Here is a 44,271-nt window from a genome sequence, read left to right as displayed (position 1 = left end):
ATCCTGGTGGAGACCGAGCCCGGATTGTTCGCTCAGCCGCGTCCGTAGCACGACCGCGACGTTCCTGACCAGCGCGCCCCACTCAGTCCAAGCGACGAAAGGGACATCAACTCGCGCAACGCCCTCTGATGAGCTGATCGAACTCCGTGCTTGTGGCGGCAGCCGCCAGCGAACCAGGCAGGCCCACCTCCGCGAGAGCTTCGGTGATAACGGTGGGATCGTTGCGACGCCTTTGGTTGTGGAGCCGGGTGCCGATGGCGGTGTACATCGGTCCGAGGACGCCGCGGCCACCGTGCTCAGCGGCTGCCGCGCAGACCCGCACCAGGTCCCCTGCCTTCGTCATCAGGTCCCGGTAGTCCTCGCTGAGTCCCTTGCCCTCGCGCTGGACGAGGTTTAGGTAGGCCAGCGACATGATCCGCCAATCGGCGCGCACCGGCCGAACCTGCTCGACCTCCAGGAGCCAGCGCGAGGTGATCCACGCCCAGGGGCACAGCGGATCGAACCAGAACGGGACCTCGTCGCAGTCCGAGTGTTCCTTGATCATCAGAAGAGCACCGTCCTCTCTCAGACCGGATTTGTATGTGCCCTCTCCCGCCGGAAGGTTAGGTGTCGAACAATTCTTCTTGGGCGGGCATGTTGCACTTGGCCGTGCGCCCCGCGATCTTCACCAGAGCCGCGAGATCGCTGAGCTGATCGTCCGCAGCGCTGACGAGCCGGACGAACACCTGCGCGGTGACATCGACGTCGGCGTAGGCCCTGTGGCGATCCGCCGGCTGTTTGATGGCGAAATGCGCCAGCAGCGTGTCGAGTTTGTGGTTCGGCAGACCTGGGGCGACGTATTTGGCCAGCGGGATGGTGTCAAGAAGGTCAATGCGGGCCAGCGCCGGGCAGTGCTCGCGCTGGTTGTGGATGATGTTGGCCTCGGTGGCGGCGTGTTGAGCCACCAGCAAGTACTGCTTGTCCGGAGCGAATCGCCGATCCAGTGCGCCCAGCGCTTCGGCCGCGGTCGGGGCCTGCCCGACCTGCTTGGGGGTTAGGCCGGTTTGAGCCGTAACGGCTGGCGTCACCGGAGCAAACGCGGGCGGTCGGATGAGAGATGCGCTTTTGCCGACCTCCGTCCACGTGCCGTCCTCGTAGCGGAGTGCGAGAGCGGCGACCTCGATGGGCTGGGCCGGGTACCCCTTGGGAGTCGTCGCCTCGAAGTCGATGACCACGAACGTCGTGGCCAGGAAGGCGGGGTCTTCCGTCAATCCGCCCATGTATCCACCGCTCTCGCAGGTTCCGTGGCGTTGCCGCCCCACGCCCGCCACATCGAGAAGAGCATGCCCGAGCGCCAGCCGTCCTGTGCCGTCATTGACTGATGAGGCGCGCAACGGCCCGCGTGGCGGCCTTCAGGTCCGGCGCGTTCCAGAGTCGCTCGTCCGTCCAGGTCTCGCTCAGGGACCGGTACAGATCCGACATCACCGGCAGGAACTCGGGCGGGAGTGGTGCCGGCTGCGGCCACCGACCCCTGGGCACGCCCTCGGCGATCAGCCTTCTGACGGGCACCTCGAGCCCGTTGTCCACGTACCAGTTCCGCAGGACCTGCTTGCCGCAGTGCACGCCGTTGAACATCAGGCGGCTCTCGTCAGGTGTACCGGGACTGTCGGCCAGCACGATGCGCGCATCGCTCGACACCAGGAACTCGACCTTGCCGTCGGAGTGGCTCAGCCCGAGCTTGCGGGCGTGCTCGGTCAGCACCTCGTTGACCTTGACGGTGGTGTCGCGCATCGCCTGGAACTGCTCGTCGCTCAGACCGGCGAGGCGCTGAGCCTCGGGCCCGCCCACAATCCGGTTGACGTCTTCCCGCGTCGTCGCGTACTCGATGAACCGATGCCGCAGCGTCTCGCCGACCTCAGGGATGCTGCGAAGCCCAACCTCGGCCAGTGTCAGCGCGCCGGCTGCGAGCCGGCGGTGAACGGAGCTTCCTTGAGGGAGTTCGTTGCGGAAGAGGACCTGCACGGGAATGAGGTAGTTTCCAGCGCCCGGGGTGAGCGGCCCGGCGTCCGGGTCAGGGACACGCGCGAGATCGAACTCGATCCGATTCGGGGCGATGAACCGGCGGAAATGGGTTCGCACGCCCGCCGCCTCCAACATCGTGAAGTTGAAGACGGCCATGCGGCAGATCGCCTCGCCTTTCCCGGGGATCAGGTCCGGCATCCTGCCGTAATGGAACACCGTGTAGTTGTCCGTGTACTCGAAGCGTCCGACACCTTCCCTCGTTGTCGTGGGAGGTTCGATGATCTCCAGGTTCTTGGTCGAGTGAAGGACGGGCATCATGCTCTCCTGGTGCGACGGCCTCACGCCGTCATCTGTCGGAATCTGCTGATCGTGGCGCCGAGGTGTCCGGCGCAGCGTCATGCGGCGCGGCCGCCGTCTCGCGGGCGGAACCTGGCCTGAGCCCGCCACGCCGCAGCGTCCCGCGCGGCATCGGCGCCCCGGCGCCTGAAACGACGCGGCTTGCGGCTCCGTCAGTGCTTTCGTCGGTGGGCGCGAGGTGACCGTCGACCACCTTGAGCACATGCATGCCGGCCGCGCGGGCGGCGGTGACGCCGTCGGGAGCGTCGTCGACGGCGAGGCAGCGGTCCGGCGGGACGTCGAGGCGTCGGGCAGCCTCGAGGTACAGGTCGGGGGCCGGCTTGCCGTGCGTGACGTCTTCTCGCGCGACGACGGCTGCGAACTCCCGCCTCAGGCCCATAGCGTCGATCCCTGGATCGACGAGAAGTCGGCTGGCGCCCGATGCCACGGCGCAGGGCAGTCCATCACGGCGTGCGGCGCGCAGCAGCGAGACGACGCACCCGACGGGGGAGATCCTGTGCAGGGTAGCCAGCAGGTGAGTGCGGCTGTGTCGGATGATCTCGTCGTGGGGCAGCGACCGGCCGCCCGGTAGCGCGGCCAGCAGGTCGTGGATGGACAGGCCGACGTGTCGGCCATACCAGTCGTGGTCCAGGTCGACGCCGTGCGGCTGCAGTGCCACTCGCAGTGCCTGCTCGTGGCTGGACCTCGTGTCGGCGAGGGTTCCGTCGAAGTCGAGGACCAGGGCCCCGATGCCGTCGGGGATCACGGGCGCGCAGCACCTCGCTGAAGCCGGTCCCGGGCAGGCCGAGGGGCGGGCCGCCTCGTTCATGCCTGCGCCGATTCCCCGCGGCGGCCGCAGCACATGCACCGGGCTCCCGGGCCCTGCCACGGCTCGCGCAAGCAGCCCAGGTCGGTCCCGGCACCGTGGATCCATGCCCGGATCAGCTCGGCCGCCTCGTGCTCGCCGACGCTGCGCCGGTCCACGACCCGGTAGCGTGCCGGATCGGTGGCGGCCAGTCGCTCGAAGAGCGCGCATGCCTCACGCATGAACGTGGCCTGCTCGGTCGTGAACACGCACCGGTCACGCCGTTGCGCGCGCACGATGGCCTCGCAGGCGTCGTCGGTGACGAGGATCGTGAGGTCGGGGAGCGGCCGGTAGGAGGACGCGAACTCCAGCAGAGCGGTTGCCGTTTCAAGGGCGGTATCCGGGTCGTCGGGGCGCAGCTGCAGAGCCTGGCACACTGCCGTGGAATCGACGCCGCGGCCCTCGACGACGGCGCGCCCGCTGGACAGCTCGGGAATGACGGTGTCCAAGTCATACCGCTTGATAGCCAGCAGGAAGACAGCCTCGGCTAAGGGATTGCCCGCGCGCAGGAACGGGTCCCCTGCGCTGGCCTCGCGCAGGCAGCGGAGCAGGGCTTCGCCCAGTCCCGGGCGCCCGCTCGCCCGCTGGGAGAACCCGTCGAGCCTCAGCGGCTTGCCGTCGAAGGCTTCTTCGACGGCGCGGTTGGTCAGATACGTCTTGCCGACTCCGGTGATGCCTTCGATGGAGATCAGCGGGCCGCGGGTGCAGTGATGGTGTACCGGTGTGATGGTCATGCGGCAGGATCCGTTCAGGGGCGAGGACAGGGTGCCGCCGGAAGGGTCGTCCCGGTCAGGGGCGTCGGTGTGGAGTTCCGGGTTGCCGGTCGCGTGGCCCATGCGGTGGCCTCTTTGGTGATGACGGCGGCGTAGCGGTCGAGTGTGGTCTCGGTGTCGCGTTCGGTGAGGGTGACAGCGAGCATGTGGTCGAGGATCTGGGCGGCGCCGCGGCACGGCTGGCCGGAGTCGGTGAACATGGGCCGGGTGTCGCAGGGCACGAGCCGGAAGCTGCCGGTGGAGTTTGGCACTCCCTGCTGCGCGAGGTGTTCGGCGAACGCTCGGGGGTTCGGCAGGTCGATGTGAAGGAGCGGGGCGAAGCCGTTCCACTCCTCGCGCACAGCTGGTGCGAGAGCGGTCAGGCCGGGTGCCCGCTCCAGGGCGTGCAGCAGGTGGCGGGTTTGTGTGCGGCGTAGTTCCACCAGGGTTGCGAGGCGGCGGAGGTTGGCCAGGGCGATCGCGGCGAGGGGGGCAGCGAGGCGGGAGTTGGTTGCCAGGCGGCTCAGCGGAGCGTCGCCCGGAGGAGCCGGCTGCCAGTGGCTGCGGAACGCGGTCGCGTGCTCTGCCACGTCGCGGCGGGCGGTGAGCAGGAAGCCGCCCTCGCCGCTCCACAGGATCTTGCCGTCCTTCATGCTGAAGCAGCCGACGGTGCCGACCATGCCGGCCCGCTGCCCGTCGCGGGCGGTGCCGACGGCCTGCGCGGCGTCCTCGACGATGGCGAGCCCGTGCTCGGATGCGAACGCCGCCAGGGCCGCCGGGTCACCCATCCGGCCCCACAGGTGCACTGGGATGATCGCCCGAGTCCGCGAGGTGACCTTGCGGGCCGCGTCGCCGTAGTCCAGGTCCAGGGTGGCCGGGTCGCTATCGACGAACACTGGCGTTGCCCCGAGGGCGCCCAGGGGTGCCACGGTCATAACGACGGTCAGCGCCGGCACGAGGACTTCGTTGCCGGGGCCGATGCCGCAGGCGGACAGCGCGGCGTGTAGGGCCGCGGTGCCGGAGGCGACCGCGACGGCGTGCGGGACGCCGAACGCCTCGGCCAGGTCGCGCTCCAGCTGCCCGGCGGCCGGACCGCCGCTCGGGTCGGGCATCTGCCCGAGCACGACGGCGAGCTGATCTGCGAGCAGCTGTGCGCCGCCGGGGACCGGAGGGAGCGTCATTGGACGGCCTCCGGGTTCAGCAGCCGCGGCATGTCCAGCACGAGCGGCCACATGTTCACGCAGTCTCGGCTGAACAGCGAGCAGTTCGTGCACGCGGGCCTCGTGGCGAACAGTGTGCGCGCGTCGCTGTCTCGGATGGTGCGCCGCCGCTCGGGTGGGGTGGCGGCGATCCGGCGGTCGGACGGGCAGTCCCAGACCGAGCCGTCGGGCTGGATGAAGAACAGGCGGGCGCCGCCGAAGCAGTCGGGCACATGCCCGCTCTCCTGGGTAGAGATCGCGGAGACAAAGCGCCGTGCGTAGGAGGGGTCCGGAAGCGCCAGCCTTCCCGGCTCGTCGTAGAGGCGGCCGAGCTGCTCGGCCACGGCGGGCGCGTCTTCGCGGCGGTGGGTCAGCTCCTCGAAAAGCTTGTGGTCGGGCGCCAGGGAGATCGGCTGGGGGACGTAGTAGTCCACGCCGAGCTCGTCGGCCAGACGGGCCATGTCGGTGATCTCGTGCGGGCGTTCCCGCATCACCACGGTGTAGATCCCGACCCGCGGCGCGTGCCGGTCGCCCCGGGCGTCCAGCAGGGCGCGGATACCGGCCAGAACATCCACGTAGCCGAAGCGGCCCGACCGCGACGGGCGCAGCCGGTCGTTGGTCTGCGCGTCCGCGCTGTCCAGGGAGACCGAAACGCCGTCGACGCAGAGCGCGATCAGCCGTTCGGCCACCGGCGGGCGAGTGAGTGGGATCCCGTTGGTGGCGATCACGACCTGACAGCCGGCCTCCTTGATGAGTTCGATCACCTCCAGCGTGGGGGGCCAGTCCAGCGGTTCGCCGCCGGCGATGACAACCCGCCCGATCGGCGAGCCGGCCAGGGTCCGCGCGAACGCCTTGAGCGCCCGAGGCGGCAGGTCGGTGCGGGACAGATGCGACAGGACACCGACCTCGGTGGGCGGGACCTGTTGGTGCTCCTCGATCGTGCCGAAGTAGCAGTGGGGGCAGGCGAACCCGCAGGGCGAGCGCAGGCCCCAGAGCAGGGTCGCATCACGCAGCACGGTCAGCCTCCCGCTGCTTCACGAGGTCCCGCACGACCGCGCCCACCGCGTCGGCGACCGCCTCAGCGGGCCGCCCGGCGGTGTCGATCACGGTGTATCGGTCGGGCTCAGCGGCGGCCAACCCGGCGTAGAGGGCGTCGGCCTGCTCGATCACGCGCACGTCCCGTAGCGCCAGCGTCCGTCCGATCCGGTCGGCGAAACGGCGCGTGCACACCTCCAGGTCGCCGGTCAGCAGGACGGTGGCGTCAGGCCGGGGCCGCCACCGCGACATCGTCGAGAGCACGTGCCCTGCGACGTACGCAGGATCCGCTTCCGGCACGTGCTCGCAGAGGATCGCGGCCTGATAGACGGCGACGGTGTCGACGCCGCGGTCCTCGATGACCACCTCGGGCACGGTCGAAAGGCTGGCGAGACGCTCGGCCTCGCGGATCTTCAGCGCGAGCAGGGCCAACGTCTCCGCGACCGGATGCCCGGTGCGCAGACACACGTCGTCCTCCGTGGCCAGCGCGGAGATCACGCGTCCGGTCAGAGTGTCGCCAGCCTGGTCGGTGACTTCGTCCAGCAGCAGGCACCGCTCATTGAGACAGGCGGCGACCGCTCGCGCTGCAGTGGTTTTTCCGACGCCGTTGATGCCCTCGATGGTCACCCACAGCGGCCGGGCAGGGGCGGACTCACGGCGCGGCGCGGAGACAGCGGCGGCACTCACGCGGGCCTCCGGCACACGTACAGAAGCTCGGTCGCCGTCTTCGGCACTGACACCGCCGAGACCGTGTCCAGCAACGCCGCAGGGACGCGCGTGGCAAGGTCGTGGTACCAGTCGGCCGCACCCTGCCCGTACCGTTCGGCGAGCTCGCCGGCCACCGCGTCCGGCTCGGGCGGCAGCAGGCCCATGACGTCCTCCACGACTAGGCCCGCCTCGCCGACGACCTGCTCCACCTCCTTCCTCGACCACTCGTAGACGTGGACGCGGTACCGCAGAGGCCTCGGCGGGGGGCCGAACGCCTGCGGCGTGGACAGGAACAGCGCCCCGCCGGGCGCGAGCGCCTGGGCTGTGCTGCGCAGGCTGCGCGCACCGAGTTCGAAGGGCAGATGCTCCAGCGCCGAGGTGTACAGCGCCACGTCGAAGGCGGGCAGCTCCGGCCAGGGCTCGGCCACATCGCACTCGATGAGCTCCACCGGGAAGAGCCCTCCGTACGTCTTGAGCAAGAACGCGATCCGTTCTCGGGCCTCGCTCAGGTTGCCGGGGCTGACGTCCAGCCCGACGTACTGCTCGATGTCCGGCGCGTACCGGTACAGCAGCGGCAGCGCCAGCCCGCGGCCGCAGCACACGTCCAGCACCTTCGCGCCCGGCGCGCACCGCTCGGCGACGATGAGGTGCTGCATCATGTTCATCAGCCCCGATACCTTGGCCTCCCCGCGCTGCAGCGCCGCGTAGAAGTCATCCATCTGGTTGGTGCTGTACGAGCCGATCATGGGGGTCCCGGGCCGGGTGCAGAACTGCTCGGGAAGCTGATTAGTGCTCGTGCTCATCGTTGCCCTCCCAGGGGAAGACCACCCACCCGTGGGTGATCGTGCCGATGTAGGTGACGGCAGCCTCAGCCGGGAGACGGCCCTCCCAGTTGTCCTCGTTCACCACGCACACCGCGGTCCGAACCCGACTGGCTCCTGCGTCGGCGACCAGTCCCCCCGCGGCGGCGAGGGTGTGCCCCATGCCGGCGACGTCATCCACGATCAGGACGTCCCGGCCGGCGAGGTCGCCCAGCGAAGCCGGGTTGACGGCCACTGGCTGCGCGGTCTTCGCGGCGTTGGTGCTGTCGTCCGCAGTGTGGGTTACCTCGACCGCCCGGAGATCCCGCAGCCGGAGTTGGTGGGCGAGCATGACGGCCGGGATGGCACCACCGCGCAGGACTGCTACCAAGGTCTGGGGAGCGCTGTCCGCTCCGACCGCCTCGGCGATCCGGCTGACCAACTCTTCCACTCGATCCCACGTCAGGTGCGTAACCCCTCGCCCGTCGCTGCCAGTCGCCGTCGCCGGCAGGATCGCGTCCGCCCGCGGTTCGGAAGTGGCGGTACGAGGGGGTGATGCGTCCGACATGAATGTCGCCTCGCTTCCTAGAAACCCTCGGGGCGTTTACCTGCGTTGGTCGTCAGCGTCCGCGGGCGCCCGCGAACGTCAGCACGTGCAGGCCCTGGAGGTGCGGGAAGGCCTCGCTGCTGAGGGCTGATCGCCTTCACGCTGTCCCCCGGTGGCCGGCGGTGGTGAGGGTGAGGAACTGCTGGGAGAGCAGCGGATCGGTCTTGAACCGGCCGCCGACCTGCACGGTGGACGTGCGGGCACCCTCCATGCGGACGCCGCGCATGCTCATGCACAGGTGCACGCCGTGCACCCTGACGGCCACGTCCTCGCTTTCGATGGCGGCGGCTACCTCGTCGGCGAGCTGGCGGGTGAAGCGCTCCTGCACCTGGAGGCGCCCAGCGCAGCGCTGCGCGATCCGGCCGAACTTCGACAGCCCGAGGAGGGTGCCATCGGCGAGGTAGCCAACGTGCGCGACCAGCTGCATGGGCAACAGGTGGTGCTCACACACGGACCACACGTTCAACCCTCCGACCACGACCAGCTGGTCACTGGCGTGGGTCTCGGTGAAGCGCGTCGCTATCGCCGAGGGATCCGGCGACAGGAAGTTACGCCAAAAGGCCGCGGCGCGGGCCGGCGTACTGCGCAGGCCCTCGCGGTCCGGGTCTTCTCCGAGAGCGATGAGCAGTTCGCGGAAGAGCTCGGTTACGCGGGGCGTGTCTACCGCCGAGCCCGGTACGTCATCGATCGGCTGTGAAACGGCTCGGCTGGGATGCGCCGTATCAGGGGACCGCACGGCGTTCGTGGTCATGTTCTTCCTCGCTTCCAGGGGCTGGGCCAGGAGACACGGAGCGGTGGCTCGTCAGCGGCCGCAGGGGGCTGCCGGAAGGGCAAAGGTCGCGGGAGCGAGAGCAGGGTGTTTAGCGGCCACGTTCGTCGCCCCACAGCAGGACGTGCAGGCGCAGCGACAGCGACCAGCCACGGGCGATGGCCTCATCGGCGAGCATCCGGGCCCGGCCCAGCACGTGCTCGGTGGTGACACCTTCAGGCATCACCCACACGTGCTTCATCGCGAACCGCTCGGTGAGCTCCGCGATCTCGTCCAAATCGGCCACGTCGCGGGCGACGAACTTGAACACCGCGTGCCCGCTGGCGGACAGCGCTTCCAGGGCATCGGGGATGATGCGCTGATCGGCCGGAAGGTGCGCGTTGCCCAGCTTGGGCGAGACGTTGAAGCGCACCCCGTCCACCAGCAGCGCCGGATCGGGCGTGACGGTGCCGTTGGTCTCGATCTCCAGGCGGCGGCCGGCGTGCAGCAGCGGCTCGGCCAGCGTGGGCAGGTGGCGTTGCTGCAGCAGCGGTTCTCCGCCGCTGATGACGATCAGTGGCGCAGGACGGTCCAGCGTCCACGCCACGAGTTCGGCGATGGGGACGCGCTGGCTGTGTTCCCTCAGGTTGAACCGCGAGGTGTCCCACGTGTACGGCGTGTCGCACCAGCTGCATGACAGGTTGCAGCGTGACAGGCGGATGAACAGCGCGGGCTGTCCGATGCTGGGGCCCTCGCCTTGCAGGGTGGGGCCGAAATGCTCGGCTATCAGGAGCGTGGCGGAGAGGGCCGGGGCGTGCACCGTTGCGGAGATCATCGTGTGTCTCCGATCGTGCAGCGCGCCCAAGTCTTTCGGGTCTCGCTCACAGTGACGGCGACCAGCCGCCCGGCGATGATCGGCTGCACGTTGTCCAGGAACCACCTGGCCAGGTGGAGGGCCAGCAACTCGGAGGTCGGCTCGACGTCAAGAACGTCGTTCAGGTCGCGATGGTCGAAATGCTCATCGAGATACGTGCCGAACGGTGATAGGTCGCCGAAGTCGGTGACAAATCCTGGACCGGTCAACTCGTCGGCGGCGAGCTCCACGGTCACCTGGTAGCTGTGGCCATGTGGGCGGGCGCATTTGTGCCCGTCGGGCAGCCTGTGCAGCCGATGGGACGCCTCGAAGGTGAACTCCTTGCCGATGGTCAGGCGGACGCCGTGGAGGCCCAGGGCCAGATCAGCCGATTGCCCAGCATCGGCCGGGGAGGGTGGCGATGTCATCGTGCTCTCTCCGTTTCTGCTGCGGGCCGTATCACGCCGGATAGGCATGGTGAGGCGGCTCATGCTGCGACGCGGCTTGTGACCGTGTGGTGAGGGTCTGATGAATCCCGCTGCGTTCCTTAACTCTTTGGGCAGTACGTACTACATACTTCATAGAGGACCCGCGAGGGCCGGTCAATGAGTATGTAGTACGTACTGCCGATAAGGTGAGCACATGGTGACGCCCGGGGACCACTACCGCGATGTGGCGAATATGATCCGTCAGGCCATCCACGAAGGCGTCTACCCTCGTGGTTCCCTGCTGCCCACCGAAGACAAGCTCGCCGAAGAGCTCCACGTCAACAGGGCTACGGTGAACAAGGCGCTGGGGGTCTTGAAGCGCGAGGGACTGGTCTACGTGCACATGGGTGTGGGGACCTACGTCCACAAACTGCCGCCCATCCTGCGCGATGCCGCCGTACGGCACAGCCGCGCCCATCGCGAACGCGGAGGCATGCGTGGCTCCCTGGCCAGTGAGCTCGCCCAGCTCGGCTACGAGCTGAGCTCCGCCAACACGGTCGGGCCGGGCCATCCTCCGCTGGACGTGGCTGAGGTTCTCGGCGTCGAGGCCGGCATCGACAGCGTCATCATCCGCGCACGCCGTATGAAAGCCGAAGACATCCCCATCCAGATCGCCACCAGCTACATCCCGCGCTCGATCGCCGAGGGAACTCCCATCGCCGAACTTGACCCGGGAATCGGCGGGATCAGCAGTCGCCTTGCCGAACTCGGCTATGCGCAGGCCGAGCTTGAGGAGAACATCCGCGTTCGTCCGCCCACACCCGACGAACTGCGTTTCCTGCGCATGATTCCAGATCAGTGGGTGTACGAGATCTTCCACATCGGATGGACCGCGGCCGACCAGGCCGTCAAGGTCACCACTTACGTCATGCCCACCTACCAGTGGAATTTGCGCTACCGCTACCCTGCCGACCCCTCCTGACGAGGCAAGGCCGGCGCGGTTGTGGCCGCAATTGCTGGTTGCCATGATCCTCCCTCACATCGCGTGTGCGCGGGGTAGGGGAGTCAGGTGGCTGGCGCGGAAGGGGCGAAGGATCGCCTCCTGACGGCGGAGTTCGTCGGCGAGCGAGAGGTAGTCCGGCTGCTGCAGGACCTCCACAATCCCGGCATCCCTCATGGACGTGGTGATCTCCACGCACAGGCGCGCCTGCCAGCATTCCTGACCGGACTCATCCGTGCCGCGGAGGAACTCCCAGGCCGGGTGGGTTCTGCGGAGAGAGGAAAGCCGCAGGTGGGCGAGTGTTGTCGGGTTCATGGGTGATCACCGGGTTGCGTTGCGGTCGTTGTCTGCCGGTTGGAGAGAAGGCCGTGGGACGGCGAATGGGACGGACGCCGTCCCACGGCCTCTCCGCCCCAGACGGTGCCACCGGGGCGGGGCGGCGCTGCGAGCTCAACGGACTGGGGTGAGGAGCCCGCAGCAGCGGAGGCTTCGTTGACTCTCGTGGCGAAAGCGGAGCGGTTGCGCTCTCGTGCCCGCCTTCCCCACAGTTTTCCGGCCGCCCCAGGCAGGCAGATGAGGGCGGGCGGCTGGGAGATCTGGACGTCGCTGTTCACGGCAGCGTCGTCCTCTGCCGTGAACAGCGCGATCCGGGCAGCGCGGGCATTCCGACCGTGCTCGTTGATCGGTCTGCCCGCGCCGCAGTGCGCGGCCTGGTGGGCAGGAGGTGTGCCCGCCGGCGCGCCAGAACGTGGCGTAACCGTGCGCCCCAGCGGGGTGCCCGCCTGTCTGCCCACATCTGGCTTCATCACCCGGCACCCTCTCGACGGGACGCGGGTGGCCGCGACGCCACGAGCGGAAGAGCGTTGAGTTGCCAGTCGGCTGGCGCGACGTGGTCCATGAGGCTCCACAGCTGGCCGGGGTCGGGCGCTCGAAGGGTAAGCCCGCCTTGCTCGCACTCGCCCAGGTAGTAGGCGATGTACTCCCGCCAGTACGGGGAGTACATGACCACGAACCAGCCGCGGGCACGGCGCTGGAGTTCCTCGGCATGCCGCCGTGCTGCCACCTCAGCGGCTGCGTCAGTCTGGTCGGCCAGCATGATGTCCTCCTCTCGAAGGTGTGAACGGTTGGATGGCGCAGGCCGGGCGGCAGCAGCCGTCCAGGGGTGGGCACGCTCGGTCTGCGCCAGGTGCGGGGCGGCGGGGATGGTTCGACCGGGCCGCCCCTGTGTGACGTGGCGGCGCAACGCGCAAGGCTGCGCTGCGCTGAATCTCCTGCCGCCTCGCCGCGATCATCGGTTCAGGGTCCGCTCAGGTGGGCCGGTCAGGGTCGGGCCAGCCGGTGGGCCAGCCATGCCTGGCCGGCGTCGGCTAGGCGCATGCAGGCGTCGCTGCGCTCCTGAGCGCCGTAGCGGGCCTTGTGCCGGTGATACAGGGTCCATACCGCCGTCAGCCCGGCCACCTGATCCATGGGTGCTTGCCGCCAGGTAGGCACCGTGGACAGCAGAGCATCGGCCTGCTCCGGGGTATGACCGGCCGCGACGAGTTGGGGTGCGAGCAGGGCGGCGTCGATCCATCCCGCTCCAAAGGAGACCCGTGACCAGCCCACCACGTAGACCGTCCCGTCCTTGATGAGTAGATGCCGGGGACTCAGGTCGCCGTGCAGCATCGTGTCGCCACGCAGGTCATCGACGGTGAACTCGTTCAGGGTCGTTAGGTACAGATCACGCTGGTGCAGGTCGCCGGGCGGCTGGTCCAGCATGAGGCGTGCTGTCGCCCACAGACCGTTGACGTGTTCGATGACCGGGCGGGCGCCGCCGGGGCTGGGGGCGAGCATCTGGCCGAGCTCGGCCATCGTGGCCAGCACGGCCGGCAGGTCGGGCGAGCCGGGCCGTAGGTCGGCGCGGCGGGTGTGGTCGTTGATGAGCTCGAAAGCCGACACGTGCCAGCGATCCTTATCGAGGTCCCACAGCAGGCGCGGTGTGCGAGCCGACGGGCGCAGGTGCCGGGCGGCCCAGCGTTCCCGCCGGTGCAGTTCCGCGGACGGGCTGGTTCTCGGGACCGCTTTGAGGAACACGTCGTCGTGGGCTGCATATACGCGCGCGGCGAACCCTGGTCTGGAGCACTCCACTGTCTCGATCTTTTTGACGGAGCCGATCTGCGCCTCGACGGCGTCTTGGATGCTGATCGGAAGGGCTTGCCAGTTCGGGCGGTCGTTCATTGAGGACCTCCGTGAAGGTGAGCGGAATGCTCGTGAGCGGAGTGCGCGGTGTGACAGTCACGGGCGATGAGCAGGGTCTGGCCGCTGGCCAGCGCCATGCTCTTGCAGATGGTGAGTCCGGCCCGCTCGGTCAGCCGGTAGTAGTCGGCGCTGCTGCGCACCTGGCCGCCACCGAACAGCGCCATCATGCGAATGTCGGTGCTGTACCAGCGGCTTGCAGCTCCGGGCACGCTCGGCAGCATGCCTTCGACAATCCACAGCTCGGTGTCCTCGCCAGTGCCTTCCATGGTCTGGCGCACCAGCGTCAGCAGCGTGAGGCAGTCGTCGTCGCTGTAGTTGTGCAGCACCGACAACAGCAGGTAGCGCTGCGCGCTCGCCGGGATGGCGTCGAACAGATCGCCCGGGGCGAGCTTGACCCGGTCGGCCAGGCCCTGCTCAGCCAAGTAGGTCTGGGCGCGGGCGGCGACGTCGGCACGCTCGGCGAGGATGCCCTGCAGGTGCCGGTGGGCACGCAGGATGGCGGCGAGCACCCCGCCCAGGCCGCCGCCGAGGTCGGCGACGGTGCGCACGTGGGCGAAGTCGTCGATGGCGGCGAGGTCGTGGCCGGCGGCGGTGCTGCGGGCGGTCATGAAGTGGTCGAAGTCGGCGCCCAATGCCGGGTTGTGCGTGAGGTGTTCGTACAGGGACAGACCGTCTGATGGGGTCGGGTGCCCACGCCGGACCGTCTCGACCAGGAAACAGCTCGCCTCCCACCAGTACGGTGATCCGGTGACCAGCACGGCATGCCGCTGCGACGGTGCGGCCGCCTTGGTCAGGACATGCCCCAGGTCGGTGAGCCGGTAGCGGTCCCGGCGGGCGGCGACGAACTCGTGGGCGTGCAGCCAGCGCAGCAGCCTCCGCATCGCGCCCGGGTCGGCCCCACAGGCTTGTGCCAGCTCGTCGCTGGTCATCTCCTGGCCGGCGAGGATCTCGAAGACCTCCAGGCGGACCGCGGCGTGCAGGGTGGCGAAATTCGGCACGGCGTCGATCATGAACTGCACCAGCTCGAAGGGCGTGACGTTCAGGTCCGCGGCGGTCCGCGCGAAGTAGGCGCGGGAGCGGTCGCGGTGTGGGAGCGCAGGTGGTACGGGCTCGCCGTCCAGGCCCGGCTGTTCGGGCATGGGATGGGCGGTGCCGCTGACCTGGGTGAAGGTGTTGGCTGGGGGGTGTGCGGTCATGAGGTGGGCACCTGCTCAGTTCCGGTGGCGGACGGCGACGACGGGGAGGCTGGCGTATCGGTTGTCGCCGGGAGCGGCAGCAGGAACCGGCGGACATCGATGTGGCCGCCGATCTCCCCGTACTCCCGCATCAGGTCGGCGACCCGCTGGATCCGGTTGGGATGCAGGTTGGTGGGGAAAATGCCCAGCGTGATGGTGGCGGCGATCTTCGCGTCGATCTTCGTATAGGTCGGCAGGGTGCTTCTGACCAGCTGCTCGTTGTTGGCGACGTCGAGTTGGGCTCGCATCAGGGCGCGTTGGAAGCCGGCGACCTGAGCGGGGTTGCTCTTGGCGTAGTCGGTGGAGGTGGCCCAGCCAGCGATGGGCAGACTCTCGGTCTGGCCCTGCATCACGTCATACAGCGCCCGTCCGCCAGCCTGCAGGCCGTAGAGAGTGATGAAGGGTTCGGTCATCCACGCCACGTCGCGGTGCCCGGTCTCCAGCGCGATGATCATCTCCGGCAGCGGCGTCTCCGAGAACTTGACGTCGCGTTCGGTCAATCCCGCGATCTTCAGGGCGGCCTTCGTGGTGAGGGTGCTGATCGATTTGAAGGTCGCTACCCCGACGTGCTTGCCACGCAGGTCCATCAAGCTCTTGATGGGGCTGTCCTTGGGCACCATGAGCTTGAAGGTGTTGGGGGCGGCCTGGTAGGCGTCGGCCACGATCTCCATCGTGTCGGGCTTGTTGGCCTCGGCCATCACCGCGGCCGGGTAGTTCATGATCGAGAATTGGAGGCTGCCGTTTTCCAGGGCGGGCAGTGCGGTGCCGCCGCCTTGGACGATCACGCGCTCAACCTTGAGCCCTTCGGCCTCGAAATAGCCTCTGGCTTGGGCGAGGAGGATGGTGGCGCAGTCCGGGATGGGCATGATCCCGACCTTGATCGTCGTGAACTGCCGGGCGACGTTCGTGCTCGCGGCAGGGCTGCCACACCCCGCGACTCCGGCGAGGAGTAGCACTGATATCACTATTCGTAGTCGTCTCATGGGATGACTGGTCCTGTGAGGTGAGGGAGGGGGGATAACAACAGAGAGGGTGCGGTGCTAGGCGCTCTCGTGGGGTCGCTCGGCCATCCACATCAGGAAGTGCGGTGCCTCCCTGACAGGTGCGCGGCTGTCCTCCTCGGGCATGAAATCGATGGTTCGCCCGATGCCTGGAGCGCGGATGACGAAGCCATCGGCAAAGGAGGCGATCTCCTCTCGGGTGCGGACATAGATATCCACCCCGTGCCGCTTCTTGTAGGTGGCCTTCCCCGCGGCTACCACTTCGGGCTCTACGCCTTCGCTCGTCACATGGGTAAGGACCACGATGCTGCCGGGTGCCAGGCAGGCCCGCAGACCCGACATCAGCGCCGATGCTTCCTCATCCGTCATGAAGTGCACGACCGCGCCGAGCAGGACCACGATCGGCTTCACCGTGAGGTCGAGATGCATGGCGATCGCGTCGAGAACGGCGTCAACGTTCCTCAAGTCCTTCTGCGCCACGTCGATGCCAGGCAAGCGCAGCAACGCCCGGCAGGCCGTGACGACGAGCTCATCGGAGTCCAGCGCGAGCCACCGGCAGTCGGGCTGGATTCCCTTGGCGAGAATGGCCAGGTCTGGCAGCTTGAGCGCGTCCAGGCCTTGCATCGGCCTGCCGCACCCAAGGTCGGCGTACTGGTCGTGTCCCGCCTTTGCCAGATGGCGGACGGCGCGGACCAAAGCGGCTGCGTTCTCCTGGGCGACCTCGTCAACGCGCTCGATCACTGCGCGCAGTTCCTTGGTGGCTTCGCGGTCGGCCGTGAACGTGTCGTTCGCTCCGCCTCGGAAGTCGGCGTAAGTGCGGGAGATGGTGGCCTGGTTCGGGTTGAAGCTACTGCCAGGTGGCGGTGAGGAAGTGGAGTCAGCTGTCATCGGGAACCTCGGGGATGGGTCAACGGCGGCATTTGAGGCGACGCCGATCCCCCGGGGCGGCGGCTGCCTCTGGTCGAGGAGACCCGCGACGGACGAGAGTTCCGACCGGAGCGGATTTCAGCAGCATGCTCAAGGCACGTGCCGCCCCTTCCGGGTCATTAACCGGATGCCACTTCCAACGTCCCATTGGCGCTGGCCACCGAAACCACTCAGGGCCGCACCAAATACGGGCAAACGCATCAATTGCGAGAATGGAATAGCAACCCGGGATTAGTCGCACATCGTCGTCGCGGGTGACAACACCCTGCTCAGCCAATGCAACGCGTAGGCGATGGACGGCCAGCTCAGGTGTCATGCGTTGACCGTAGGCGATGATCAAGCGGGTAGGGGACACAAACTGTGTCCCCTACTTTTGGTCATGACATCAAGCCAATTTGGTCCGCCAATTGGTGCGCCTGTGCACGCAAGTACGTCGGCCCTGAATCGACCAACTCGAACACCATTCGCCTGGCGAAGCCGTTGTATCGAATGGTCTCTGGTGCGGTCTGCTGGGCTAGCTGGAGCGTCCCGAGGACCGCATCGTGATCGCGTTGCAGGTGGTGGGCGCGGGCAACCTCGATGAGATGGCGACCGCGCCGTGGCCGGGAAGGAATGGGAGCGCTCTCGGCATTGTCCGCTTGCCTCGCTGACTCGCCACCTTGGTGGAGCTCCACGGCGACGGTCACCGCGTGGGCGCGCATGATGACGCGAGAGAATGACGTCCACGGCTGGTAGTAGTCAGCTGGAAGCCGCTCGGCAACCTGCTGCGCCTCGCTCCAGTGCAGCCACGCCTCACCCACATCGCCGAGACGAGCCGCGGTGTAGGCCAGCTCGAAGCTGAGAGCTCCCCACATGGCAAGGAGATCGACGCCGGCCTCGTCCAAGTGCGGTTCGATGGTCGTCATGGCCTGCTCGTTGACATCACGTGCCGCCTCATAGTCGCCGGTGTCACGATGAGCTTGTGCCAGGAACCAAACAGCGCACGCGAGCGCCAAGGGATCTTCGGATTCCTGTGCTGCAAGGAGTGCGCGGTCGGCGACACGCCAGAGTAGATCCTGAGCGGGCTGGTATGCGACGTACATCTGGGTGAGGCCATACGTCTCGGCAAGCAGCGCATTGGCGTGACGCCGATCAGCTCCCTCGTACATGCGGGTCGCGAGCTGAACATCGCGGATGAGATCGGGAAGAATCCGTCCCAAGGCAGTCCGGTGGTCCGGAGAGGTGTGTCTCGTGTGCCACGCCATGTCCAAGCGGGCACGCAGGGTGCCCAATGGCTGGACGGTGCCTTGGGGCAATAGCAGCGGAGTTGCATTGATGGCGGCGCGTACGTTGGACAATGCGGGATGGCCGGGGCCGGCGAACATGCGCACAGGCATGGTCTGCTCGCCGGTCAGTTCTGAAAGATCTCTAACCTGGAGGGCTTCGGCGAGCAGGAGCAGGATCGACAGCCGCGGCTGAGACTGCAAGCGGCCCGACTCAACCTGTTTCAGCCAGGACACAGACTTGCCGACGAGTCCGGCTAAGACTTCCTGGCTCATGCCGCGGCGTATGCGAAACATCTTGATTCGCTGTCCCACGGTTAGTACCGGGGGCGCCGGCTCGTTGGTACCGTTGCTCAAAAGCCCCGCACCTCCTGATGCCTCGACACCATCAGGCTACGGTGTGGGGCTTAACTCTTGCGAGAGGTCTTGCAAATGGAAGGGCGAGCCCTTGGCGATGGAAGAGACCGAGACGCGTGACCACTGGTGGTGGCGGCCAGGCTGGCGACCGGGCCGCTCCTTCTACACCTGGCACATCCTCGTAGACGATCAGCCAGCCATCCACGAGTTTGCGGAGCAGCTCCAGCCCAAGCTCGCGGCCACCGGCGCGCTCGGGCCTATCCCGCTGGAATGGCTCCACATGACCCTGCAAGGGGTCGGCTTCACCGACGAGGTGAGCGACGAAACCATGAGCACCATCGCCGCCGCAGTAAGCGGGCGCGTCGCCGGCCTCGGCCCCGTGCCCGTCACCGTGGGACCTCCCGTCGTTGATCCCGAAGGCGTCAACCTCCCTGTCCGGCCCGCGCCCGCGGTAGAAGTAGTACGTCGTGCCGTGCGCGAAGGTATCGCGGACGTATGGGGTGCCAACCGAGTGCCAGAAGCGGACGACGGCTTCGTCCCGCACGTGAGCCTCGCCTACTCTCACACCAGCGGGGCACCACTGGCGCCGATCCGGGACACGCTCGCCCGACACGCCGCCACAATTCCTGCCGTTCTGACCCGCGTCTCGCTGCTCAACATCAATCGCGACAACGGCATGTATCAATGGCAACTCATTCAGCGGACGTCCCTCGGATCCGCGGCGACGTCGCGCCCCGACGGCTGATCCGGCCAGAAAGGTCGTCGTCGATGCACGCGGTAGGGATCTCTTCCCCGCGGCTGGGCTGCGGGAGTTCACCCCGGACGATATCGATCCGCTCCTGGCCATCTACGGAGACCCGGTTGTCACGGAGTACATGAGCTTCGAGCAGCGAACCCGCGACCGGTCCATAAGACGATCGAGAGCGTGATCGCGGCGGCCCACGCCAGCGAACGGATGCTTGACGCTTCGGCGCATTTGCGAGTTGCCGAATTGTTCTTATGAGGTTCGAGGGGCGCGGGCCCGGCGGACCTGCGGAGGAGAGCCATCCATGGGTCAGAGGACGCCTCGGTTGGGCTGCCGGCTCGGGATCGTGACCAACATCGTCCATCCTCCTACGATGATCGACTCAACCCGGAAGAGACAAGCCCGCTCGGACCGGGCGGGAGACTGGTGGCCACCGACGTTCACCGAGGCGTGCCGCCACTCCCGCGAATTCGGGCCTCTGCCATGGCACCCCAGCCGAACAAGCATGGCGTTCCCACCGTGAAGATCACACCGCAGACGATGAGGAAGACCCCGAGGCCCCTCTGCGACGCGACCGGCTCCGCACTGGACTTGTCCGGGTTAGCCGGATCGTAGAGAACCTTGATACGGGCGCCCACCCGCTCATCGCCCGTATGCCGCACCACATGCCGGGTCCCGTCGAAGGCAACGAAACTGACATCGATCTTCGGGGTCGAACCCATGCCACTGGTGACCCACTCCCTGGAGACCACCACCCCGGTAGTGGAGCGCCCATGCCCGGAAAGATCCGAGGCTTCGTCAAGCATGGACCAGCCCGAGCCAACCGTAACGACGCCCAACAGGACGAAGGGGATTGACGCCAGCACCTTCAGCACCGTCAAGAAGTAAGCGGCCCGAGAATCTCTCGCCTGGCCACCGGAGGGTCGGCCTCTACGCTCGCCTCCTGCAGGTGCCCGCTGTTGCCGACCGAGCACAGGGGTTCCGCCTTTCTCGGTGATGATGACCCTGAAGCCCATTCTCTGCGTCTCGGCGCATCGGTACCAGAAAGAGGTGTACAGGTCGCTGGCGTATCCGGAGACCACCACGGTGCGCGGGAGGCGATCACTCATACTGACTCACCTCCAACGAGAAGGGACAGCGGAGGGGGCTCCCTGATCTTTCGGTGGGATTCCTGGGACGCAGGATTACTCCTGATAACGGCCATTCCCGCAGGCCAGGGTCAGGCGCTAGGGCCCTGGTCAGGCGCGTTTTTGGGGCTAAGGCAGCCTCTAGACGGCCCTCCGCTCCCGAACATGTCCCCAGCCGCCACGTAGCGGAATGAGAGATCACGATTGCGGTTCGTGATCGTTTCGGAGCGGTGAATGTGGCTGGTTGGGTGGGGCTTCTGCTTGATCGTGTTCGTGTCGGAGACGGTCGGTGGAGGGCGGGTTCGGGTGCGTCGGGAGTGGGAGCCGGAAGAGCTGATCGCGGCGTGGACGCTGCTGGACGGCGACTGGGAGCTGGTGGGGAACAAGACGGGGGCGACCCGTCTCGGGTTCGGCCTGATGCTGAAGTTTTTCGAGCAGGAGGGCCGCTTCCCGCGGCACGTGGGTGAGCTGCCCAAGGCCGCGGTGGACTACGTGGCCGGCCAGGTGAAGGCCGAGCCGGCGTTGCTGGCGGAGTACGACTGGTCGGGCCGGTCGATCGAGCGGCACCGGGCCCAGGTGCGGGACGTGCTGGGGTTCCGGGAGTCGACCCGAGCGGATGAGGACGTGCTGGCCGAGTGGCTGGCCGACAAGATCTGCCCGATGGTGTTCACGGACGAGGGGCTGCGTGCGGCGCTGCTGGCCCGCTGCCGGACGTTGAAGATCGAGCCGCCGGGCCGGGTGGAGCGGATCGTGGGCGCGGGCAGGGCGCGGTTCGAGCGGGAGTTCTGCCTGCATGTGCTGAACGGGTTGTCGGCGGATTCGGCGCGGTCGCTGTGGGAGCTGGCAACGGGTGAGGACGGGTTCCTGCTGGAGTTGAAGTCCGATCCCGGGCGGCTGGGGCTGGAGACGCTGCTGGAGGAGATCGTCAAGCTGCGGCGGGCTAAGGCTCTGGGGCTGGCGGTGGATCTGTTCGGCGGGTACTCCTCGCTAATGTACTCGCGCTCGAATTCGGGTATGCCAGCGACGAAGGCGAACAGGGCGGCGCCGGGTTGTAGATGTCGCAATGCGATCACGACCTACTTTGGGGCTGGGGTCAGCTTCGGGAGCGGGGGGCCGAACCCGTCCGCTGTGATGGTGCATCTGTGAGGGTGTGATCTCCATGTCCGGGGAAGCCGAGATGACCGTCAGCGAGGCCATCGTGCCCGCAGCCGAGCAGGAGCGGCCGGCCGGGCAGGCTGCTGAGCCGGACGTCGATCTGGTGCCGGTGTTCGCCAAGGCCAAGCGTTTGAACGCGACGTGGCCGCTGTTCGCGCGGGGACTGGATCCGGCCGTCGAGACGGCGTGGTTGCGGAGCCGGTACCGGATGGTGGCGGTCCGCGCTGCTGCCCGGTCGGTGCGCCGAGGCTACATCGAGAGTGTCCCGGCTTGGGTGAGCCTGCTGGCGATGTGCTTCGGCGGGCCGGCTGTCTTGATAGGGCTCTTCTGGACCGACTGGTGGGGCCTCGTCGGGATGGTCATCGCCATCGGTCTGTTCATCCCGGTCGCGATGTGGGGGGAGAGAAGACGCGTGGACGGCCGCTTCCTCGGCGGCCTGGCTGACACGTTGATCACCGCCGTGGGCGTCGGCTGCTTCCCGGCGGCGGTGTATGTCCGATTCGCCGATGGCCCGGCGTGGGTCGTGGATCTGAAGCAGGAATGGTGGATGTCCGCGGTCCAGGGCATCGGCACGTTCACCGTGACGGTCCTGCTGGCGGTGCTGCCGGTGATGGTGGTGAAGTGGCTGGCCGACCGCGGAGGGGGCACTCCTCCGACCGAGGTGCTGTTCGAGCAGCTGACCATGGTCCTCACTCATCTTGAGCCCGGCCGGCGGGGGCAACTGGCCCCAGAGGCGCGGCGGGAGATCCTGGCCGCGCTGGGCAAGACGGCGTCCGTGCTGCGTGCCGGGATGCCCGCGGCCGCGCTCGGCGGCACCCAACTGACCAGGGCGGTGGTCCGCGCCCGCGCGGTGGAAGCGTCCCACGCGATTACCGATCTGCAGCTGTGGATCGCCCTGCCGTCCACGACCAGCCATGAGGACTTCCGGGCCCGGATCTGTGACCTGCTCCGCACGGTCTTGACCGGCGAATACGACCGGCTCCCGGTCCGGGAGAACACCCCGGAGACCGTGCGCAGGGCCTGGCACGCTCGTGTCCTGGACGGCACCCGGACCCTGGTCATCGCGGCCTTGCCGTTGACCGCGCTGTTCGTCACCGACCGGCTGGGCCTAGCCCTGCCGGCGCCCTACGGCGCCGGCGCCTGGATCGTCGCCTCGGCGTGGGCCGTCATCCTGGCCTTGGGCTGGCTGGACCCGAACTTCTCCACACACCTGTCCGCCGCCCGGGACCTGACCGCCCTCAACCAGTTCTCCCGCGGCTCCAGCAATAACCAGGGCGGGTGAACCAGCCGAGCATGCGTCCCTTCACCGATGGCCGCAGCGACCACCCGAGCGCTTCGCCGTCTGGCTGCCAACGCCTGGGCCAGGCTCCTCCTCGGCCGGGAAGACCGTTCTCCCCACGAGGGAGTGCATGTTATCTGGGGTCCGTCCGGACCGGCAGGCCAAGTAAGGCAAGTGGCCTTCTGGGAACTTGCCTGACGGATTATCTGGGGTTGTCAGGCAAGTTGGTCACGTCAGGGGACGTGTCGTACTGCCTGGGCCGCGGGGTGGACTGGTCGAGCCCGAGCCTGGCGCAGCTGATGGCGATGATGCGGTGGCTGGTGGATGAGCCGATGCCGTCACGGTCGCATGGCCGGGGACCCTAGCCGTCGGCTCCGACATTTCGCTCAGGTCATGCGGCCCAGGCGCCGTGCCGCGTACGGGTCTCCGGCGTCAGCCCGCGCTCGCAGTTCCTGCGTCAGCCCCTGCTCGTCCAAGATCCTGGCCAGCTCGGACGCGGCGGACGCGTCTCCCGCCGCGGCACGTGCCCGCAGTTCCTCCACGTGGCCCTCGACGCCCAGGAGCCGGGCAAGTTCTCTGGAGGCATACGGGTCGTCGGCGTCGGCCCGCTGGCGCAACAGCGTCAACGCCTCATCCAGGAGGTGGGTACCGATCAGCAGTGTGACCAGCCGGTCTGCCGGTGGGAGGAAGGGTGCCATCCTGCCCCTCGCGATGACCTCTCGCAGGATCTCGATGGCGTCCTCGGTCTGCCCCCGCTCGACCAGCAGACTGACCAGCCTGGCTGCGGCGCTCCAGTTTCCCGCGTCGGACTGCGCCCTCAACTCGTCGACGCGTCCGTGCTCGGCGAGCAGGCGGACCACCTGCTGGTCCGCGTTGGGACTGTACAAGGGGTGCACGCGGGTCCGCAGGACGTTGATCGCCTCGTCCAGGCGTCCCTGGGTGGCGAGCAGGTCGGCCAGCTTCCCGGCGACGTGCTGGACGCCGTACCCGGAGGGGTCGACGCGGGCGTCCAGGAACGTGATCGCTTCTTCGACGTGTCCCAGTGCGACCAGCCGTTCGGCCGTCGCGACGTTGGCCATCGAGCCTCTCGCCCCCGCGTAGTCCTCCAGGATCGGCATCAGCGTCTGGATCCGGCCCCGTTCCATCAGCATGTCGATCAGCTGGTCGGCCGCTTCGGGATCGCCGTTGTCGGCGCGCGCCCGCAGGACAGCCGCGGCCTCCTCGACGCGGTCCTGCGCGGCCAGTGCCTTGGCCAGCAGGCGATCGACCATCCGCCAGCCGGCGTCGGACAGGGCGCGTAACTCCTCGACCCGTCCCTGTTCGGCCAGCACCTTCGCCAGGGCGGCGACGGCGCCCGCTTCGCCCGCCTCGGCGCGCGTGCCCAGTTCCTCGTGCCGTCCTGTTGCGGCGAGCAGTCTGCCCAGCGCGGACGCGGCGTACTTGACGCCGGCGTCGGCCAGGGCTCGCAGCTCGTCGAGCCGGCCTTGTGCCTCCAGCAGGTCCGCCAGTTTCTGGGGCGCGTACAGGTCACCGGCTTCGGCCCTGGTGCGCAGCTCGGACACGAGCCCCTGTTCGGCCAGCAGCGAGGCCAGGCCGTAGGCAGCGTTCAGGTTGCCCGCGTCGGCCTGATCCCGCAGGATGGCAACCGCCTCGCCGATCTTGCCCTGCTCCCGCAAGAGGCCGACCAGGGCACTGCGGGCGAAGCTATCGCCCTGATCCGCGCGGGCGCGCAGTTCGTCGATGCGGCCTCGCTCGCTAAGGAGCCGCGCCAGCTCGCGCCGGGTCCGCCAACCTGCCAGCTTGGCGCGGCCGCCCAGGTGATCGAGGTGGTAGGCGTCGGCGAGGTGGTCCTGGAGCAGGGCGTGCCGGAACTGCCAGGCGGATCCGGCCTGGCGCAGCATCTGGCGCTGGTGCGCGTCCTCGACGAAGGTCCACAAGCGCCAGGGCAGCTTGCCGCGGGCCGCCAGGAACAGGTGGATGATCCGGAACCTGGTCCAGGTCCACCATCCGGCGCCGAAGGCCGCGGCGCCCGCGTACACCAGTGCCGCGGCCCCCGACACGGCGGCCACTCGTCCGGGCGGGCCGATCACGAGGGCTCCGAGCGCGAAGGCCGGGCCGCCGATCAGGGCGTGCCGCGCGGCGGCCAGGGCGGCGTTGCGGTGGTTGGCGCGGAAGGTCAGCCGAGGTGTGGGATGTTCGGTGCGCGCAGCCGCCCACGGCAGCACGATGGTGGCCAGCGTGGCGGCGGGCACGGCGATCAACGCCGCCGCCCACGCGTCGGCCACAAACCCCGTAGCCAGGCCAAACACGATCCCGAACGCGGCCGCGCGCCTTCGCCTGCGGGTGCGGTCGGCCCGCGTCGTGCGATAGCGCCCCCGTGGGGACGGCGGGTACGTGTCCGGCCATAACAGGTGGAACGTCCCGGCGGCGGCGAACCCGATCGCCAGACACGCCGCCAGCGCCGCCCGCAGACCGGCGAAACCGCCCACCGCCGCCACCAGGCCCGCCCCGGCCACGAGCATTGCCGCCATCGCCCGCCCTGTCTCGGCAAGATTGGGGTACTTGGGGTTGGGATTGACTGCCAGCTGCCACCACCACCAGTCGCGCAGGCGGGTCTCCCGCAGCTGGTAGGCCAGCCGCCCCAGCCAGCGCGCCGCGCGTTCCGGCCGGTAGCGGCGCCGGGGCCCGGCTGGGCGGCTTCGGTATTCGGCGGCGACGAACCCGTCCATGAGCGTGGCCGCGATCTCGCTCCGATCGGTCATCGCGATCAGCCGGTCGGGATCGGTGCTCGTGGCCTGGAAGGCGGCACGGGCCAGCCAGACCATGAAGGGCGTGGACAACGCCGTGGCCAGCACCCCGGCGGGCTGCGCGCGCAGGTGCTCGAACACCGGCTGCCAGCGGGCGCGGGACGGGGCTGGATGGGACAGGAACGCGATGGCCTCCTCCACGCCCACCGGCTCGATCTCGACGACCGCCGCCCTGGACAGCACCAGGCCGCCGGTCCTGATCGCCTGCTCGTACTCCTCGCTCCTGCAGGTGACGACCAGCGGTCGGCCCGCCGCGGCGAGCACGTCCAGCTCTTCCACCGCCCGTACGTACGCCGCCACCGGCAACTCGTCCAGTCCGTCGAGCACCGGCAGCACCCGGCCCGCCTCGACCAGCCCCCGCGCCCAGGCCGGGCCGTCGCCGTCCCGTACGGTCAGAAAGTCGTAATCCTCACCCAAGCACCGGATCACGAACTCTTCGACCGGTTCCAGTGCGGGGTTCCACGAGGAGATCGGGAGCAGCACCGGCACGGGCCCGCCCGCCGCGGCCTCCTTCAGCAGGCCCAGGGTGAGCAGCATCGCCAGCACGCTCTTGCCCGCCCCCGGCTCGCCCAGCACGACCAGCTGGCGATGGGGCAGGGCACGAAAGGCGGCGACCATCTCCTCCGCTGTCCCCGTCAGCGGCAACAGCTCCCAGCCCGCGCCGCTGTCGTCGTCGATCACCACCTCCCGCCCGGCCGCGACCGGCCGTCCGGTGCTCGACCAGCGCACCTGTAAAGGCAGCGGCTGAACGCGGCGCCAGGCCGCCTCGGCCGTCCACTGCCTGTGCACCTCCCCGGCCAGCCGGGCGGCCACCGCGTCCAGCGTCGTCGGTGCCTGCGGCGGGCGGCTCGCCCGCTGCGCCACCACGGCACCGGCCCCTGCCAGCCCCAGAGCGATGGCGATCCAGGGCCCGCTCCAGATGCCGTCGTTGAGTATCTGGTTACCCGCCACGGCAACGGCGACCGGCATCACCACCGACGCCACCCACCACAGCCCGGCCCGCAGCCTCATACCGACATAGTCGTGTCAGCTGGGCCAACCGCAACACCCCATCAGGATCCCGGCCGTACGAAACCCGTCTCGTAGGCGGAGGATTGTCAACTGTGCCCGGTCGCCGGACGATCGACTTCAGCAGGGCCGGGTGATGTGAGTCTTGGCGGTCAGCGGGCTGACGCGACCTTCAAGCGGCTGACCAGCTAGTTCGCTTGCCAACCGAGATAACCCCGGAGCGGTCAGGCCCGGTGCCAGGCCCCCTAGTGATGAGAACTCGCGACAGTTGCGCTGGGTGACTTCACCACTAAGTAACGGATGCCTGGCGGCTGGGGACAGCTTCGGGAGCGGAGGGCCGTCAGGGGAAGTGTGGGCACGAGCGCTGTCGGTCCGGGCGGTCGACCAGCTCATGGACGAACTCGCCACCGACGCCGACATCCTCGACGACGCGGGGCGCCCTCGCCCTTTCCGCCCTTTCCTGCCGCTGGCGGTAACTCGACCTTCTTCATCTTCATGACCGCTAGGCCGGGCGCGCGAGCCGTACCGCGGAGCTGCAAGCCGACCACAACCCGTTCCTCACCCGGCCGTGGAGGTCGCCGACCTGATCCTCGGCCTGCTCTCCTGCCCCTTCCAGAACGCGATTCCTGGGCGCACACTCGGGGCCATGCTGGCACCAAGCCGCGTCTGGGTCGTGCCGACCATCCTGGGCGTCCTGCTGGTCGCGCCGGCGCACGCCACTGCTAGCGCTGCACCCACCGCGGCCGCCCCCACCACCGCCGCATACGTCGCCAACCGCGACGGCACCGTCGCCGTGGTCGACACCGCCACCCAAGTGATCACCGCGACGATCGCCGTCGGCGGCCAGCCTTTCGACGTCGCGCTGAGCCCGGATGGGTCCCGGGCCTACGTCGCCAACCACGGTCACTCCCCGTACGGCGTCGACGTTATTGACACTGCTACCAACACGGTGATCGCCGTCATCCCTATCAGCGGCCCGGCGATGGAGGCCGCCGTCCATCCGGCCGGCACCCGCGTCTACACCGCCAACCGCCTCAGCGGGAAGGTCTCGGTGATCGACACGGCGAGCGCCGCCGAGATCGCGCACGTCCAGGTCGGCATCTACCCGTACGCGGTGGCGGTCACCCCGGACGGCGGCCGGGTGTACGTCGCTAACCTCGGCGGAACGGTCTCGGTCATCGACACCGTCACCAACGCGGTGACCGCCACCATCACCGGCGGTGCGGACCTGTCCGACATTGTGATCAGTCCCGACGGCGCCCGCGCCTACACGGCGAGCCGCGCGCGCGGCTCGGTGTCGGTGATCGATACGGTGAGCAACACGGTGGTGGCCACGGTCGACCTGGGCGGGTCGCCGTGGAAGCTGGCCATGGCCCCGTCCGGCGGCGTGGTGTACGCCGCCCCGTACGACTCGGGCGCGGTCTCCGTAATCGAAGTTCCAGCAGCACTTCCTGCTGCGCCGCGTCGAACTCGGCAACTGCGGCCGCCCCTATGCGACCCCTTGTCACCATGAATTCGCGTGTATCAGGTGTCCGATGCTGCAGGTCGACACCCGGCAACGTCCCCGTCTGATGGAGATCATCGACAACCTCCGGGCGCGCGTCCACGAAGCCCAGAAACAGGGCTGGCTCGGCGAAGTCCAGGGGCTAGGCGTCAGTTTGGAGGCAGCCGAAGCTAAGCTCACCTCACTCGACCGACGCGGTCGTATCGACCTCGGTCTCCCGTCCGTCCGATGCCATGGCTGACCGGCGCCACAGACTCTCCCGCCGGGTGCCTCGCCGGAGTACCCGAGGAGTGGCCAGCTTCCATCTGGACGGCAACCGCGACAACGCCCCCAAATCTGCACGCGCTCTTAACAAGGTCGGTATGGAGCAGGCGGAGAAATGGTGCAGGCGTTCAGAACGCATCGGCCAGCACGGATCGGCCCCATTATATTTTCCCGACGTCCTCGTCGGCAGCGACGATGAGGGCCACGCCGGCGGCGGCCACAGCCGCCGCCGGCGCGCTGGCGGCGAGCGCCAGGAGCGCCAGCGCTGCCCCCACCGGAATCCACCAAGGGGAGAAATCGTCCTCCTGCGTGCTGCGTTGTGCGGTGCTACGTTGCCGGGCGCGAGCCTCCTGCTCGGAATACTGCTCGCTGTAGTACGGCACGACAAACGGCGGTACTGCGAACAGGTCATAGTAGATGATCCCCGGAAGTTCGGCGTGGACCCACGCTGTCACGGTCGGCGTGACCGGGTACAGCCCGAACGGAATCCAGCTGGTCCCCGGCCGGTACGGGCGCATCCCGCCGCCTGGCACCACCGTGGCCACGGCGTTGATCGCGGCGATCGTCTGATTGACCCGGCACAGGTACAGGCCGTACAGCTCGTTGACACCCTCTACCACCTCACCCCGTGACTTGATCTCCCACACCTCGTTGGTGGTGAGGTCGGCGATGTCGGGGCGGAACTGGCCGGTTCGCGAACTTCCCATCGCCATCGCCCACGCCTTGACGTCGAGGTTGCCGTACTGCCGGGCGTTGGGTCGCAGCGTGCCGCCGGTTGCGGAGGTGCACGGGCCGGACAGGCGGGATTCGGACAGGACACAGTTCTGGGGGTGTGCCCACCGGTAGTGCGTCTGCAATTGCTCGTGGACGATCTGGCCGTACCAGGTGCTGGATGGCAAGCCGCTTGTCGGCGTGTTGCGAATGAGCCAAGCGGTGGCTAGCGCCGCGGGTGGAGGCGGGCAGCCCAAGCCGCCAGTGATGGCCGCCGGAGCTGGCGGGCCGAGAGGGCTGGCAGCAGCGGGGCGAGTCTGCGCGGCAGCCTCGGCGGGCACGTTGCGGTGCGCAGCCTCGGACAGCCGCGACGCCAGTCGGAACCGGGCCGCCATCCGCTCGATCGCTTCGGTGCCATTGAACGGCCGATCCGCCGAAGCCGCGGGCATGTCAACGTACTCACGGTTGATCCACGCCTGCACGTTACCCCGGCCGATCACCGCGTCGCGGATGTTGTATAGGTACGCCTCGAACGGCTCAAACGGCAGCAGCCTGGACCGGGCCATCGACCGCGCCGGGACCTCCTGGGCCAGGCGGATGGCGAGCATGGTGAGGAAGTCGCATTCGCGCATCTGCCGTAAGAGGAACACAGTCGGTGTGTCGTCGTCGACGAGGGTCAGCTCACCAGCGGCGAGTTTGCGCCCCTGCGTCGTCAACCACCGAGACCACCCGGGGGTTTCCTGCTCCGGTCGACGGCCCATAGGGTCCGGCCTATGCCGTTTCCGTACCGTCGGCCGGGTTCCATGCGGGTAGCTGCGGCATTGTCTGCGGCCGGACCAGCAGTAGCGACGTCGGCGCGACGACGTCCCATTCCCGGGCAGCGCCTGGCGGCCACGGCACCTCCGCACCCGGTGCGCCGAGCGCGGTCAACTGCTCGTCGATGAACGTGACATACCCGGGCTCGCCGGTCATGGGCATGTCGCCGCCGTCGTACGGCTCGCTGGTCTCCATGAAGTGCTTGACAAGGTGCTCGAAGCCGAGACGGACCGGCACCTGGACACGCGCGGCTCCGGCGTCGAGGAATGCTGCGAAGTCGGGGTCCGGATGCGCTTGCACGACGGTGCGGGTCCACTCGGTGCGCCGCCCCCAAAAGTATGGATACATGACCCACGACATGTGCTCCCATTCGAATGCCTGCTGCAGGAACCGCACCTCCGGCTCGACCGACCCAAGCGCGCCTAGGTCCGCGGTCGGATGCGCGATCCGCTCTCCCGCGTCTGCGAACCAGTGGTCGGCGATCAGGTCAAAGTCCACGGCCGCGTTGCGCATGATGTCGATCACTGAACGCTGTACTTCGGTTCGCACAATCTGCTGCAGTCGGAGTCGGGAACCCTCCGGCAGGGTGATCAGCTCTTCGGGTTGCGCGGCGGTGGCCTGGATGATCGCCTGTTCGTACTCGCGGCTCATCTGCTGGTATCGGTCGGCGACGCGGGCGTACGCTTCGAGCGCCCAGGCGCGCTGACCCTGGTCGGTCAGACGCAGTCGCACGGTTACGCTGGCGATCAGGCTGCGGTAGTTGTCGGCATTGAAAGCGATCAGTAGCGATGGGCCGGGCAGCAGTGGGATGAAGTCGAACTCGTGGGTGTGGGAGCCCGCGTTGCCCTGCAGCGGTGTGTCCCACAGGTGCACGCCGCCGCCGACAACCGCTCCGCCGTTGGGGGTGTAGTCCTCGTCGCCCTCGGTCTCGGCGGACACCGCCAGCCGGGCGCTTTCGACGCCGTATCCGTCGGGGATCTGCAGGTCTTTGCTGTTGGCGTAGTGGGCGCCGTCGCCGCCGCCGGTTGCTGTGAACACTGCGGACAGAAGCCGGAACTGCGGCGGCAGCTCCGGGAGGTCGAACACGCCGAATGACCGGATGACTTCCTCTCGATGGTCGGCGATGTTGTCGAGGGTGAGCGACGCGAACAGGTTCGCGTCCGGGCGTTCCACCGGCACGTGCAGGTCGGTGCGGGTGACGGCGAGGTGCCAGATCAGCGCGGCGGGCTCCGGTACGAGCAGGTCGTATAGTTCTCGTTCTCCGTATGAGAAGATCTTCGCGCGGCTGACCTGCACCAAGTACTGGTAGACGCCACTGACGTGATCGGGCGCGGTGCCGTCGAGCTGGAACCCGTGTTGGTTCCGTTCAGTCGTTTCCCGCTCGAACAACGAGCGCGTCTCGCGGCGGACCCGTTCGACCGTGCGGCGTACCGCCCGCTCGATCGTTTCGCGCGCGTACTGCTCAGCGGTGCGGGCCGCCACTTCGGTCGACTGGTCGAACGAGACCGACGCTTCGGCCACTATCTTCGTCGCCCCGCGGCTGGTGACCTGCACGCTGCCCTCCGCACGCAGGTCCTCCCGAACCACCTCGCTGACTTCACGGGCCAGCTCGGCGCGGTCGGTGGTCTGCAGGTCGCGGGACTCTTCGCTCTCCTGCTCCAAGGCGACGAACGTCTCTTGACGGTTGAGGATCCGGTCGGTGTGCTCCCGCGTCCGGCACTCCCCGATCAGGACGTTTTCAATGTAGGAGATCTCGGCGCGCCGGTACCCCGTGGTCGTCTGCCGTATTAGCAGTAGATCACTACGCCCGGCCGGTTCGAGATAGCTCGGAGACCGGCTGTTGGCTCTGAGCAGGTCCGGCCAGAACCACAGGTCTTCCCACGGTACGTTCAGGGCCTTCAGACGGGCGTGCAGGTCCTGCGGCAGTTGCTCGGCGAGGGCGGCGGCGAGCTGCGCACGCCGCCGCCGGACCCGCGCGTCCGCCTGGACCACGTCGATGAGCACGGGGTTACCCGCGATCAAGGTGCGCACCGTCCCGGCTTGTCTCCGAGGCTGCTGTCGATACAGCCGAGCAAGGAGCGCGCGCTGCTGCGCCTGAAGCCGGGTGATCGCGCGTGCTGCGGCGGCCGGGCCAGCTGCAGCGGCTGCAACGGCCGCCGCCACGACGGACTCCGCCACGGCATTCTCAGATACCTGCAGATCTGGAGCTGCCAGCAAGCCCTCACCCCAGCCATGCTCCACCGTGGGATCGGTGAGGGAAGCGCCGCTACGGCCAGCGGCGGCGAACCCCCCGACGGGCGTGGCACTCCCGGAGTCGGGGGCCGCCGTCCCAGAGGTTGTTGCGGATCGGCCGGTCCACGATCCGGCTACCGGCGGGTCGGGCCACCCAGGCGGCGTCACGGCCTGAGTGAGCCGGCGCAGCGACGTTACCGCCTCGCCCACCCGGTCGATGGCGGCCAGCAGGCGCTGCGTCGCCGCGATCGCGGCTCGCGCCGCGGCGGTTTCCAGATCGATCACAGGGATCACCAGGTCACGCGACTCACCAGTGCCATCTGCGTCGGTAGCACCGGGCGGCGGGCCCGGCGGCCGCTGCCGCTGTGGGCCGGCCAGAATCCGAGGCACGATTAGCGGTGCTTTCAGCCACGCGCGTACCTGCTCGACCTTGCCCAGACTGGCGGCCGGTCCGACGATGGTCCGGGCCAGCCGGTACACATCCGCCGCGTCGCCTAATCGCCGACGCCGCCCCACCGCTGCGTACTTCAGGATCAGGAACACATCGTTGAGATGTTCAATTGTGGCGTTCCGGCGCAGCGCGGTGAGGAGTCCCGTCGCCGTGATAGCGGGTTGACTGCCGCTGACCGTGAACGCCCGTAGCTGCTGTTGGTTGCCTGGCCATTTATCCGTCGGCAGGCCACGCAACCGGTGCACGGCGTCGAGCAGCATTGGCACGTGCGCGATGCCGTGCCAGCCGTCGTCGCTGCCGTCGAGATGGGCTGCGGCCGGCGAACTCCACAACAGACGGGCTGCCTCCCGCGGTGTGAGCCGGGGACGCTGGCTGGCATCGTCGAGGGCGAGTTGTGCTGCCACCGCGGCTGGCAGCGTCAGCTCGAGGTGCACAACGCCGTTGCCTCGCGCCCGGTCCGGTGGGCGGCGCGTGGTTAATGCGAGAATAGCGATGCCAGGCTGTGCTGCACTGTCGGCCATCGGGGGCCTCCCGTGCGTTCGGGGAGCCCCAGGCATGGACCCGTTGCGCCCACTGTAGCTGTGTGGATATGCCTGAGCGAGGGGCATGGGCTGAGCTGATGCTGACCAAAACCGGACAGCAGATCGGCACTTTCCCCAAGCCACAGGGTTGATGATCCGCCCGGCGGTGGGCTGACCACGGGGTGGTCAGGTCCCCTAGACCTAGTGATCATTTGCCGGGTAAATCGAGGTAAATCTACACACCAGTCACGAGGCGAACTTAGATGTTCAGGCCTCATCTCGTGGGCGTGTAAGCAGCGAAGATCGCTATTGACGCTAGGCCGAACAGGTCGCAGATCCTCGGGGGCAGCGCCAGTAGTTCAGTAAAGCAAGAAGGAGATCCGCGCACGCCAGGCGCGGACCGGCGAGGCGTACAACGCCGCGGCGCGGGCCCTGACCCGCGAACCGGCAGAGCTCACGCTGGACGACTGCCTCGCCAACTACATCGACAACATCACATCGAACCTCGTGGAGTCGGCCGTGGTGCCCGACAGCCACGAGTGGACGGGCGCCAACAGCGAGGACGGCCCCGGCACGTACTGGAGCTTCCGCGCGGACAACCCCTCGGTGGCGCAACACTGGACGCCGGATGGGGTGACGGTCATCTGGGACCCGCTACGCGCGGGCTGGATCGACCACAACCGGGTGCCGCTCCCCCTCGACGACATCGCCGACATCCGCGACGCGGTCCAGGCGATCAAGGAGTGCGTCACCGGCCGCAAGCCGACCACGACGAAGGAGGGACCGCGCTGGCCGCTCGCCGACGAACTGGAGGACCTCATCGTGGCCGACCTCCAGGCCGACGACTGCTGACGGTCCTGCTGACGACTCGGAACCCCCGGCCCCGGACCGGGGGGTTCCTCTCTTCCAAGCCCGTCCCTAAAACGTCGTTCGCGGGACGGTCGCCGACGGCCGTGCCGTGATCGCACGCGGCCCGACGGCCGGAGCTTCCAGCGCTCCGGGGGGTTCGGCGTGTCAGCCGCAACGGAAAGCTGATCGGCTGCGATGTTGTACTGCGGGTCACGCGGGCCTTCGTCTTGATCGTGCGGGAGTGCAGTAATGGTAGATCTCGGGTTCGTCGGCCCCAGCCGTCCGGCCAACGACTACCGCTTTCTCAAGGTGACCGACGGCGACACCCCGACGATCGAGATGTCGATCCGGATGGTGTCCATCGACACCCCGGAAAGCCAGGTCGGCGGCAACCCGCCCACCGCCCAGGCCACGCTCGACCGGGCCAAGGAACGCCTGCAGGACGGCACCTACGACGCCCTACCGGAGGACCTGCGCGAGTACCTCATCGCGCGCATCACCCCCGACGCCGCCCAACGGCACCTGAGCGCCGGCAAGCTGGCCGCCGAAGCGCACACAAGCATGGTGACCACCCGGCTGACGCGGCCGAACGGCTCCCAGCGCCGGATGGCGGTCATCGCCACCGGCGAACTGGTGGAGAAGAACGGCAGGCTCCTGGCCTACACCGCGCCGTGGTTCGCCGGCACCGCTTCCGACCCGCTGCCGCCGCGCGACCACCCCGACCGGCGCACCTTCAACCTCGACATGGTCGCGCTCGGCTGGGCCGCCACCTTCATCATTTACCCGTCCATCCCCCGCCCCGCCGACCTGAACCTGATGATTCAGGAGGCGGAGACGGCTTGGCAGGAGCAGCGCGGCGCGTGGGCGCAGTTCGGCTCCGACCTGCTGCTCGGCTACGAGTACCGGGCCTGCATCAAACTTGGCGCCCGCGACCTGGACAATCCTGCCGACGCGATCGCGGAGGCCTACCAGCGGGTGTGCGTGGACCTGCGCACCCTGACCGAGGTCGGCCTGTTCGGCTATCACCAGGTGCCGCCATCCCAGCGGCTGTGGATCTGGGCCACCGATCTGGAACAGGCCCGCAAGGACCTGTCCCTCACCTGATCCGCGTCGGAGTGCGGACGATCCCCAGCTCAGCCCGGTGCGCCCTGCCCAAGGGCCCTGAGCGCACCGCGCTCCGCCACGCCCTGGACGACCTCACCGCCCGCCACCTGCCGCCTGCCGACGCCGAGCGCCAGCGCATCGCAGGCGCCCAGCTCGACAGCGAGATCGAAGCCGAGCGGGCCCCCAACGTGACCGCCTGGTGCCGCCGGGCCGTCGCCGAGTACCTCGCGCCCGCCCCCGACCCGGTCGCGGCCGGCATCGACGGGTTCCGTCCTCAGGACACCTGACGGACTGGTCCTTACGCGTGACCAAGCGGCTCTCTACACGACCGAACCGGGCGGATAGCTCAACCGTGACGTCTACACGCACGTAGCGCCGAGGGTGGAGGTGGCAGCCGCGGCCGCACTCGAGGCTTCCATCGCCGGCATCCACTGCTGGCCGCCGACCTCGAGTGAGGCCTTCCCCGCGCTGAGCTGGAGTGGCCCCCGCCCCATGCAGCTCCGCATGGTCAGCGGTTCTCGGCTACGCCCACCGCCGCCGACGCCGCGGCGGGCGTCCAGGAAGCGTGGGCAGCGGCATCGGCACGTCCCAGTCGATAACTCGCAGGCCAGCGGCTTTGATTTCCTGCTCGCTGACGCCAAGGAGCTGAATCGGGGTCTTGCCGCCTTCGCGCGCAAGCCACACCACCCGCCACCACTTCTCGGAATCCGAGATCGCGTTCCAGTCATCGGTGACGACGCCGGCGGCCGCGGCCTGTTCGTCGCTGACCCAGGGGAAGAGGCCCGCCGGATGCTTCCCTGCGCTGATCACGATCAAGCCCCACGTGGTGCGATAGTCCATGGTCTCCCCGCAGGCCGACAGCAGCCTGTACGTACGCCAGTGGAGACGGGGAAATAGAACCCAGCGCCACGCCTTCAACGTCATCTCCTCAGATTCCCAGCCGCCCGGCGCGCGTGCGAGTCAGTTGTTCATCACGTGCGCCAGCGAGGCCGTTGATCGACCGGAGTAGGAGATCAGCCTTCCACCGATCCACGTGCACCCGCTCACAGCAGTTTCCGCGCCGTCAACCAGGCGTTCCATGCCTCCACGATGTCGTCGGCCAGCTCGACGACGTCGTACTTCTGACCCCCGGAGGTCACATACCACTGGTGTTCCGCGATGACGGGGGAACCCAGGAAGATCGAGACGCTCTGGTTGCTGATCCTGGTGCTGTCATCGCCGGTCTTGCTGGTCCCGGCCCGCAGCTTGCGGTGCTTGACGCCATTGCAGAGGTCGGCGGCCAAGCGAAGAACCGCAATACTCCGCTGCGGGTTGGTGAAGAGCGCCTCAACGTCGCCGTTGGGCGGTATACGCGGATCGTCGTCGTTCTTCAGCCAGTCCTTGAGGTGGTAGGCGTCCTGGAAGAAGTGGAACAGACGGTCACGAGCTTCGTCAGACCCTCCGCTCATCGCTCCCGAGGCGGCCTCCGCGAGGCGGACGTGGCTGCGCAGCATCCGCTGATGCTGATCCCGCCAGCCCTCGCCGAGCGGCCCGAGGCGGGGCTCCCGACCTTCGACGATCTCCCCGGTGCCGCCGAGCAGCACGTACGCGGACCTCACCTCCGATTCGGCGGGATCCGCGCCAACCGGAACGACGCGCAGGTTCGCGCCGGCAAGAGTTCGCGCCGCAACGTCCGCCGCTTCCCAACTCGGCTCGGCGGGCGTCAGGTACAGACGGACCCTGCCCTGCTGGACGAACAGGCACGCACCACCGGGCTGGGGATCTGTGGCGGGCTCATCATCGTTTTCCCGGACGGTGAACCCGACGTGCGCGAGTGCCTTTTCGGCCTTGTCCCGTATCTGCTGCACGTCCACGCTGACGCTCCCGCGGGTCGAAGGGGTGAGGTACAGGAGACGCGCGATGCCTACGCCGGGTTCACCCCACCCGCCTTCCTCTATCGCAGATAGTGAGCCATTATCTGCGACGCCGAGGGGTGCCGTCCTGCGTGAACACCCCGCCGCGGCGTTGGTAGCGCCCCTTACTTATCTGCGATAGGCCTTCGTGCGATGGCGCCCGTCCACCGGTTCCCCCACGCTCTGGCGCGGCCTGGTCGGTAAGAGGAGGGAGGGGTGAGCGTCGGCGCTCACTTCTTCGGTGAGCGCCGACGCTTACCCGTTCCAGGAGGCTGACGGCGAGGTGATGCGGCGGGCTTCTGGTCCTGGTCCCGGTCGGCGGCCGTGTACCTGGCCGGTGAGCGTCGACGCTCACGTGTTTCGGCTGTACCTGGCATGGATGGTTCATGTCGCCGGCGACGTCTGCCATCGAAGGGGCGTACCCGTGTGGCCTGCCCACCTGACCCCGCTCCTGCCACCGGGCGCGTAGAGCGGTGGTGGACGTCCGTATCTGAGCGTAGGCAGAATGTCGGGTGAGCGGCTGACGATCCGGGGGCGGGATTCGCGGAGCATCGAGAGGTCAGGATCGCTCCGGAGTCTGGAGAAGGTCATGGAACCTAGGCCGCCCTCCGGTTTCGCGCTGCCCTCAGCAGAGATGGGGGAAGAGGCTGCCCTCCCCTATGAGCCGCCGGCGAGCGGACCGTTCGGCGCAGCCGCCTTCTCGGCCGCCGCGCCGATGCTGGGCGGGCTGCCCGTGCCGCTGCTGGACGCGCGCAACGAGCTCGAACAGCTCCTCGTGGAGCGTTCCTCCAGCGATGCGCCGTGGCCGGTCGCGCCGCTCGACGCACTGCAGGACAACGCACAGCGGGACGACGTGCATCGGGACAATGTGCAGGCGGTCGGGATCGGTCTGGGCGAGCCCGGTCAGCGCGTGCCGGGCGAGCCCGTGCTCACCGTGTTCGTCGCCGAACCCGTCGGCGCCAAGATGTTGCGCGAGGCACTCGCAGACGGTGCGGGCATGCGATCGGTGCGGGACGTTCCCCTGTCGGTGCGGCACAACGGCTTCTTCGATCGCCAGCCGCACCGCTTCAGGGAACGTTCGGCCCCATATGGCCTGTCCACGGGCCACGTAGAGGTCACTGTGGGCACGATCGGCTGCCTGGCCATCGGCAACGCCCCACCACGCAACGGTCGGCTCCTGCTCCTGAGCAACAACCACGTGCTCGCCGCCGCGAACGCAGCCAAGTTCGGCGACCCGATCATCCAGCCGGGCAGGTCTGACGGCGGCATGCACCCGGCCGACGAGATCGCGTTGCTGGAACGCTACGTGCCGCTCCTGTTCGGTGGCGGTGTCAACCATGTGGACTGCGCCACGGCGTGGTGCCATCCCGGGCTCGTCCGCGCGGAGGCGGCCCAGATCGTGGGCGGTGCGGCGGCCTACTTCCCCCTGGGCGGGCAGGTGGTCGCGCCTCAGCTCGGGATGGTCGTCGGCAAGAGCGGGCGTACCACGCAGATCACGCAGGGGCGGGTCACCGCCGTCGGCGTCTCCGCGACCGTCGGCTACGACGGGCGTGCCGCGTTCTTCGCGGGCCAGTTCACCGTCGAGGGCACGGACACGTTGTTCAGCCGCGGCGGCGACTCCGGGTCGTGCGTGTGGACCTGGGACTCGGCGCGCAACCCGGCCGGGCTGCTCTTCGCCGGAGGACGGCGGCACTCGATCTGCAGCCCGATGTCCACGGTGCTGTCCGCACTGGACATCACCATTTTCACCTGATCCATGGAAGGAAAATCATGTCAGAGCAAGCCTTCGAGATCTCCGACAAGCCCGAACCGGCCAACTACGCCGCCCCCGTCACACTGGCGGACCAGCTCCGCTACGACGACCGGGTCGAGGCGCAGTTAGAGGGGATGGGCACGTTCGTCGACAACGGCTGGGACCGGTGGCACTGGCTGATCACGCCGGGCGCGAAGGGCCCGGGTGTCCTCACCCTGCAGCTCACCATGGCCCAGCACCTGACGTGGTGGAAGCGGATCGAGGTGTCCACCAGCCTCTTCGGCTCCTGGTTCAACATCCGCACGCTCAGCGTGGCCAACGACACCAAGACCGCCACGGTGGACCTGACGCCGATAGACGCCCAGTCAGGCACACTCAAGCTGGACTTCTGGAAGGCCGGCCCCCTCGGCTTCGCCAGCTACGTGACCACGCTGATCATCGACGTGCCCACACACCTGGGGAAGAACGTACAGTTCCTGTGCAGCAGGGACCACTTCAGTCAGCCGTGACGAAACGACGGCGCGCCACCCCACGCGGTGGCGCGCCGTTCGTCCCCGGGGGTCATTCACAAAACGGCGGCACCGGTTTAACTTCAGGAGGTCTGCCGCCCAGGGGGCCCGCTATGCCGGAGAACGCCATCGTCGTTATTCGCCGCTTCACCCGTGAGCGATACGACCCGGACGACGACCTCACCACCGGCGTGCTGCTCTCGCCCGATACGGTGCTCGTCCCCCAGCCCCCCGAAGAACTGCTCGGCGAACATCCCCGTTTCGAGGTGGTGATCGCTTCGTGGCCGCTGCGCCCCGGCGCGGCCGTCGAGCGCCACCGCCCGGCCGGTCTGGACCTGCTGAGGGAGGCGGGGCCCGCGACGGTCCTGCTGTCCGCGCCCTCGCGCTTCACCACGTGGGGACCGGTGGATGGGTGCCGGCTGAGGACCGCGTTCGAACAGCACGCTGACGTGTGGGACGCGGTGATACAGGCCGAGCTCACACCGCCGGACACTCCGCGCGTGCCACCCCCCGGCTTCTCCCAGCGGCTGGCGCACGCCGAGACCGCGGCCTTCGCGGTACGGCCGCGGCTGCACGACCTCAGAGATCCGGGCCAGATCGGCAACTGGGTGTGCTACATTACCCCCTTGTGCGAGCCATGCCGCCCGCACCTCGGGCCGAGATGATCCGGCCGCCGCCAGCCGACGTGCTCACCGCCGTCGCGCTGGCCGCGCTGGACCTGGTGGTCTTCTCACAACTGCTCGCCCCGTGGGGGCCGAACTTCCTCCCCGTCGCCTACGCGGCGCCCGCGTACGCCGCGCTGGCCTGGCGGCGGCGGTGGCCCGTCCCCGTGTTCGCGATCATGTGGGTGCACGGCATGGTGCCGCTGCTCACCCAGCTCCCGCCCGGCTACCGGCCCACGCTCGGCCTGCTACTGGCCCTCCTCACGGTCGCCGCCCACCGCCCGGCCCGCGACGCGGCCATGGCCCTGGCGGCCACATTGCTGCCCATGGGCTTCGCGGTGGCCGAGGAGGTGCGCACCGCGCCCGCCGGGCTGGCCGAGCAGGCGCTGATCGTGGCGGGGGTGATCCTGCCGCTGGCCAACGTGAGCACGTGGGGAGTCGGCCGCTGGGTGAGCGCCAGCCGCGCCAAGGTGGCCGAACTCGACCGGCGGCGCGCGGTCGATGCCGAGGCGGCGGCCGCGGCGGAACGGGTGCGACTGGCCCGCGAGCTGCACGACATCGTCGCGCACGCGGTCACGCTGATGATCCTGCAGGCGGCCGGAGGGCGGCGCGTACTCCACAACGCCCCGACCAGGGCTGAGGAAGCGCTGCGACAGATCGAGGAGCTCGGCGGACAGGCCGTGGCTGAGCTGCGGCGGCTGCTGGCCGTCCTCCGCCCGGGTGACGACGGGGAGCACGGCCAGGCTAGGCCGGGCCTGGACGCGCTCGACCAGCTCCTGACCGGAGTCCGGGCGACGGGGGCAGAGGTAGGCTTCGTCGTCGAAGGCGAGCAGGCGCCGCTCGATCCGAGCGTGAGCACGACCGCCTATCGCATCGTCCAGGAGGGCCTCACCAACACCGCCAGGCACGCCCCCGGCACGGCGGTCACCGTGCGGCTGCGGTGGGGGCGCGAACTGTCCGTGGAGATCACCAACGGTCCCGCCCTCCACCCGCCTGCGGGTGGCGGCGGGTTGTCGACGGGGCACGGCCTCGTGGGGCTTGCCGAGCGCGTCGCGGTCGCGGGCGGCCGCTTCGAGACCAGCCCGACGGACGACGGCGGGTTCAGGCTGTCGGCGGCGCTGCCCACCGCGGACCGCCAAGCACAGGTGGAGACGCCGTGATCCGGGTGCTGCTCGCCGATGATCAGCGGCTGGTGCGGTCGGGGCTGGCGATGCTGCTCGCCGCCGAACCAGACATTGAGATCGTGGGAGAGGCCGGAGGCGGCGAGGAGGCGGTCGAGGAGACCCGCCGCCTGCGCCCCCACGTCGTCGTTATGGACGTCCGCATGCCGGATGTCGACGGTGTCGCCGCGACCGGGCGGATCACCGCGGACGGGTTCTGCGACGACGTGGTTGTCAGCGTCCTCATCCTCACCACGTACCACGTAGACGAGGCCGTGTACGCATCGCTGCGGGCCGGCGCGTCCGGGTTTCTGCTCAAGGACGCTGCGCCGAAGGAGCTCGCGGCGGCGATCCGGGCCCTGGCCGACGGGCAGGCGTGGCTGGACCCGGCGGTCGCCCGGCGGCTGATCGACGAGTTCGCCGCCCGCCCACCGCGGCGGCTGCCCGCCCCGGCCGAGATGCGGCGGCTCACCGCCCGCGAACGCGAGGTCTTGGCACTGGTGGCGCTCGGCCTCAGCAACTCCGAGGCCGCCGAACTGCTGACGGTGAGCGAGGCCACGATCAGGACCCACTTCGGGCGGGTGCTGATGAAGCTGAACCTGCGGGACCGGGCCCAGGCGGTGGCGGCGGCGTACCAGACCGGGCTGGTAGTCCCCGGAGTGTCCGGATCGGCCCCGGAGTCCTAGCCCAGACACCGGCCGCAAACTAGTGGCCAGGACTTCATGACCGTGGTCGTCGCACCGACCGCGCCCCCCGGTGGCCGTGCAGGCGGGGGCGTGGGGATGATGGATTCTTCCTGGCCGTGTGGAGTTTCATGCTGGCCGCCAGGGCGCGCGGCCTGGGCTCGGTGTGGACCGGACTACCGCGCAGGGACCGCTCGACGCGCGGGGTGTCCGGAAGTTCGGAAACTGACTTGCGGTGCTTATCTGAGGTTCTGGCCGGGCTGGTCGCGAGCTGTTGCCGGTTCTACCGTGGGGGTCATACGTCGGCCGTGAGGGGGATCAACGTGGATCCGATCGTTTTGGCTGCGGGCACAGCTCTGGTTACGGCCATGGCCACCGATGCCTGGCAGTCGGCCCGTGATGGCGCGGTCGCACTCTGGCGTAAGGTCCGCCCTGAGCAGGCCGAAGCTGTCGAGGCGGAGCTGGTCGAGGTCCGCGACCAGGTGCTCGAGGCCCGCAGGGACAGTGATGCCGACACCGAGCAGGCCCTGGCCGGGGCCTGGCGGGTGCGGCTGCAGCAGTTGCTGCGCGCCGACCCATCCCTGGCGGGAGAGATCAAACGGGTTCTGGACGAAGTGCTCACCCCCGCACTGGAGCCGGCGGATCAGGCGCGGATCGGTTCGCTGGTGATGAAGGCGGAAGCCAGCGGGCACGGCCGTGTCTATCAGGCCGGCCGCGACCAGACCATCAACGAGTGATGGACGATTCGCCCACTGGACCGGGCGAGGCCGGGCAGGAGCGGCCGCAGGTCCAGATGGACGCTACTGCTTCCGGCCAGGGCCGGGTGTATCAGGCGGGGCGTGATCAGAGCATCCACCAGACGGTGTTGCCGGTGCAGGCGCTGCGGCCGGTCACCGAGGTGGCCGCGCCGCCCCGGCTGGTGAACCTGCCCCGGCACACCGGCGTGTTCGTCGGGCGTGGCGATGAACTCGCGGGTCTGGAGGCGGCGCTGCGCGGCGGGGACGTGGTGGTAGCTGCGGTGCATGGGCTGGGCGGGGTCGGCAAGTCCACGCTGGCCGCCCGCTACGCGCGGGCGCACGCCGCTGGGCGCACGGCCGGAGGTGATGGCGCGGGGCTCAATCCAGTGTGGTGGATCACCGCCGATTCCGCAGCGGCGGTGGAAGCGGGCCTGGCCAGTCTGGCGGTCGCCTTGCAGCCGGAGCTGGCCACGGCGTTGCCGTTGGAAGCTCTGGCGCAGCGGGCCGGCAGCTGGCTGGCCGCTCACGATGGGTGGCTGCTGGTGCTCGACGACGTCGTCGATCCGGCTGATGTGGCGCCGCTGCTGGAGCGGGCCCTGGCCGGGCAGGTGCTGATGACCAGCCGGCTGGGCGAGGGCTGGCACCGGCTGGGCGCCAGGGTGCTGCGCTTGAACGTGCTCGGCGAGCGGGAGGCGATCGAGCTGCTGACCCGGATCGCCACCCACGACCTTGCCCACCCCAGCCCCAGCCGCAGCCCCGGCACCGGCAAGTCCGAGGGCTTGGACGGGGCGGTCGAGCTGATGCGCGAACTGGGATACCTGCCGCTGGCGATCGAGCAGGCCGCCGCCTACCTGCACCAAAACCAGCTGAGCCCGCGCGCCTACCTGGACCTGCTGGCCGAGCACCCGGCCGTCATGTACGACCGGGCCGCCTGCGGCTCCGACGCCGAACGCACCATCGCCCGCATCTGGCGCATCACCCTGGACCAGCTGGCCGATACCCCGCTGGCTGGAAAGCTGCTGCGGATCCTGGCCTGGTACGGCGCCGAGCCCATCCCCCGCGCCCTCCTGAACAGCCTGGACGTCTCCGCGCCGGATCTGCAGCAGGCGCTGGGCAGCCTGGCCGCCTACAACATGATCACCCTGGACGGGCCAGGCATCATCGTGCACCGGCTGGTCCAAGCCGTCGCCCGCACCCCCGACCCTGGCGACCCACACCGCCACAGCGCCGACATCGACACCGCCCGCGACCAGGCCACCACCCTGCTCGACGACGCCCTGCCCGCCCGGCCCGAGTACCCGGATGGCTGGCCGATCTGGCGGATGTTGCTGCCCCACATCACCGCCCTGGCCGACCACGCGCCCCCCAGCACCGACACTACGACTATCTCCCATCTGCTCAACTCGACCGGGCTCTTCCTCGGCGACCAGGGTGCCGTCATGCGCGTGATCGACTATCTCCAGCGCGCGAGCACCGCAGATCAGGCACTGCTGGGCGCCGACCACCCCTCCACCTTGACCTCCCGCAGCAACCTGGCCTCCGCCTACCAGGCGGCGGGAGGTCTGGGCCGGGCCATCCCGCTGCACGAGGCCACGTTGGCCGACTGTGAGCGGGTGCTGGGCGGCGACCACCCCTCCACCCTGTCCTCCCGCGGCAACCTCGCCCGCGCCTACGAGGCGGCGGGGGATCTGGGCCGGGCCATCCCGATGCACGAGGCCACGCTGGCCGAGCGGGAGCGGGTGCTGGGCGCCGACCACCCTCACACCCTGATCTCCCGCAACAACCTCGCCCGCGCCTACGAGGCGGCGGGGGATCTGGACCGCGCCATCCCGATGCACGAGGCCACGCTGGCCGAGCGGGAGCGGGTGCTGGGCGCCGACCACCCTCACACCCTGATCTCCCGCAACAACCTCGCCCGCGCCTACGAGGCGGCGGGGGATCTGGACCGCG

At 68.8% G+C, this 44,271-nt stretch carries 42 protein-coding genes; 16 read left to right on the top strand and 26 right to left on the bottom strand.

Going from position 1 to position 44,271, the window contains the following annotated elements; all coding sequences use genetic code 11:
- Nucleotides 1-106: 106 nt before the first annotated feature.
- The 13 genes from Q9G87_RS58285 to Q9G87_RS58225 form a co-directional block, all read right to left on the bottom strand.
- Nucleotides 107-544, bottom strand: coding sequence for a mycothiol-dependent nitroreductase Rv2466c family protein (locus tag Q9G87_RS58285; protein WP_305925308.1), 438 nt, complete (start codon nucleotides 542-544; stop codon nucleotides 107-109).
- Between the two features lie 58 nt (nucleotides 545-602).
- Nucleotides 603-1,310: a 3'-5' exonuclease gene (locus tag Q9G87_RS58280; protein WP_305925307.1), complete on the bottom strand. Its 708-nt coding sequence runs from the start codon at nucleotides 1,308-1,310 to the stop codon at nucleotides 603-605.
- 40 nt (nucleotides 1,311-1,350) lie between these two features.
- Nucleotides 1,351-2,319, bottom strand: coding sequence for a phosphoribosylaminoimidazolesuccinocarboxamide synthase (locus Q9G87_RS58275; RefSeq protein WP_305925306.1), 969 nt, complete (start codon nucleotides 2,317-2,319; stop codon nucleotides 1,351-1,353).
- A 28-nt stretch (nucleotides 2,320-2,347) separates the two neighbouring features.
- Complete coding sequence (locus Q9G87_RS58270) at nucleotides 2,348-3,103, bottom strand: HAD family hydrolase (protein ID WP_305925305.1); 756 nt, start codon at nucleotides 3,101-3,103, stop codon at nucleotides 2,348-2,350.
- A gap of 59 nt (nucleotides 3,104-3,162) precedes the next feature.
- Complete coding sequence (locus tag Q9G87_RS58265) at nucleotides 3,163-3,936, bottom strand: dTMP kinase (RefSeq protein WP_305925304.1); 774 nt, start codon at nucleotides 3,934-3,936, stop codon at nucleotides 3,163-3,165.
- 14 nt (nucleotides 3,937-3,950) lie between these two features.
- The gene (locus tag Q9G87_RS58260) at nucleotides 3,951-5,135 is read right to left on the bottom strand and encodes a DegT/DnrJ/EryC1/StrS family aminotransferase (RefSeq protein WP_305925303.1); all 1,185 of its coding nucleotides are present in this window, start codon (nucleotides 5,133-5,135) and stop codon (nucleotides 3,951-3,953) included.
- Complete coding sequence (locus Q9G87_RS58255) at nucleotides 5,132-6,169, bottom strand: radical SAM protein (RefSeq protein ID WP_305925302.1); 1,038 nt, start codon at nucleotides 6,167-6,169, stop codon at nucleotides 5,132-5,134. The genes Q9G87_RS58260 and Q9G87_RS58255 overlap by 4 nt, the downstream gene beginning before the upstream one ends.
- Entirely contained in the window at nucleotides 6,159-6,875 is a 717-nt protein-coding gene (locus Q9G87_RS58250; protein WP_305925301.1) for a dTMP kinase, read from the bottom strand. The genes Q9G87_RS58255 and Q9G87_RS58250 overlap by 11 nt, the downstream gene beginning before the upstream one ends.
- A complete protein-coding gene (locus Q9G87_RS58245) occupies nucleotides 6,872-7,699 on the bottom strand; it encodes a class I SAM-dependent methyltransferase (RefSeq protein WP_305925300.1) in 828 nt (275 codons plus the stop codon). Before Q9G87_RS58245 ends, Q9G87_RS58250 begins: the two co-directional genes overlap by 4 nt.
- Nucleotides 7,683-8,147, bottom strand: a complete 465-nt coding sequence (locus tag Q9G87_RS58240; RefSeq protein ID WP_305925299.1) for a phosphoribosyltransferase — start codon at nucleotides 8,145-8,147, stop codon at nucleotides 7,683-7,685. Before Q9G87_RS58240 ends, Q9G87_RS58245 begins: the two co-directional genes overlap by 17 nt.
- A 253-nt stretch (nucleotides 8,148-8,400) precedes the next feature.
- The gene (gene folE / locus Q9G87_RS58235; RefSeq protein ID WP_305925298.1) at nucleotides 8,401-9,054 is read right to left on the bottom strand and encodes a GTP cyclohydrolase I; all 654 of its coding nucleotides are present in this window, start codon (nucleotides 9,052-9,054) and stop codon (nucleotides 8,401-8,403) included.
- Between the two features lie 109 nt (nucleotides 9,055-9,163).
- On the bottom strand, nucleotides 9,164-9,886 hold the full coding sequence (locus tag Q9G87_RS58230) for a 7-carboxy-7-deazaguanine synthase QueE (RefSeq protein WP_305925297.1): 723 nt from the start codon (nucleotides 9,884-9,886) through the stop codon (nucleotides 9,164-9,166).
- Complete coding sequence (locus tag Q9G87_RS58225) at nucleotides 9,883-10,332, bottom strand: 6-pyruvoyl trahydropterin synthase family protein (RefSeq protein ID WP_305925296.1); 450 nt, start codon at nucleotides 10,330-10,332, stop codon at nucleotides 9,883-9,885. Before Q9G87_RS58225 ends, Q9G87_RS58230 begins: the two co-directional genes overlap by 4 nt.
- 214 nt (nucleotides 10,333-10,546) lie before the next feature.
- Between Q9G87_RS58225 and Q9G87_RS58220 the strand changes: the two genes are divergently transcribed.
- On the top strand, nucleotides 10,547-11,314 hold the full coding sequence (locus Q9G87_RS58220) for a GntR family transcriptional regulator (protein WP_305925295.1): 768 nt from the start codon (nucleotides 10,547-10,549) through the stop codon (nucleotides 11,312-11,314).
- A 54-nt stretch (nucleotides 11,315-11,368) separates the two neighbouring features.
- On the opposite strand, the gene Q9G87_RS58215 is transcribed toward Q9G87_RS58220, so the two are convergent.
- The 7 genes from Q9G87_RS58215 to Q9G87_RS58185 form a co-directional block, all read right to left on the bottom strand.
- Nucleotides 11,369-11,647: a hypothetical protein gene (locus Q9G87_RS58215; protein ID WP_305925294.1), complete on the bottom strand. Its 279-nt coding sequence runs from the start codon at nucleotides 11,645-11,647 to the stop codon at nucleotides 11,369-11,371.
- A gap of 490 nt (nucleotides 11,648-12,137) precedes the next feature.
- Nucleotides 12,138-12,428, bottom strand: coding sequence for a hypothetical protein (locus Q9G87_RS58210; RefSeq protein ID WP_305925293.1), 291 nt, complete (start codon nucleotides 12,426-12,428; stop codon nucleotides 12,138-12,140).
- A gap of 224 nt (nucleotides 12,429-12,652) precedes the next feature.
- Nucleotides 12,653-13,549: a phosphotransferase family protein gene (locus Q9G87_RS58205; RefSeq protein WP_305925292.1), complete on the bottom strand. Its 897-nt coding sequence runs from the start codon at nucleotides 13,547-13,549 to the stop codon at nucleotides 12,653-12,655.
- The gene (locus tag Q9G87_RS58200; protein WP_305925291.1) at nucleotides 13,546-14,766 is read right to left on the bottom strand and encodes an ArsR family transcriptional regulator; all 1,221 of its coding nucleotides are present in this window, start codon (nucleotides 14,764-14,766) and stop codon (nucleotides 13,546-13,548) included. Before Q9G87_RS58200 ends, Q9G87_RS58205 begins: the two co-directional genes overlap by 4 nt.
- Nucleotides 14,763-15,761, bottom strand: coding sequence for an ABC transporter substrate-binding protein (locus Q9G87_RS58195; protein WP_305925290.1), 999 nt, complete (start codon nucleotides 15,759-15,761; stop codon nucleotides 14,763-14,765). The genes Q9G87_RS58200 and Q9G87_RS58195 overlap by 4 nt, the downstream gene beginning before the upstream one ends.
- Nucleotides 15,762-15,845: 84 nt before the next feature.
- On the bottom strand, nucleotides 15,846-16,694 hold the full coding sequence (locus Q9G87_RS58190) for an SAM-dependent methyltransferase (protein ID WP_305925289.1): 849 nt from the start codon (nucleotides 16,692-16,694) through the stop codon (nucleotides 15,846-15,848).
- A gap of 416 nt (nucleotides 16,695-17,110) precedes the next feature.
- Nucleotides 17,111-18,310: a helix-turn-helix domain-containing protein gene (locus Q9G87_RS58185; protein WP_305925288.1), complete on the bottom strand. Its 1,200-nt coding sequence runs from the start codon at nucleotides 18,308-18,310 to the stop codon at nucleotides 17,111-17,113.
- A gap of 139 nt (nucleotides 18,311-18,449) precedes the next feature.
- On the opposite strand from Q9G87_RS58185, the gene Q9G87_RS58180 reads away from it, so the two are divergent.
- Nucleotides 18,450-19,097: a 2'-5' RNA ligase family protein gene (locus Q9G87_RS58180; protein WP_305925287.1), complete on the top strand. Its 648-nt coding sequence runs from the start codon at nucleotides 18,450-18,452 to the stop codon at nucleotides 19,095-19,097.
- Between the two features lie 440 nt (nucleotides 19,098-19,537).
- Here the strand turns inward: Q9G87_RS58180 and Q9G87_RS58175 are convergent, their stop codons facing one another.
- Entirely contained in the window at nucleotides 19,538-20,206 is a 669-nt protein-coding gene (locus Q9G87_RS58175; protein ID WP_305925286.1) for a DUF3592 domain-containing protein, read from the bottom strand.
- A 252-nt stretch (nucleotides 20,207-20,458) separates the two neighbouring features.
- On the opposite strand from Q9G87_RS58175, the gene Q9G87_RS58170 reads away from it, so the two are divergent.
- Together Q9G87_RS58170 and Q9G87_RS58165 are read left to right on the top strand one after the other, a co-directional pair.
- Entirely contained in the window at nucleotides 20,459-21,370 is a 912-nt protein-coding gene (locus Q9G87_RS58170) for a DUF4158 domain-containing protein (RefSeq protein ID WP_305925285.1), read from the top strand.
- Between the two features lie 13 nt (nucleotides 21,371-21,383).
- The gene (locus Q9G87_RS58165) at nucleotides 21,384-22,661 is read left to right on the top strand and encodes a hypothetical protein (RefSeq protein WP_305925284.1); all 1,278 of its coding nucleotides are present in this window, start codon (nucleotides 21,384-21,386) and stop codon (nucleotides 22,659-22,661) included.
- Between the two features lie 383 nt (nucleotides 22,662-23,044).
- Here the strand turns inward: Q9G87_RS58165 and Q9G87_RS58160 are convergent, their stop codons facing one another.
- On the bottom strand, nucleotides 23,045-26,476 hold the full coding sequence (locus Q9G87_RS58160) for a hypothetical protein (protein WP_305925283.1): 3,432 nt from the start codon (nucleotides 26,474-26,476) through the stop codon (nucleotides 23,045-23,047).
- Nucleotides 26,477-27,119: 643 nt separating this feature from the next.
- Between Q9G87_RS58160 and Q9G87_RS58155 the strand changes: the two genes are divergently transcribed.
- Nucleotides 27,120-27,986: a YncE family protein gene (locus Q9G87_RS58155; protein WP_305925282.1), complete on the top strand. Its 867-nt coding sequence runs from the start codon at nucleotides 27,120-27,122 to the stop codon at nucleotides 27,984-27,986.
- 22 nt (nucleotides 27,987-28,008) lie between these two features.
- The gene (locus Q9G87_RS58150) at nucleotides 28,009-28,218 is read left to right on the top strand and encodes a hypothetical protein (protein ID WP_305925281.1); all 210 of its coding nucleotides are present in this window, start codon (nucleotides 28,009-28,011) and stop codon (nucleotides 28,216-28,218) included.
- A gap of 184 nt (nucleotides 28,219-28,402) precedes the next feature.
- Here the strand turns inward: Q9G87_RS58150 and Q9G87_RS58145 are convergent, their stop codons facing one another.
- Both Q9G87_RS58145 and Q9G87_RS58140 read right to left on the bottom strand, forming a co-directional pair.
- Nucleotides 28,403-29,668 (bottom strand): hypothetical protein, encoded by a 1,266-nt coding sequence (locus tag Q9G87_RS58145; RefSeq protein WP_305925280.1) that lies wholly within the window; start codon nucleotides 29,666-29,668, stop codon nucleotides 28,403-28,405.
- 55 nt (nucleotides 29,669-29,723) lie between these two features.
- Nucleotides 29,724-32,972 carry a hypothetical protein gene (locus tag Q9G87_RS58140; RefSeq protein WP_305925279.1) on the bottom strand — a complete coding sequence of 1,083 codons (3,249 nt, stop codon included), beginning with the start codon at nucleotides 32,970-32,972 and terminating at the stop codon, nucleotides 29,724-29,726.
- Between the two features lie 507 nt (nucleotides 32,973-33,479).
- Between Q9G87_RS58140 and Q9G87_RS58135 the strand changes: the two genes are divergently transcribed.
- The 3 genes from Q9G87_RS58135 to Q9G87_RS58125 all read left to right on the top strand — a co-directional run bounded on the left by Q9G87_RS58135 (nucleotide 33,480) and on the right by Q9G87_RS58125 (nucleotide 35,212).
- The gene (locus Q9G87_RS58135; RefSeq protein ID WP_305925278.1) at nucleotides 33,480-33,824 is read left to right on the top strand and encodes a hypothetical protein; all 345 of its coding nucleotides are present in this window, start codon (nucleotides 33,480-33,482) and stop codon (nucleotides 33,822-33,824) included.
- 246 nt (nucleotides 33,825-34,070) lie between these two features.
- Nucleotides 34,071-34,925, top strand: a complete 855-nt coding sequence (locus Q9G87_RS58130; RefSeq protein WP_305925277.1) for a hypothetical protein — start codon at nucleotides 34,071-34,073, stop codon at nucleotides 34,923-34,925.
- Nucleotides 34,926-34,936: 11 nt separating this feature from the next.
- Nucleotides 34,937-35,212 carry a hypothetical protein gene (locus Q9G87_RS58125; RefSeq protein ID WP_305925276.1) on the top strand — a complete coding sequence of 92 codons (276 nt, stop codon included), beginning with the start codon at nucleotides 34,937-34,939 and terminating at the stop codon, nucleotides 35,210-35,212.
- A 235-nt stretch (nucleotides 35,213-35,447) separates the two neighbouring features.
- Here Q9G87_RS58125 and Q9G87_RS58120 read toward each other — a convergent pair whose 3' ends face one another.
- A complete protein-coding gene (locus tag Q9G87_RS58120) occupies nucleotides 35,448-35,765 on the bottom strand; it encodes a hypothetical protein (protein WP_305925275.1) in 318 nt (105 codons plus the stop codon).
- A 203-nt stretch (nucleotides 35,766-35,968) separates the two neighbouring features.
- A complete protein-coding gene (locus tag Q9G87_RS58115; protein ID WP_305925274.1) occupies nucleotides 35,969-36,778 on the bottom strand; it encodes a hypothetical protein in 810 nt (269 codons plus the stop codon).
- Between the two features lie 628 nt (nucleotides 36,779-37,406).
- On the opposite strand from Q9G87_RS58115, the gene Q9G87_RS58110 reads away from it, so the two are divergent.
- The 7 genes from Q9G87_RS58110 to Q9G87_RS58080 form a co-directional block, all read left to right on the top strand.
- Nucleotides 37,407-38,570, top strand: a complete 1,164-nt coding sequence (locus tag Q9G87_RS58110) for a chymotrypsin family serine protease (protein ID WP_305925273.1) — start codon at nucleotides 37,407-37,409, stop codon at nucleotides 38,568-38,570.
- A 17-nt stretch (nucleotides 38,571-38,587) separates the two neighbouring features.
- Nucleotides 38,588-39,079 carry a hypothetical protein gene (locus Q9G87_RS58105; protein WP_305925272.1) on the top strand — a complete coding sequence of 164 codons (492 nt, stop codon included), beginning with the start codon at nucleotides 38,588-38,590 and terminating at the stop codon, nucleotides 39,077-39,079.
- A gap of 113 nt (nucleotides 39,080-39,192) precedes the next feature.
- Nucleotides 39,193-39,744, top strand: coding sequence for a hypothetical protein (locus tag Q9G87_RS58100; protein WP_305925271.1), 552 nt, complete (start codon nucleotides 39,193-39,195; stop codon nucleotides 39,742-39,744).
- Nucleotides 39,717-40,901 (top strand): sensor histidine kinase, encoded by a 1,185-nt coding sequence (locus Q9G87_RS58095; protein WP_305925270.1) that lies wholly within the window; start codon nucleotides 39,717-39,719, stop codon nucleotides 40,899-40,901. The genes Q9G87_RS58100 and Q9G87_RS58095 overlap by 28 nt, the downstream gene beginning before the upstream one ends.
- Nucleotides 40,898-41,587, top strand: coding sequence for a response regulator (locus Q9G87_RS58090; protein WP_305925269.1), 690 nt, complete (start codon nucleotides 40,898-40,900; stop codon nucleotides 41,585-41,587). Before Q9G87_RS58095 ends, Q9G87_RS58090 begins: the two co-directional genes overlap by 4 nt.
- A gap of 320 nt (nucleotides 41,588-41,907) precedes the next feature.
- On the top strand, nucleotides 41,908-42,321 hold the full coding sequence (locus tag Q9G87_RS58085; protein ID WP_305925268.1) for a hypothetical protein: 414 nt from the start codon (nucleotides 41,908-41,910) through the stop codon (nucleotides 42,319-42,321).
- The coding region (locus Q9G87_RS58080; protein WP_305925267.1) for a tetratricopeptide repeat protein at nucleotides 42,321-44,271 on the top strand (1,951 nt) is incomplete at its 3' end. The genes Q9G87_RS58085 and Q9G87_RS58080, both read left to right, overlap by 1 nt.

This window comes from Nonomuraea turcica (assembly GCF_030718205.1).
Classification (GTDB): domain Bacteria; phylum Actinomycetota; class Actinomycetes; order Streptosporangiales; family Streptosporangiaceae; genus Nonomuraea.
This window is presented reverse-complemented; position numbering and strand designations above follow the sequence as displayed.

What these genes read in the sequence shown, in the direction of transcription:
- Q9G87_RS58285 (WP_305925308.1), bottom strand. Translation starts at nt 544, where the DNA reads ATGATCAAGGAACACTCGGACTGCGACGAGGTCCCGTTCTGGTTCGAT.
- Q9G87_RS58275 (WP_305925306.1), bottom strand. Translation starts at nt 2,319, where the DNA reads ATGATGCCCGTCCTTCACTCGACCAAGAACCTGGAGATCATCGAACCT.
- Q9G87_RS58265 (WP_305925304.1), bottom strand. Translation starts at nt 3,936, where the DNA reads ATGACCATCACACCGGTACACCATCACTGCACCCGCGGCCCGCTGATC.
- Q9G87_RS58260 (WP_305925303.1), bottom strand. Translation starts at nt 5,135, where the DNA reads ATGACGCTCCCTCCGGTCCCCGGCGGCGCACAGCTGCTCGCAGATCAG.
- Q9G87_RS58245 (WP_305925300.1), bottom strand. Translation starts at nt 7,699, where the DNA reads ATGAGCACGAGCACTAATCAGCTTCCCGAGCAGTTCTGCACCCGGCCC.
- folE (WP_305925298.1), bottom strand. Translation starts at nt 9,054, where the DNA reads ATGACCACGAACGCCGTGCGGTCCCCTGATACGGCGCATCCCAGCCGA.
- Q9G87_RS58230 (WP_305925297.1), bottom strand. Translation starts at nt 9,886, where the DNA reads ATGATCTCCGCAACGGTGCACGCCCCGGCCCTCTCCGCCACGCTCCTG.
- Q9G87_RS58225 (WP_305925296.1), bottom strand. Translation starts at nt 10,332, where the DNA reads ATGACATCGCCACCCTCCCCGGCCGATGCTGGGCAATCGGCTGATCTG.
- Q9G87_RS58220 (WP_305925295.1), top strand. Translation starts at nt 10,547, where the DNA reads ATGGTGACGCCCGGGGACCACTACCGCGATGTGGCGAATATGATCCGT.
- Q9G87_RS58215 (WP_305925294.1), bottom strand. Translation starts at nt 11,647, where the DNA reads ATGAACCCGACAACACTCGCCCACCTGCGGCTTTCCTCTCTCCGCAGA.
- Q9G87_RS58210 (WP_305925293.1), bottom strand. Translation starts at nt 12,428, where the DNA reads ATGCTGGCCGACCAGACTGACGCAGCCGCTGAGGTGGCAGCACGGCGG.
- Q9G87_RS58205 (WP_305925292.1), bottom strand. Translation starts at nt 13,549, where the DNA reads ATGAACGACCGCCCGAACTGGCAAGCCCTTCCGATCAGCATCCAAGAC.
- Q9G87_RS58200 (WP_305925291.1), bottom strand. Translation starts at nt 14,766, where the DNA reads ATGACCGCACACCCCCCAGCCAACACCTTCACCCAGGTCAGCGGCACC.
- Q9G87_RS58190 (WP_305925289.1), bottom strand. Translation starts at nt 16,694, where the DNA reads ATGACAGCTGACTCCACTTCCTCACCGCCACCTGGCAGTAGCTTCAAC.
- Q9G87_RS58180 (WP_305925287.1), top strand. Translation starts at nt 18,450, where the DNA reads ATGGAAGAGACCGAGACGCGTGACCACTGGTGGTGGCGGCCAGGCTGG.
- Q9G87_RS58175 (WP_305925286.1), bottom strand. Translation starts at nt 20,206, where the DNA reads ATGAGTGATCGCCTCCCGCGCACCGTGGTGGTCTCCGGATACGCCAGC.
- Q9G87_RS58170 (WP_305925285.1), top strand. Translation starts at nt 20,459, where the DNA reads ATGTGGCTGGTTGGGTGGGGCTTCTGCTTGATCGTGTTCGTGTCGGAG.
- Q9G87_RS58165 (WP_305925284.1), top strand. Translation starts at nt 21,384, where the DNA reads ATGTCCGGGGAAGCCGAGATGACCGTCAGCGAGGCCATCGTGCCCGCA.
- Q9G87_RS58160 (WP_305925283.1), bottom strand. Translation starts at nt 26,476, where the DNA reads ATGAGGCTGCGGGCCGGGCTGTGGTGGGTGGCGTCGGTGGTGATGCCG.
- Q9G87_RS58155 (WP_305925282.1), top strand. Translation starts at nt 27,120, where the DNA reads ATGCTGGCACCAAGCCGCGTCTGGGTCGTGCCGACCATCCTGGGCGTC.
- Q9G87_RS58150 (WP_305925281.1), top strand. Translation starts at nt 28,009, where the DNA reads ATGCTGCAGGTCGACACCCGGCAACGTCCCCGTCTGATGGAGATCATC.
- Q9G87_RS58140 (WP_305925279.1), bottom strand. Translation starts at nt 32,972, where the DNA reads ATGGCCGACAGTGCAGCACAGCCTGGCATCGCTATTCTCGCATTAACC.
- Q9G87_RS58130 (WP_305925277.1), top strand. Translation starts at nt 34,071, where the DNA reads ATGGTAGATCTCGGGTTCGTCGGCCCCAGCCGTCCGGCCAACGACTAC.
- Q9G87_RS58120 (WP_305925275.1), bottom strand. Translation starts at nt 35,765, where the DNA reads ATGGACTATCGCACCACGTGGGGCTTGATCGTGATCAGCGCAGGGAAG.
- Q9G87_RS58110 (WP_305925273.1), top strand. Translation starts at nt 37,407, where the DNA reads ATGGAACCTAGGCCGCCCTCCGGTTTCGCGCTGCCCTCAGCAGAGATG.
- Q9G87_RS58105 (WP_305925272.1), top strand. Translation starts at nt 38,588, where the DNA reads ATGTCAGAGCAAGCCTTCGAGATCTCCGACAAGCCCGAACCGGCCAAC.
- Q9G87_RS58100 (WP_305925271.1), top strand. Translation starts at nt 39,193, where the DNA reads ATGCCGGAGAACGCCATCGTCGTTATTCGCCGCTTCACCCGTGAGCGA.
- Q9G87_RS58095 (WP_305925270.1), top strand. Translation starts at nt 39,717, where the DNA reads ATGCCGCCCGCACCTCGGGCCGAGATGATCCGGCCGCCGCCAGCCGAC.